Source organism: Corynebacterium sp. KPL4035, assembly GCF_037908325.1.
Lineage (GTDB): Bacteria > Actinomycetota > Actinomycetes > Mycobacteriales > Mycobacteriaceae > Corynebacterium > Corynebacterium kefirresidentii.
On record NZ_JBBMGF010000012.1, the window covers coordinates 1 to 57,671 of the forward strand.

A 57,671-nucleotide genomic window follows, 5' to 3' on the forward strand; every position below is an offset into this window, starting at 1 on the left:
GACCCGCGCACCGTCATGGACGCTGCTACTCGCGATATTGACAACGCCCATGATCCGGCACGGCTTATCCGCTACCGTCTAGACGAACAACTCCGCTTGCGCGATACCGGAAAGCGCAACCAACTGCCTCCTGTATCTGGTCAGACAGATATAGAACTCGATACGTGGCTGCGCACCCACAACCCTTACGACCATGCCGAGACCACCCGCCTTACAGGTCAAGAACACAACCTCAACCGGCTTAACCAGTCTGTGCTGGCAGAGCACGCACGCTTTGCTAATTCCAAGGTGGAATCGCTTACCTGGCAGGAAGCAAGTATCACCACCCGCCTACACGAAGACAAGAATGCCGCTGTCAATGAGGTACAGGCTGACTACCAGCAGTTATGCCTTGATGCTGGGCGCATTCGCGCCTATGAGCAGGCCATGGCAGACCACAGTGCAGCCCTTGGTGAAGAAGAAACGGCCCGCGCAGACATTGAGCACCAACGCCTACTGGCAGAGGACTACACCCGCCCGGTAGCCGAGCGGGCCTACGACCACGACGCCGACGGATACGGTACGTACCAACAGCGCATAGACCATGCGCACAAGCGTCTTGAACAGGCGCAACAGCGCCGCAGCTTAGCTCAGCAGGCCATTGAGGATACTGGTGCTAACTTGCCGGAGGCAGGTCTGTGGGACGAAATCTGCTACCGTGCCGACGACACCGAAGAATGGGACAAGCGCCTAAATGCTGCCGCACAACACGACAGCGAGCACGCCCACAAGCTTCAACAGCGCCTCGATACTATCCGCCGCGAGAAGATGGACTGGGCTGACCGCGCAGACATCGCCACGCGCTTGCGCGCAGAGGAAATCCCTAACGATGTTGCCGACCACGCAGGCTACATCGCCGATGAAGTAAACCTACTTGCCGCACAACGCACCTACGAACTACGCCGCCTCGGCATAGACGAACCTGCCCAAGAGACAATCCGCGACATGGTCGCAGAAACCATCGCTGCTGCCTACGAACCAGACAACACTGACTATGACGCGCCAGACACTTCCTACAACGAGGCGGAGGAAGAACCACCAACACCCGAGACCACAACAGAAGATGAAAGCACCGACAACACCCAAGGCGAAGACACCAGCGAACTGAACGAGGGTGCGCGAGCAAGCCTCGACTTCATCGCAAGCCTCGGACTCGGAGACGAAGTCCCCGAGAAGCCTCAAAGCCACGACGACAAAGACGAGAGCGATACTGCCCAACAATCAGACGAAGAAAACACCCCAGAACCGAAGCTCCACCCCGGCGCACAAGCAAGCATGGACTTTATCGCCAGCCTTGGCTTAGGCGACACGCCACAGAACGATAAGGAAGAGAAACCAGAAGATGAATCTGCGGAAAGTGAAGACGAGGACGTCGAGAAACTGAACGAGGGTGCGCGAGCAAGCCTCGACTTCCTTGCAAGTCTCGGCCTAGACGACGCACCACACATCACCACTACCCACAGCAACAACCACGACAACGAGGAACAAGCACCCGCTGACGATCTTGAAGACGAACAAGGCCCAGAGCTTTAGAAAACAGCGAGGTCAATGCGCTACCGCTCACATGTGTATATGCCTATATACGTACATGTGTATAGGCATATACACCAGGTAATCAGTTTCTTTCCTCGAGCCATCGTGTTGCCCACTCTTCAAAAAGTTGGGAGATGCTCTTCTCTTCTTCCACTGCAGCGAGTTTGAGCTCTTTAATCAATTGTCGATCACGGACGTACAACTGAAGGCGTGTCGCTTTATCATTAGCTTGAGCGAACATCTTTGTTGAAGGCGAGCCCTCCGACCTATTTCCAGACGACTCTTCCCGCGCCTTATTTTTAGCCTTTGGAATTGCCATTGCCTACCCCTTAATCCTCAAATGCTGCGACTACTTCTCGAGCCAAAGAATCCCAAACCTTCGTACTGCTGGGCTTTGTTCCGAAAGCGCGACGTGTAGCCGCCCTCGTTGGGATGACTGTTTCAGCAAGCGCTGCAGTCTCATCACCCTCCAGCTCGGCATGGACTTCATCTAGAAGTTTTTCCCTTCTGTCGACATTCGACAGAACAACTGCTGTTGGTATCCCCATTTCTATTAGCCAAGAAAGGGTTACCTGTGTTCTGTCAATATCCATCGGGGAAACACCGGTTGGAAGAAGGACTAAATCGGCAGCCTCGGCGCTTTCGGTTATGAAAGCTAAACCACCTGGAGGGGTGTCGACTATAAGAAAGTCCGGATTATTCCCTCTCCTGACTACTCCAGGGAAATCACTTGAACTGCGGACAGATTCGATGGGAAATGGAAAATCCTTTACTCTGCTCGCCCATCGGGTGGCAGATTGCTGGGGGTCGCCGTCTGCGACTGCAACCGTATAGCCCATCTTCCGAATTGCTTCTGCGAGCATTACCGAAAGTGTGGTCTTCCCTGTCCCGCCCTTCGACTGAATTACGGAAATTACTCGAGTCATAAAGCAAGAATAGATTTAGGGAGCATTTATCCAGGTAGCGACATGCGCATGTGTGTATATCATGCTATACGGAGGGAAACCATTAAGTAGAGAGCTGAACCAAAATCCCCTTATGCGCATGTACTGATATACATATATACATATATGCTCATCTCGAAATTTAAAGCTATCCACTTGCCGAGGGATATTCCGGTTGCGGGCGCGTGTGAAGGCGGTATGGTTATAGGTGTCCGCAGCGCACCTCCCCCCCGGCGCATAGTCGGACGGAAGGAAAATAAAAAAGCCACAATCCCCCGCAGGTGGCTTCTCCCCTCAGTGCTTCCAACGACGAGAAGCACTGAGGGGAGTTTCCTTTGTTGCGAGCCTTCCAACCGCTCTTTGAGACTGGTGGCCAAGCATGGAAGCTCACCTGGATTACCTATAAAAAGGGACTCACACTATAGCGGCAGGGGAGCCATATATTGTTTATGGCGTGACACATTTATTTTGTGGACTTATCTCACCCTCGAGGGTGGGACATACTTGTCATCTTCAATGCCCGATTAACCGTCCGTTTTGATGCATCGAACTCTTCCATACCATCAGGAATAGAGGAATACGTTCAGTTTGCCCAAAGCTGTCAGCAAAGAATGCAGCGATTTTAAAAGCGCTACCCTTCCCCAGCTCAGGAGTAAAAGAGGTGCTGTTGCAAAGTTGGGTGGAGAACCGCGAACACTCCTTTCTTCGTCGCCTGGCCAGCATTATGGCCCAGCCTGCTTAGATATTCTGGAAGACCCGGTTGACGATCACCGCGTCCGGGTTCGGTTGCCCGTAGGCAAACATCGTGCCTTGCCCTTTCCGCAATGAGTGCATCGCCTCCATCCCTTTCAACGTCCGATATGCAGATGTCCGGTTCTTAAACGCGCTTTTCGGCCCGAGGATCCGCTTCAGCCGACCATGGTCGCCTTCCAGGATGTTGTTGAGGTATTTCACCTGCCGGTGTTCCACTGTTGGCGGGCAGATTCCCTCTGACTTCAACTCGGCGATTGCCCTGGCTAGTGAGGGTGCTTTATCGGTGTTGATCACTCTGGGATACCCGGCTGACGCATTGGATCTGAGGGCCTTGGCCAGGAAACGCTTCGCTGCGGCCACGTTCCGCTTCGGAGAGAGGTAAAAGTCCAGGGTCTGACCACCGGCGGTGATCGCCCGATAGAGGTAGCACCACCTGCCGCCGACCTGGATATAGGTCTCATCCACCCGCCAGGAACTGGCCTGCCAGTCAGGTACCTGTCGGTACCACCGTGTTTGCTTGTCCAGCTCAGGGGCGTATTTCTGGACCCAGCGGTAGATCGTGGTGTGATCGACCGGCACGCCCCGCTGAAGTCATCATTTCCTCCAGAGCGCGGTAGCGCACCCCGTAGCGGCAGTACCACCGCACTGCTCACAGAATGATGTCACGGGGGAAATGACGACCGGAGAAGATACCCATGGCTGTGATTATTTCACGTCGCTCTTCCTACTGCCCCAACTTTGCAACAGCACCCAATGTGAACTAATTACTCTGCATAAGCCAGGCTTTTAGTTCCTCCTCTGCACGCTCACAACCACCTGGGTAGTTTTCGTTCAGCTCTTCAGTCACGGAGTCAAAGATTTTCTTAGCGATAGCCTCAGCATGGTCCGCCTACCTACCCGACTGGATCGACACCCTGCCAGGCGATCTCTCCCGAAAGATTGAAACCAGTGACGACGGTGTAGAACCTATCCGCCACGGCTGGGCGAAGCTTATTGACGCAGGCATTGACCCGCGCACCGTCATGGACGCTGCTACTCGCGATATTGACAACGCCCATGATCCGGCACGGCTTATCCGCTACCGCCTAGATGAACAGCTCCGCCAGCTTGATACGGGCAAACGCAACCAACTACCACCTGTATCCAGGCATGCGGACATGGAACTCGATAGGTGGCTTCGCACCCACAACCCTTACGACCGTGCGGAGACCACCCGACTTACCGGTCAAGAACATAACCTCAACCGGCTTAACCAGGAGGTGTTGGCAGAGCACGCACGCTTTGCTCGTTCCAAGGTGGAATCGCTGACCTGGCAGGAAGCAAGTATTTCCACTCGCCTACACGAGGACAAAAACGCTGCTGCCAATGAGGTAAAGGCTAACTTCCAGCAGGTGCGTCTTGATGCTGCGCGTATTCGCGCCTATGAGCAGGCTATGGCAGACCACAGTGCCGCCCTGCGGGAAGAAGAAACAGCCCGCGCAGACATTGAGCACCAACGCCTACTGTCCGATGACTACACCCGCCCGGTTGCAGACCAAGCCTACGACCACGACGCCGTGGGCTATGGCACCTACCAACAACGCATAGACCAGGCGCACACACGCCTTGAAAACGCCCAACAGCGCCGCAAGCTTGCCCAAAAGGCCATTGAAGATACCGGCGCTAACCTGCCGGAGGCAGGTCTGTGGGAGGAAATCTGCTACCGCGCCGACGACCAAGAAGAATGGGACAAGCGTCTACACGCAGCCGAACACCACGACAGCGAGCACACCTATAGGCTGCAACAGCGCCTCGATACTATCCGCCGCGAGAAAATGGACTTCGCCGACCGCGCAGACATCGCCACGCGCTTGCGCGCAGAAGAAGTCCCTCACGATGTTGCCGACCATGCAGGCTACATTGCCGATGAGGTCAACCTACTGGCTGCACAACGCACCTACGAACTACGCCGCCTTGGCATAGATGAACCTGCCCAAGAGGCAATCCGCGAGATTATGACAGATACCATCGCCGCTGCTTACGAACCAGGAAGCACTCGCTCTGACGAGGCGGAGGAAGAACCACCAACACCCGAGACCACCCAAGAAGTCGACAACACCGACAACTCCCAAGACGAAGACGCCGGCGAGCTACACGAGGGCGAGCAAGCAGGCCTCGACTTCCTCGCCAGCCTCGGCCTAGACGACATACCACACACCACGACTACCTACAGAAACAACTACGACAATGAGGAACAAATCTCCACCGACGACTTGGAAGACGAACAAGGGCCAGAGCTTTAGAGAGCGGTGTGGCCAAGGCTTAAAATTATAGGCATATGTGTGTATGGGCATGTGTGGATATACACATAGCAGCATGAAATGATGTCTGCATACAAGCATATATAACGAGTGTCTATTTTCTTTCTTCGAGCCACTGTGTGGCCCACTCTTCAAAAAGCTGAGAGATACTCTTTTCCTCTTCCACGGAAGCAAGTTTGAGCTCTTTAATCAGCTGCCGGTCTCGGACATACAACTGAAGGCGTGTTGCTTTATCATTGGCTTGAGCGAACATCTTTGTTGAAGGAGAGCTCTCTGATCTATTTTCAGGCGGTTCTTCCCGCGCCTTATTTTTAGCCTTTGGAATTGCCATTGCTTGCCCCTTAATCCTGAAATGCTGCGACTACTTCTCGTGCTAAAGAATCCCAAACCTTCGTACTGCTGGGCTTTGTCCCGAAAACGCGACGTGTAGCTGCCCTAGTTGGGATGACTGTTTCAGCAAGCGCAGCAGTTTCATCACCTTCCAGCTCAGCATGGACTTCGTTTAGAAGTTTTTCCCTCCTGTCGACATTCGACAGAACAACTGCTGTTGGTATCCCCATTTCTATTAGCCAAGAAAGTGTTACCTGCGTTCGGTCAATATCCATCGGGGAAACACCGGTTGGAAGAAGAACTAAATCGGCAGCCTCGGCACTTTCGGTAATGAAGGTTAAACCGCCAGGAGGGGTGTCGACTATAAGAAAGTCCGGATTATTGCCACGCCTGACCACTCCAGAGAAATCACTTGAACTGCGGACAGATTCGATGAGAAATGGAAAGTCTTTTACTTTGGTTGCCCATCGGGTGGCAGATTGTTGGGGATCGCCGTCTGCGACTGCAACCGTATACCCTATCTTTCGAATTGCCTCTGCGAGCATTACCGAAAGTGTGGTCTTTCCCGTCCCACCCTTCGACTGAATCACGGAAATTACTCGAGTCATAGAAAGAGAATAGATCTAGAGAGACTTTATCCAGGTAACGACATGCATATGTATGTATATCATGCTATGCGGATGATACTACGTTAGGTAGGGTCCAGCTAAAAGAAATCACTATATGTGTATATGTGGATATGCAGATAACGGTATATATGCATATATAAACAGAAGGTGACCATCTATCGAAAGGCATTCCGGTTACGGGTGCACTGTAAGGCGGTATGGTTATGGAGGCCGCAGCGCACTTCCCCAGCGCATATTCGGACGGAGGGAAAATAAAAAGTCACGATCTTCGCAGGTGGCTTCTCCCCTAGTGATTCTTGTCGTTGGAAGCACTAGGGGAACTTCCTTTTTCGCGTAGCCTCCAGCCGCTCTTTAAGGCTGGTAGCCAGCTTTAAAACTTTATCTAGACTATTCGTGGGCTGCTGCTGGGAAAGATTCCGTCGTACTGAGTACACAGGTCGGGTGAGCGTATCGGGAAGGGTCAGTCAATTTGGCCTGTATTATCTGCAAGTGTGTGGGCGCACTGTTGGACGTGTCTATGCATACTTGTCTCCGCCTTCCCCATGTGCTTCGATGGACAAGATGCGCAGGTGTGTGTCCTGAGCTTTATGAATCATGTCTGCCGTCACTTCATCCCCCGGTTCTGGGTCTGACCCTCGACGTGTCTACTCTCCGGAGGAGGACCTTAGTTGATATCCACACTTGTGTACTTTCCCCATCCAGATGTTTCTGCTTAGAGGAATATCTTCATCGAAACAGAGAAGTGAAGTGCCCTCAGGTATCTGTCCCAAGGCAAGGCGTCCGAGAGGATCCCAGCGCAACCCTGGGGTGTGTTTAACTTACTATCCTGGAAGTGAGTCTGACTTACCCATCCGTAAGAGTCTAGTTTCAAGCCTCTCCCGTATCCTACTCACCTTACCGTGGGGGGAAAGGACTACGCTTACTCCCTTATGTAATAGGTGGGATAACCATGACATCCCTGCTTCTATGGTGATTGGCACGATGCCTTCCTCGGCAACCTTCTGCTTTTGAGCGTCACTCAGCCTCATCCCATCCCCTGCCCACGCTGACCAAGCTACTGCCAAGCTGTGCCCTGTGCGCGAATGGGATCGCTGATCAATGAAAGACTCCATTGCTCGGTTTGCCATGCCATAGTCGGCGCAACCTATCATTCCTAAGTGTGCAATAAGGCTAGAAAAGGCGATGAAGACGCTAGGTGAATCGTTCTTTGTTGCTTGATCTAGGTTCCGAATCCCGGTGAGCTTAACATCCAGCTGTTCCTCAATGTCACGTTTCCTCCGGGTGCTGAACAATCCATTTGGACTGACTCCGGCGCAATGGAACACGGCTTTTACCGGTCCAAACTTCTCTCGACATTCACTGACTGCGGCGCTAAGTGAATCGAGGTCACGGATGTCGACTGGTTGGTAGTGAGCCTTGGGGGGAAATCCTAAAGAGGGAGCTGGCGAACGTCCAAAGGCCACAACTGATATACCATGATGGCAGAGCATGTCAGTAAGCATGGCACCTATTCCACCTGCCCCGCCGCTGATCAGTACGAATCCTGGCATTGCTTCGAGCTCTTTACATAGGTGATCCACTTGGTGGGCATGAGGAAGTGGTGAAACTGGGGTTAAGACAAGCGTTTCCAAGGCTCCTTGATATTCACGGTAGAGGCCTCGTGATCTAGACTGATGAAGAGCCATTACACTGTTCTGTCCTGTTGAGTCACCAATAAGGGCCGAAACGCTCAAAGATGGGCACTCGAACCTTAGCGACTCACTTAGTCCCGCGACTCCATGAGCAACCTGCACACCTTCATCGCTGTCAGCGTAGACTTTTACTACTAGAGTGATTGGCCTTATTGCTGAGGAGGCCTTACGGACTGCGTCCTGTGTTATGGCGGAAATGGCGGATAGAGCTTTTTCGGCCCTGATGCTGGAATTGAATGTCAAAGTAACATGGTCATGGTACTCGAACAGGGATTCGGTAGTCCCGCTTGAGACAATGGGTTCTAGGGATTCTTCCCGTATCTCTATGTTCACGGTGTTATCTAGCGCTAGGTTGCTCGGAGCCCATGAAGGGGAATAACCGACTGTTTCTGACTCGACACCTGTAGGGCTTGTGATGGCCATTGGTTCCTTGCCGAGTACGCCCACCATTTTTAAAATGGGGCTACCAGTTTCATCGTAGAGATATGCTTTGTGACGACCGTTTGACATGGGTACGACTCGTACATATCCCTCCTCCGAGGGGGTCCGTAATACGTCAAGAGAATCAATGTGGACTGGCACGCGAGATGTGTTAGAACCGGAAACCATCTCAAACAGTACGATGCCCTGGAACAAGGAATCAATCATTGGGATCGGAGCTCCTTGAGCTGAATAAGCTCCGTGTGGCAATCGAACGTGCAGCAGGAGCTCGTCATCTGAGTACCAACAGCCTGCAGCAATCTGGTACAGCGGCCCGTAATCTGCACCCCCTTTTTTAAGCGTGGCCAAACATTCGTGGGCGTCTATATAATGGTCGTATGTACGCGCGAAGTCCTGTAGGCGCTCTGGTTGCTGGGTCTCTGGGTTGTGCTCACTGATTTGAGCGGAACAGAGCTTCGATCTTTCCTTATCTGCAGCTGTCACTGAAACGCGACCGTTCTTCCGGCTAACCGTTACGTCAACACAAGGATGACCGTTGAGAGTGAAGGGACGCATGAAGACTAAATCGGAAAGATGGGCCGGTGTCCCGACCTCTCGAAGTATCGCCTCAATCCATGCCGCTCCAGGAATAGTCTCCTGCTCCATGACTCTGTGGTCTTTTAGGAACCCATCTAACGCGGTAACCCGGTAGTAGACTCCGTCAGCAGTGCGGGTGGGTGACCGCCAAGTTGCTCGCCGTGACGAACGGACATGGTTGAAGACATGATGCTGGCACAAAACTTCCGCTAAGGATGATACTGGAAGGCTGAGACGATTCGGATGCTGATCACCTCCTTGGGGTAACAGACTCCAGTTAGCATCACCGCCTGTGGGCCAAAGACTGGCAATGGAGTGAAGATTCCCAGAAATCAACATCTCCCTGAGCTGCTGAGGGGCTTGTCCTTGTTTGACCCGTTCTGGAGTTGCTTGCTGAAGGGCGGCGATTAACTCCTGGTGACTATCTGCGACAACTGCTATCCTCCATCGGTCTTGACTGCGCCCGTTGCGAAGAGTGAAGGCGATGTCTTGGAGGGATGCTTGCTGCCCCTCTTTCTGCAGCCACTGGACAAGGTTCTCCACATCCATCAATAGGCATTCTCTATTGTGTGAGCTGAGTACGAAGAGATCCTGTTTGGGCGGTGCAGAATTAACCTCTTGCCGAGGTGCCTCTTCAAGAACTGCAAAAGCGTTAACGCCTCCAAACCCGAAGGCGCTAACACTAGCGCGCCGTGGTTTTTCATCCACTGTCGATTCTATGGGATTAAAGGGCCTCGCAACTCTGTCAAACTGAATAAGTTCATTATCGCAGTGTATCTCTGGGTTAAGGCCTGTGAAATGAACCAGAGGGGGGATTACCCTTCTCTCTAACGAGAGTACTGCCTTAATGAATCCCGTTACTCCTGCTGCGGCTTCCGTGTGCCCAATAGATGATTTTACTGATCCCACAGACACAGGGTGTGGCAGTTTTGAGAGACCTTCTCGATGAGCCTGCAGCTTAATCGCTTTCTGGAAGGAAGCAATCTCAATTGGATCCCCTAATCGTGTTCCAGTTCCGTGCGCTTCATGCATGACATGGGTTTCAATCCCAGGCCCAGCTTCTTCCAATGCCCGATCGATGAGAGCTGTCTGCGCTTCCGAGTTGGGTGCGGTCAAGGAAGACGAACGGCCGCCATGGCTGATTTGGCAAGAGCGAACAACTGCTCGTATCTGGTCTCCCTCACGCAAAGCGTCTTCAAGAGGTTTGAGGAGGACAAGGCCTATCGCCTCGCTTCGAACATAACCATCCGCTCGCACATCGAAGGTCTTGCATCGTCCATCCTCCGCAAGAACGCCAGCCTTTGAAAGAGCGATATGGGGCTGCGGATCCATCAGCACTGAGATTCCCCCTGCCACCGCCATTTTACAGTCACCGTTCTTAAGCGCTGAAATTGCGTGGTGAATAGCAACCAACGAACTTGAGCAGGTGGTGTCGATAACCTCACTCGGGCCTGACCAATTCAACGCATAGCTCACGCGGTTTGAGATGAAAGAACGCCCAGTTCCTGTGAGCGTCAGTTGATCTTGGGTAGCTCCCGAGGCGTTTAGAAGGGAAGCAAATTCATCCCCAGTTGCTCCAAGAAAAAGACCTATATCAAGAGGTGACTTTGCTGTCGGAGCATAACCAGCTTTCTCTAGAAGACGCCATGCCCCCGTGAGGATCAGTCGCTGACGCGGGTCCATAGTGGCAGCTTCTCGTGGGGAGACACTAAACCGTTCATGATCAAACATGTTCATAGAAGGTAAGAAACCTCCCCATCGAGACGTGGTCTCATTTCGGTCGGGAGAATTTCCATAAATGAATCGCCAATCCCACCTGTCTTCCGGGATCTCTTCGATACAATCAATTCCGTCAACGACGTTTTTCCAGAACGCTTCGATGTCATGAGCCTTTGGCATAGACCCATGCATGCCAATAACGGCAATGAGCCCTGAATCAGCGTCTTCGGCCTTGTTCGCCGATTCATATTCTTTTTCCGAACCGGAGTTCACCTCAACCGGCACCACATGGTCGATTAATGACTCAAGAGATGGCAGAGAAAGCAGTTCGGGAACCCCTATATCTTTTCTCGCTAATTCGGTAAGCTGGGCCGCCAACAATGCGAAATGAAGTGAGTTGAAGCCTTGATGGGCTAAACCGAGGTCAAGATTAAGACTGTCGGGGGAACAGTCAAGAATCTCTGCAACTATCCCCAGAATCTTCTCTCTGTCCACCGTTGGGGATCCCACGGTCTCGCTATCTCCAGCAAGCGGGAGAGACGTATGCCTCTCCATGGTCTGACTTAAAGGCTCTACGTCAGAAAAACTCTTCCTAGTAGGAAGAACCTTCATATCATCAGACTCTGCCATTTGCTTCAACGCCTGTACATCAACCTTACCATTTACCGTCGTCGGGTAATGTTCAACCGCGAAAAATTGAGAAGGTTGCATGTGGGGAGGCAACAACGAATTAAGGTGTGTTCTAGCTTTCTCTGGAGCTTCTCCGATGAAGAAGCAACTCAGGATGTCAGTTCCGGCCCCCGTCGGTCCCAACGTTGTGGATAGAACGATTGGACTATGGTAGCCAGCCTTTTCTAGGGCCTGTTCAACCTCAGTCAACTCGATTCGGTTTCCGTTAATCTTAACCTGTCGATCTGAACGGCCAAGGAACTCAATCTCCCCATTGGGTAGGAACTGCGCTAAGTCGCCGGTTCGATACATCAGACTAGGGGGGTCGAAAGGGTTTGGAACAAAGGAATCGTTCGTGAGCTCCGGATCGTTGATATATCCGTCAGCTAGACAAGCACCACTGATGTAGAGCTCACCAGGTTTCCCAATAGGAACCGAATTCCCATCCTCTCCAAGTATGTAATAGCGAGCGTTCTGAATCGGACGACCGTATGGGATGGAGTGCCAACTGTCTGGAACGGACGTAACCTCATGGAGGTTTGACCAGATCACTGCTTCCGTGGCTCCACCAAGAGCGACGAGAGTCATTCTTGGTAGCTTGTTGAGACACTGCCGCGCCAGGCTCAAAGGGATCCAATCTCCGCTCAGAAAAGCCAAGCGTAGAGAACACTGAATCCTCATTCTGTCCGACATGAGGCTCTTTGCGACAGGATGAAAGTATGCAGGAGCAGAATTCCAGAAGGTAACCTTCTCGTCGCAGATTATCTGCGAGATTCGAATAGGATCAAGGCGATCAGTCTCATTAACCATGCGAACACAAGCGCCTTGAGCCAGTAGCCCGAATAGGTCGAAGATAGTGAGATCAAAGCTGACTGAGTTGACCCATATGCCTTTGTCGTTCGAATCGAAGTGATATCGTTTTTGGAGGTCTTCAAAAAGGTTGATTACCGGGCTATGGCGAACCATAACCCCTTTCGGGGTTCCTGTGCTTCCAGATGTGAAGATGACGTAGGCAAGACCGTTGGGTACCGAAAGATCCTCACTGGGAGCTACTTCCAGTTTCTTCTCTAATTGAGAAACCGAGAGTGTTGGAATGTCTTCGAACGCATCGAAGTCGGCTTCGTCGGTTATCAACAAACAAGCACCGGACTGCTTGAGCATGTATCGCTGACGCTCAACTGCCTCAGAGTCATTGATGGGAACAAAAGCTGCACCGACTCTCATTACGGCAAGTAACATCGCAGGTAGATTTGGACCACGGTGCATTTGGACACCAACAACGTCTCCTGCACCTATACTCGAGTGATGTTTTAAAGAGGTTGCAAACCGTTCAACAGTCTCACTGAGCTGCTTATAGGTCCATGTAAACCCATCGCCGGTAAGTGCTGTTTTCTCCGAGTGCTCTTCGACCGCTCGGTCGAAGAGACCAACGATTGTTGTATCCGTGTTGAAGGGAACATCTGTGTTGATAGCTTGCGCTTGAGGTTCCTCAACCGGCCTAAGACTTGGTTCTTCAGGTATGGTCTGTTTTTGAAGGATCATTTCTTCCTTGAAAATCTTGAAAGCTTCTTTGATCAGTTTGATGTTTCCCAGCTCTGGATCAACAGACCATTCCACGTTCAGTCCATTCTCCGTTTTGTAAGCAAGACAATCGATTGATACTCCAGCTGTCGATGAAGAGGTCCGGATAGCTGAGCTTGAAGACTCAAACAACCCCGAACCTGTTGCATCAGTAAAAACTGACGGGAACAGTGTGGAGCCTGGTTCTACGATCTCTGCAAGTAAAGGAAACCAGTCTATACGTCTATGAGAACGGTTAGCACATAGGATTTCTTGAACCGTTTTGAGGCTATTGCTCTGCGTGCGTGGTGGAACGAACCCGAATGTACTGAAATCGCCGATCCCTTTTTGCCAAGAATCCTTCTCCGCACGATCAGGAAAATCCACAACCATGGTTGGCAAGGATGCCAGTCTTGGAAACATCCCAAGACTGGTTTGAAAAGCACTGACTAGGCGAGCAGACAAAAACTCTTCTGGTACCTTCTCAAAGGTCTTTTGAAGGATGATTCGCTCTCCGTGTAAGACGCGCGGCGCAGGAGTAAGTCCTTTGTCTTGGAGCGCTTTGATCCGTCTGCTCCAGTACTGTGCAGAGTCTGGCTCTTTTTTGCTGAGCTGCCAACTGGGATAATCAAAACAGTCATCCCCCGCGAAGTTTGAATGCGTATCAGCGAGCAATACCTGAGGGATCAAAAGGGTTGACACAGCATCAATTACATGGCAGTTGAACGTAAAAAAGGCGAACCTTTGATCTCCATGTTGACCAATTGCAAGCCGAACACTAGGCCATTGATAGGCTCCCAGTTTTTCAGACTCTTCTTTCTGAACCCTTTCAATCCATAGGTTTCGATCTTGGTCATCTATGTCCTGGTAGAATGGAACATTGGCAGAAACGAAGTTTTCCTCTGAGAGAAATTGGCCTTGGGTGGTAATAAGGCTGCGGAGAGCCGGTTGACTGTTGATAAATCGCGACCACTTTTGACTCAGACCTTCAGTTTCCTGCGCATCGGTTAATGGATAAACACGGCTTACATAAGATGGAATATCCTTCTGGGGAGAAGACAATTGAGTAGCTTTGTAGCTACGCATTGCAATCGTAAGAGGTGCCTTAACCATTCCAGCGGATCTATGTAGTGCTGTGTCTTTCATGACTTTGCTACTTGAACTTAGAACTCTTCGGGTCATCTTTCTACAGAAGTCATTGAAAAGCTCCTGCGCTTGATCACGCGAGAGGCATGCGGTGTCAAAATCCCAGGCAAGAACAATCCCATCGTTTTCTACTCTAGTCGCATGTACGTGCAGCTGAACGCCGGATGTAATACTCAAGGCACGTGTTACATGAAAAGGGGTAGACGAGCGAGGCAAATCAACAGCAGAAAGAACAATGCGTGGCGGTTCAATTCCGAGGTCACGTAGAACCGCATTCCCAGAAACTCTCCTGTGTGAGAGATCCTTGTTAAGGTAAGTCTGCAAATCCGACGGATCACCATTGTTGGCGCTTACAGGATGAAGCATCATCTCAGTGAATGGTCCTACCACTTCCTGATAAGATGCTAAATCCATTGGGCGATTAGCTACCGTAAGTGCTATTAGAAGTGGTTCCTGAGACCTCTGAACGAGCCAATCCCGGAACCGAGACATCAGACTGATCGGGACAGTAGTTCCTGACAACCTCGCCTGCTCAAATATGCTCGCATTCTCCGCCTCATCAAGATGGTAGGAAAGCCTAGCCCATCCTGATGATTCGCTCACAGAACGATTTGGAGAAGGTCGAAGCAAGTCAACGTTCGCTGGGGTATAACCATTAACGCGCTGCTTCCAGTACTCCAAGTCTTCTTGAGCCTCGTTTGACGATTTATCTGTTACTTGTCGATCTGCGACAGACAAAAAGGCATTTGGGTGTGAACGTCTCTGCAGCGGTTGACCTCGATAAGATAACCACAAATCATCCAGGAGAATCCAGGTGCTTCTCAGGTCGATTGCAATGGATTCAGTGGTGACCAAAAGTTGATCTCTTTCAGGGGAGCGCACTAAGTGTAATCGTACAGGCAGCACTCTGGTAGAAACAGAGGCCTGAACCATCATCTGATTCAAGACACGGTTTACTTCGGTTGAGTCTCCATTTGTAATGGGAATGGTTGTTGATTTCTGCTGCTTGATAAACTGTCGACCATTTCGGTCAAATGAGACTCTGAGCATCCCATGGAGGTCTTGAACCCGCCCCCAGGCTTCCTCCAGACGCATTCGGTCGATTCTTTCCTCGGTGCTCAACACCAGCAAGTTCCAGGCTCCGAGCTTGTCCTCCATCGTTCGCCCGGTGAGTTTCGCCGTCATGTAAACAGCCTGGAGGTCTGTGAGTACTGCTGACTCAGGAGGCTCAGGCGCAGTAGCCCATACATTGGGGAATGATTCGGTGGGGGGTTCTTTCCTTGAGTTAGATTCGGGAGTCGTTAATGAATTATCAACCATCTTCTCCAGGTGAAGCAGATTTGCTCCCTCCAGAAGGTCGAATACCTTAACCTTCAGTTGAAGTTCATGCTCTAGAGCGGCACTGAGGCTTAGAGCCTTAATTGAATCAAGACCCAGATCACGAAGGGAGATCGTCTCCCGGCCATCCCAATCTGAGATGCCAAGATGAGTGGAACAGACGTCTCTCAACAGCTGTGAATGCACACGGGGAGAAGTCTGCACACAGTGGTTTGGCTCCAGATTATTCGATGGGCTCTCATGGAACATGACCTGTTCAACAGCTGTTTCAGTAGACCGGACCTCGTTAGAGACTGGTAGATGAAGACTCGTCACTAACGGTGGCACAAATGCGTGTGTCGGTTGGTCTTGTGCTCCGACTGGCAACCCCTTAGCGAGGTCTGTCAGCTGCTCCACCAGTTGAACCAATGATTCAGCTTCAAACCAGACTGAAACTTGGTCCACGCTTCGTTTATTTAACGTTGATGCAACTGCATTTAGTGTGAATGAGTGGTTTGAACGATTGCTTAAGACGCTGGCCAACGATGCAGCGTGATCACGCAGCAAAGCGGGCGTAGGTGCACTGATCCGTACTGCTACAGCCCTTTCTTTCTCTGTTTGATTGGGCGCAGAAAACGGGGCCCGCTGAAGAACCACATGGGAGTTAGTCCCGCTCATACCAAAGGCACTGACAGCAGCATAGTCTCGCTTCGCCGGCCAAGACTTAGGGCGAGTCGGAAAGTCAAACAGCCTCTGGGTATTACCGTCTAAGTGTGAGTTAGCCCTTTCAAAGCCTGCAAGAGGCGGAATCACTCCGTGTGCCATGCATAGGACGGTCTTAATCAGACCTAGCAGACTTGCAGCCGCGTTTGCGTGGCCGATGTTCCCCTTCAACGATCCAACAGAGACTCGATGCTCGACATCGCTAAGCGCAGACGCCAGGGAGTTACCTTCGACGGGGTCTCCGAGTGCGGTGCCGGTACCGTGTGTTTCTACATATGCGAGCCGACTGGGGAAATCCGGTAGCTGGGAGTGGACCCTTTTGAGAAGTTCGGTTTGCGCCATACCATTTGGTGCAGTTAAAGATGATGATAAACCATCGTGACCAATTCCACTCTCCAGAAGAAAGGCCCAAGATGTACGACCTTCACGTTCCGCTTGATCGGTAGCCTCTAAGACCAAGCAACCCGCCCCCTCTGATGGGACAAAACCGTCGGCATCAGCGTCAAATGGTCTACAAACCCCAGTCGGCGATGTAACTCCAAGCTTTGCAGTTTTTCTCAGGAAGTCTGGATCACATATGACGCTTGTTGCGGCCACGATGGCTATGTCGCACTCGCCATTCCCTAAAGATTGACGTGCTATGTGTAGAGCTACAAGTCCTGATGAACAGGTCGTGTTGACCGTCAACGTCGGCCCTCGAAGATCAAGGCGGTGAGCTACCTGGGAAGCAAACATAGCCTCATCGGTGCCCAAAAAGAACTCCGGTTTCTTCGCTGCACTCGGCTCAAGCAACGAGCTGAAGCCCGATGGCCTGCACCCCACGAATAATCCAACCCGCTTGCCGGAGAGATCCGCGCTTGATAAGCCCGCCTCTAGGAGGCACTGCCTTACAACGCGCAGAAAGACCCGAAGTTGAGGATCCATCGCTTCCACCTCGTGCTGCGTTAACTCATGCAGATCTGGATCAAGCGACATGACGTCTGACATTACGGTAGCCCGTAGATCAGGATCATCTGTCCTCTCGCCAGGCCACCGTTCAAGTGGCACATGCGGAGCGATTACCTTGCCATGTCTGATAATCTCCCAGAACGCCTCAAGGTCAATCCCCCCAGGGACAGTTGCGGCCATGCCAGTGATTGCTAGCTGAGGTTGTTCAGAAACTGTCCGCGACCGAGACTCAGGATCCTTTACTTCTTCATCAGAACAAGCGATTTGCTCAGGGAGGCTCTTCAACAAACGAGCCGGCGTTGGGAAAGAGAAGAGATCAGTCGCGTTTAACTCGAACCCCAAGCGCTCGGTCAAGGTCTGTGCCAAAGCAACCATACTCAAAGAGTCTAGGCCCAGGTTGGACCACGTGAGAGTTAGGTCATCAGGTTGCAACCGGTCACCTAGCACCTCCTCTAGACACTCCAGAACGGTGCTGTATTTAACACAGTCGTTACGCTCATCTAGCTGGATGTCTGGCGATGGGGTCATGGAGGCAGCGAGAGCTTCTTTATCAATCTTTCCGCTCGGTAGCTTGGGGAGTTCCTCAACAGAAAAGATCTGTCCCGGAATCATATGAGGCGGCAGTGATGAACGAACTCGTTCTCTCAACTCATCAGATGATGCTGCGGAGTCTCCTGTTATTACTGCGTACAGTTGTTTCCAATTACTTTGAGGACGTGAGATCACGAACGCCGCCGCGCCAGTAACGTTTTCTTCGGCACGGAGCACATTCTCAATCGCTGTCAGATCAACCGTCTGACCATTAATCTTTATCTGTTCACGGATCCGCCCCAGCAGAATGAAACTACCATCAGGCAGGAGTTTGGCGCGATCGCCAGTTAGGTACTCCTTGTTGATCGAATCTCGAGAAACAAATCGCTTAGAAGTCTGTTCGGGGTCCTTCCAATAACCAAGTGCCAACCCCTCGCCCGCGACGCACAGCTCCCCAACCTCCCTCTCCCCGGGAGAATCCCCTTCAGATAATGGGGCCAACCTGACACTAACACCGTCGATTGGGAAAAATACCGGATTTCCATCATCCTCTCGCACTCCGGCACCGATGGTGTTGACCTCTGTTGCACCATAGTCTTCTAATAAATGACAAGACGGCAGCAGTGCCCGATGCTTCTCAACTAGTTTATCGGGAATCCTCTCACCCCCGATTGTCAGAACCCTAAGTGACGCTACAGTAGACTTGCTAAGGTTCTGCAAGGACGTCAACATCACGTGGTGTAGGGCGGGCGTAGTGGTCATCCTAGTTACTTTATGATCAACCAGGGATCTTACGAGTGCGTCTGGCCTGCTGATCAAATCCGAACTCAAGAGTAGTGTCGGCCTACCTACAACCAGACCACCAAAAAGTTCCCACATTGCCGGCATGATTGAAACTGTTGGTCGCGCACAGCATACGTCGTCTTCGCACATAGGGTAGGTTCTGTGCATCCAACGAAACCGATTGATCGGTTGCCGATGACTATGTAAAACTCCTTTTGGGGTTCCTGTTGACCCAGAAGTGAACATGAGCAGAAAAGGAGTATCCTTCTGGGGACGGAACGATTCTTTGAACCTGGTAACGGCGATATCCTTTGGCAACCAGTCAATCGCACCAGGCATATCAGGAGCATCACTGAAGATGAGAACTGCACCACACCTTTGAACAATATGAGCCCGATACTCTCGCGGAAGAGTGTTACCTAAAGGTACTGCGACAGCCCCGAGATGCATCGTAGCCAACATTCCCGCTACAAGATCTGGTGAACTTGCGCCATGGAATGCAACAGTGTCTCCTACTCCAACTCCATTTCCTTGTAGAAAGGAGATGTATTGGTCACGCCTTTCTGACAGTTGAGCAAACGTAAGGTAGGAGTCATCCGTCACAAGAGCGGTTGACTCAGGAAGAGCACGCGCAGTTTGGTCAAACCATTCATGGATGGTTCCGATTTCTGTTATGTCATTCATCGTGGTGCTCATCAGCATCGTCCTTGTAGTCTCGATTGAACAAACAGAGATTGTTTTCTGTCTTCTAAGCTGCTAGCCAGACTCTCATAGAGGACCTGTACGTCTATTGACTCACCTCTCGGACAACAGGCGGGAACAATTGTTCCAGTCAGATGAAACGGTTGATCGATACTTAATGCGCCTGACATCGATACTCCCGTCAAACTCGCCTCACGTTTGCAGGTTTCCACGTGCTCTCTTTCGCGAAGGATGCAATCCTCTAATAAGTGGCATCAGTCCTAGTCTTCGATGTCTAAAGTGGCATAGTCAAGCACCCAGGGTGCCTTGTTCGGATCATCAGCAATTCGATCAAGCTTTGACTGCAGCTCTCGCCTAAGCACCTTGCCAGTGATTCCCAATGGAACTTCATTCGGCCGCACAACAAAAACCGCCGAAAGACGGGGCTGCCCTCTCAAATCAAGAGCCTCGTTGAAACCGTTCAGTAGAGACCTCGCTTCTAGTCGAACCGGACTGTCCGACCAGACAAGGGCTACAGGAAACCGTTCTCCATGCGGTCCCGTCAGAGAACTGACGGTACAATCATCAATCGCGTCCGTCCTTGCAATAAGAATCTCCTCGGTCAGGAGGCTGAAAGTCCTCCCATTAACACCATCAATTACATCGGTCACACGGTCCACGTGGAAGTATCGACCCTGCTGATCTCTATAGACTAAATCTCCCGTCAGAAAGAAACCGTTTCTCCGAGACCGAGCAGTCAGTTCACTGTCGTTCCAGTAGCCTGGGGTAACAGAAGGGGACTTGACCCCGAGTCGCCCCACCGTATCAACACCATCAATGCTGTTACCTTCTTCGTCGAAAATCTTTACCTGCACCCAAGAATGAGGACGGCCGATACATCGGTTATAGTGATCACTTTCAAGGGTGTGCTGGATCGGGAAGCTGATGTGCCCCATCTCCGACGAACCCAAACCGTCAACAAAAATCGACCCCTGTCGGCGCGCTCCATTCCGAACTGAATGTCCCACCGCTACAAGCTTCCTAATATGCTTCTCATGCGCGGCATCTCCACTATTCACCCAGTATCTCACACTGGATAGGTCTTCGAATTTGTCAAGCTGCAACGCAAGGCGAGTGTGGGTAAAAGAAAAAGCAGCCACAATCTGAGGCCGAAACTGCTCAATTGCCTTGCCAACAGTCACAGCATCTTGGGTGCATATCACCAAAGTCTCGCCCCCTTCTAAAACCGCATGGATAAGAAAAGCAATAGCTGAATTATGTGAGGTAGGCAAAGCTATCAGGCGCCGATCGCCAGTCCTGCCATCTTGACGTGCCAAGTTATCTCGGATTCCATGAAACCATTGCCCATGTGCAAGCGTGACAGGTTTCGGTGCTCCCGTAGTCCCCGAACTATGTGTAATCATCACAGGATCATGCCATCCATGGACAAACCTAGGAAAAGATTCACCCTTTTGAGGCAGAGACGTCCTCCCAACCTCAGCAAGAAAAGAAAGCGACTCTTTCAGCTCCACACTCAAAGAGTTAGTCTGTTTGGGTGAGCAGACAATTCCTTTGGCCCTAATTTTTCGAAAATACTCCGAAGCAGTATCCCCCGGCATCTCAGGGTTTGTTATCGCAGCCACTGCACCGATCAAAGAGAGAGCACATAAATGAACTATCTGATGCGGCCCATCCTGCGTGTACACACCAACGACATCATAGGCTCGAACGCCCTTAGACCAATACCAGTAACTCCATTTCTCTGCAGCCTGAGTGAGAGTCTCTAGGGAAAGATGGTCAACCTTCATTCCTTTTGCAAGGGAATGTTTTTCCTGAAAATGGATAATCGGCATCTCTGGATGTTGAGAAACCTTAAGAGCCTGAAAAGCGAAATTTCCGACCCCAGTCAGCGGATCCAAGTGAAGAAGACTCATCCCGTCTGCAGACATAGGCGAAACAAACCCAGTTTGTGACGTTGCAGTTGCCATTCCATAACCTCTTAGAACAATCGATAGGAAAACAGAGACTGGACGCTATACTTATACAAACGAGCTGGAGAGTGACTCATCTAGTCATCTCCCCCAAAAAATCAGTACCATGGATATCCCTAGCTAATCCTGAGAGAAAACTGCGCGGGGAACTGTTTTGAAAAACGTTCCTGCCAATGCAGACACCATCAACTCCAGCATCGATGCCCACACGAATGCGTTTACGTATCTCATTGTCGTTTTGTGCCGCTCCCCCCGCCATAACGAACAAAGAATCGGCCCCCACCTCTTCCATCAAGCTGTACCAGTCCTCCTTGGCTGGCGGTTGCCGCAGTTTAATGATTGAAGCTCCCAGATCGATCAAAGTTCGGCAGATGTCTCGATGTGTTTTTACCCAGACTCGACTCTCCATAGGACAATCATCTATGGCAAGCATGACCATCACCGGTAGCCCAAAATAATTTGCAGCACAGATCTGCTTTGAAAGAGAACTGAGGTTATCCGCAAATACGCCCGCTCCAGCATTGAATTCGAAACTTAAAGCATCAGCACCAAGCCGTGTTGCTTCTTCCGCCTCCACTAACACAGGTTTGACCGAGGGATTTGCTGCATGACGAGATGACCCATTGGACTGAATGATTACCGGAGTGTCCAACACAAGGCCACGCCTCGTCAGAAGAGCAAGCGCGCCCCTATGTAGGACTAGTGCATTGATGGATGGATGATCTATCCACCCTGAAGTTTTCGCGTACGATTCAAACCCCGGCAATGGCCCCCCAGTGAACCCGTGATCGAGGGCAATCATCACTGTTTTTCCACTGCTCCGATCCAGCAACCGATTCAAACGACGTTTAGAACCTGTTTCCACTGCATTCCCTTTCCCGATTTGATCCGTTAGTCCTGCTGTCTTTTTCTTCGCTTGTATTCCGCGTACGTCTTGGGACCAGGTTGTTTCTTTAGCCACCGCCACTCTTGCTGAACCTCATCTCGTGTCATTTCGCTGTTCACCGGGTCAGCTCTCAGATCCGTAATGAAGTTATTCATCCGTGCAGAAGGAACCTGCGGGAGCCTTCCTTCCTGATGCATAAGTTTGCTCAAGTGATCAACCACGTCTTGGTACGTAAAGACCGCTTGGCGTTCCTGCTGTTTTCTCCTCCAGTCGTTGAGCCAGTACCACTGACCAGACTTCTTTTTGATGCCAGGTGAGGAACTGCGCACCGCATCGAGAAGAAACTCCTTGGTTTCCTTGTCGTCCACATAGTTTCGGACCTGTTCATCTAGAGCTAATCTGTCTCTTTCTTCTCCTTTGTTTCTTGGCAAGGTCGGTTGACTAGTTGGAACAACACCTGTCTCAAGGAATGATCTGATCAGATCTTCAACCTCGAACTTCCTACGGTTTCCTACAGAAATGCCGATCTCTCGAGCAAACCGCTTCAACTCTGCAGCATAAAAGTATCCATCATCGAATTCCTTTACGCTCATGTCCCGTCGCAGCGCAGCGGTACCACGCTTCTTTGTTCGTTGCACACTCAAAGGTCCGCCCCTTTCTTTTTCATAAAGAACATTAGGAACAAGTCTCCTTGATCAAAGGGGTAAGAATCGGTCGTGGGCCAAGTTCCTGGAACATAACCGTCTCACCCCTTCGAATGTTTTGCACTGTATTCATCCACAAGACGGGTTTGGTGAGTTGCTCTACCATTAGGTCTTTTATCCCCGAGGGATCCTCCGGAAAGGGTTCTGCTGTAGCGTTTGAAAAGACGGGGCATCGCGGCCTATGGAACTCGATGTTTGCGTCCTCCAATCGACTACGGAAACGTTCTGCCGCCTCGAGCATGTACCTGCTATGAAAAGCAGCTCCGACCCTCAGTACAATGGCGCGCCCAATCCCTAAAGCGTTGATTCTTGACTCAAGTTCGTTGGTTCGGCCAGAAGGGCCTGCAAAAACAAGCTGAGTAGGCGAGTTGATTGAAGCAGTATCAAAGTCGGAAAATTCTTCAGCGACCAAATCCAAGACAACTTCCGTATCCGAGATATTCGACACCGCGACCATTCCGCCCAAAGAGGGCTGACCATCAGGGGTCTGAGACATACAGCGTCCCCTCTCCCAGGCGATCCAGAGACCTGTGGCAAAATCAATGACTCCCGCAGCAACCAAGGCGTTCAGCTCGCCGAGTGAATGACCTGCGGCAGCATCAGGCTGGATCCCCATCCGTTCGAAAGAGAGGTAATTAAGAGCGTTTACAAAAAACAGGGCCGGTTGAGTATTGTGTGTCTCCCGAAGTTGAGACTCGTTAAGTTCACATAGATCACGGATGTCTAGCCCCAAGACTGACTTAGCCGTTTCAATCTGTCGGGAAAACCGTTCAAAGAGATTGGTACCCATTCCTGAATATTGTGCACCCTGCCCCGGGAAGACAAAGGTAATCATTATCTAGACCTTTCAATCTGGTTATCAACCGCCTGCCGGATGATACGACCAAGATCAGGGCACGCAGTTTGAAGGAAGAAATGCCCGCCCTGGACAAAGGTGGCATTGAAATGCCCCTTGGTGAGATGCTCCCATTCCAAGACCCTAGTCGGAGGGGTCTCTGGATCATCCAGACCAGCAACGGCTGTTATGTCTACGTTCAATGGAGCGATTCTCGTGGTAGACCAATTATCAATCAAATAGAACTCGGTCGCGATGCTATCAAGGACAGGCTCCATAATGTCAGGATTTTGGAGAACAGCCTCAGGAGTGCCCTGAAGTTTTCTTAGCCGGTCAATAACAGAAGCATGCGACATCAAAGCTCTTCCCCCAGATAAAGGATCCGAAGCAGTAGGGGCTGTTCTAGCTGCAACGATTACCTCGACCAAAGGTAGCTCTTCGTAATGGTCTCTGGCAGTCAGATAGGCGACTACCCCTCCCATTGAGTAACCCAAAATAATCAGGGGCACACTACCCCCCACCTCTGCTGCATGACCCGCAACCGCTGCGACCACAGACGCGTAGCTCTCGAGACTCTCCAGCGGAGGTTCATGATGCCGAGTCCCACGCCCCGGCGGTTGTAATACGATGACATCAAGATGGCTCTCATAGCCAATCTCAGTCAAGAGCGGGAAAAATGCACTCGCATTTCCTCCAGCGAACGGGATGATTAATAGGCGTGCTAGAGGTTGGTTTTTTGCCCTTCTATGCAAACCAATCCAAGACAGACCACCACTCCATTCAGGGCGACCTGGAGGAACAACCTCAACTTGGGAATGCATATCCGAGATAGCAGCGAAACCAACGTCAGGTTTTGAACTGTTCACCATCGAAACCCCTTCAATATAGAACCTTCCAGATCCTCCATCCCTTGCAGAGAGTCGACCAGGCTCATTCGGTTCCGAACAGGATCACCTCGGTTCCACAATTCGTATACGTGGAGCCTACTACCAAACTCTGCAGTGGTTAGGTTTCGAACTGCCTGGAAAACAACTGCCTTCTCCTCTGCGTCGATGCCTGCACCACCCATATACCTATTGATGAGTGCAGCCAGCTCAGGCTGATCAAAATCAACCTTTCCGGGGACCATGATCGCACCCGAGCCGCTAATCTTCGTGAGAATCTCTGTGATCCGACCACTAATCTGAGCGGCGAACGTGTCGAGAGCAAGCGTGGAACCTGGAGCCCAGAGACCTCCATTCGTTCGAGAAGCCTCGTCAAGCAAACCCCTGAGGGAAAGCCGTACTAGTTCGACATACTGCGCTATCTCTCCGATACCGCTCTTGATTTCGCGAAACGACTCCACCCCAATTGCTCGAGCAGCTAGCCTTGCTACGCCAAGGGTAAAACGTAGTCTGTGATAGAACCTGATCTGGCCAGCATAAAGAGACCACTTATTTAGGTTCCAAAAACCCTCCACCGCTGTTTCGGCATCATCAAGAAGAAATACTCGCTCAAAGGGAATGAAAACATCATCGAAAAACATCATGGCATCCTGCTCATCAAAGCGATCCGCCAGCTCAGAACTGCCTGCCTTTCTCCCAGCCATGGATGGGCGAGTATAAACGCTCAGCCCAGGGGCATTCATAGGTACAGAGAACCAGCAAACATGCTCAGCAAGTTCTCGTCGGGCATACGTGGGAGACATGTAGATCAAAGCATCATGCGCGTAAGGGGCCATGGTAGCGAGTTGTTTTGCGCCCCTTACTACGATGCCATCCGAATCCCTCTGAACAACCCGTAGCGCCATGTCCGGATTTTCCTTGACACTAACCGAGCGATCCATCTGTGGGTCACCGATCGCATGGGTCAGTATCAAGTCGTTGTCCTTGCAATACTGAAAGTATCCTTCAACGTTTTCGGCGAACCTAACGTCCACGTCGGCCAACCGTGATCGATAATCCCACAGACCAACCATCACATTTGCCATGAAGTCTGGATGCCTTGGCATTAAACCGTTAGTAGCTGCCATCCACCTGTGTGTAGCTGTAAACTTCTCCTCGAGAATTTCCTTTGTGTACGGGAGTGAATACGACTTACTCGTCCTTGGTCCGTTACTAGACTGCTCCGTTACGGCAGTTGCCATAGGCTCGTCATGCTGTAAATCCTGCAGCTCAGCAAGAAAACGAAGGGGAGGCAACATGTTTGGATGCTCAGTAACGTCAACCAACTCCCCTTCATGCCAGACCCTGCGCCCATCACGAAGGCTATTCAGCAAACGGTCACTCGTCCAGATGCCCTGAGCCTGTTGCGACGAAGCCTCCCCGGGTGGCCATTTGGGGATATCCATTTGGGCTGAAAATTTAGACACTCTTGGTTTCCTCCTCATTAGTGACAGGCCCCGAAGAACCCAGTCTTTCTATGAACGCCTCATACTCGGCAATGAATATCTCCGGATGTGTAAGATACGGAAAATGTCCTGCTCCCTTTACACAGACCCTGCGCGTACCCTGGAGGGCTTCAGAAATCTCGATGGAATGCCTGGGATCGATGATTTGGTCGGCATCTCCATAGAGACACAAGGTTGGGGCTGTAATTCGATTCAAGACAGGCATCATGCTAATTCCCATCATCTCATTGAGATAGCGAAGCGCCACGAGGAAGTTAGCCTTTTGAGAGTCGAGAAGCAGCTGACGGCAGTCATTCACAAATGAGCCCGCTCCATTCTTTCTTCCGCCTGATGTTGCATCTAAGACTGCATCGAAGTCACGATGAAGAGTGGCGATGGAAGATTCAGCAAGATCCTGAAAATCCTTTGAACTCATAGTCGAAGGGTCTCCAGCATCGAGATCCGAAGCATCATGGAAAGCGCCAATCAGCGTTAAGGAAGCGGTCTCCGCAGGGTAATCAGCAGCGAAATGCATAGCGGGTACGGAACCTAAACATGATGCTGCTAAGTGAACCGCCCCTGTGATACCCATGGCCTTCAGTGCCGCTCTTGTGGCACGCGCCACCCCCCGATTATCGCAACCAGTTATTGGAGTACTTAACCCATAGCCCGGTTGATGAACCACAATAAGCTCATGTTCATCCGTCAAACTAGAGTTCATCACATGGAGCCAAACAGGGGCAGTCAAGGCAACAGCGCACAGCAAGACAACAGGATCTCCCTCTCCAACCCTGAAAACTTCAACTTCCGCACCGCCTTCGAGCTCGACAAGGCCGTGAACAAGATCCCCCTTTGAGAATGCACCACTGCCAAGATTCAGCCCCGCAGCGGAACGTAAACGATCCTCGTCAAACAACCGAGGGTAGCTGCGGAAAAAATCCTCCATCTGATGCTGCGGAACCCTACGTAGTATCGAAAAACTAGCATTGTTTCCTTGAGAAGGAACTGAAGTTTCTGCGTTTAATGGGGGGATGACTCCAATAAAGAGTCCTCCTGTTCATGAGAAATACTGCCTTCAACAGAAGACAACGGAGGCTCCACGGAATGACTTAACGTATTATCTCCCCCGCCCTGCAAAAGGAGTGAGATCTCTGGGTGGTCTCGCTCAATAGCTTCGGCAATGTGCCTTAGATTGCTATTGTCCAACAACAAGGCAGTGGGCACCGGGCCAAGCTGCTCCTCTATAGTAGCCTGGATGTTTACGATAAGGAGAGAATCCACGCCATAGTTCAGGAGATCAGTATCGGGATCCAAAGATTCGGGTTCTGTCCGGAGAACCTCAGCAAAAAGATTTCTTAGATTCTCTAACACTTTCTCTCTAGAACCCATACCCTCTTCACTCACGACGAGGGAGGTTGCCCCCACTTCAATAGCATTCCCACCCTCAACCTCTTCAGCCGAAAAACGCAATCCCTCGGATGTTTTAGGATCAGCAACACTCAATGCGCGTGGATCCTCACCGCTGGGTTCAAGAATGTCGAAGCCCATTCGCGCTAAGGCATGATCTTCTGCAATCGCGAAAACCGCATTGGCTTCTTTTCCGTTCAACACTGAGTTAAGGGCGGAGACTCCCTTGCTTGAATTAATTAAGCCAATTCCTTTAACACTGAGTCCCTCAGCAACCTCAGTACCAATTCCTTCCCAGAATCCCCAGGCAACAGCATAGATTGGCAGATCTCTCGCCACAGCCTGTCCAGCAACTCCAAGTTGATAAGAACACCCAGCAGTATAGGAAGACCATCCCACACTGCCTACATACGCATCAAAGGAAGAGAAGAGGAGAACGAAGTCAAGGTCTCTCGTTTTTGCAAGTTCGACAACAGAGTCAGTCCCCCCAACTTTTCCACTAATCCCCTCTCTAAAATCCTCCTCCGTCACATCTGGTATCCGACGGATGTCCCTGTTCATCGTCAAATGAAGAATCCCATCTAATGGGCCAAACTGTTCCTCACCGTAACCAACCACTTCTTGTAGCGCCCGGAAATCGCAGACATCGGCACAACCATGCCAGACATCCCCTCCCAGAGAGCGCACCTGATCGATTACCTGTTGAGCTCCAGAGGAAACTTCGCTCCTAGATACCCAGGTGATTCTTGCCTGATGAGTCTTAGCTAGCTGCAGACTTAGCTGTCGGCCGATCGTTCCGGGGCCACCGATCATGAGATAATGACCCCCTCGTCGGAACCTAGAGGATGTTTTATTTATGAAGACTGTCTCTTGCAGAGTCTCACGGAAAATCTCCTTGTTCCTTAAAGCTAGTGGCCTGTCCAATCGGCCCCAGGTCAACACCCTGGAAATAGCGTCGGCCTCTTCACCCGAGATCCCACTCTCCGACTCAATATCTAGGTGAGCTACAGACCCCCTCAACTCCCGTGACATAGTATGAACGTAACCAGGCAGTCCAGACGGTGTGGTCACAGTTTCTAAGGGCCCCACCGCGCCCCGAGTCACAACCGTTACGTCAGTGTTTCCTTGGCCACCTTCCGCCCGACTTGCCATTTCCTTCGCAACTGCGTGTAGTGCAACTACTTCTTCCGCTGCGCGGCCTTCACGGCCGCCAGCAACGAACACAATCACATCTGGTTTATCTACCAAGCGAAGACAGCTTCGAAGCCCAGAATAGTCGCCAAGCCGGATCGACCATCCGCCGTCTTTAAATAGATGGCTGTTGCCGGTAGATGTCAGTATCACCGTCTGACAGTCGGCTTTTCGGAAACGAGGGGTCTGCTGAAGAATAGAAGCTTCTTGCTGGCTAGAAGCAAAGAATAATACACGCCGGGGGGTTGGATTAGGTTCCTCCGACGGCTTAAAATGGCACCATTGACTCTCGAAACGGCGAAGCTCGCCTGGCGCAGTGGGAACAAGGCTTGAGACGATCAAAGCGTTGCACGTCAGAATGGGATCATTTCTCTTATCGACGACCATCAAGCACAGATAGTCACCGAATCTCTGCAGGATGAATGACCCCTCTTGTGGAAGTACACGATGCCCGACCACTTCACCAGTGAGAATCGGTTCATACCGAAGGTTAAAAGCATCCACCGCAGAATCTAGCATCTCCTGCAAGAGTGTCGACGGGGTTGGGTTTGACCCTAGACTGAACTCGACCAGCGCTTCCTCCTCAGCCGCGCCTAACTTCGCCTCATGGCAATCGGCAGAATCCTCCGCCTCAGGAACACTCTCTTGGGCCGCCCCCATCGAGATGGTTGCGAATCCTGCAGATGGCACATTGGAGACTTTCGCTTCAGCAACCAAACCATCGCCTACAAAACAATCAAGGTAAAGCGCTGCCTGTAGTTCCTGGCATTCAACCCTGATACTTCGGACTTCATCTTCTTTCAGAAATCTACAATCCTCTTTCTGTTCGATTCTGGCGACGAACGTCTCAGCACGCTTTCCAGCATTTTCGACTAACGCGCCGACTACCCTTGCCTGTTTGCCCACAGGGGTTTGCACAAAGCGCTCGGCGCTTCCTCCAGTCCCCCCTACATCCACAGACAAACTCTTCGCCCGAGAATCGCCAGGCCTCTCCTGTGGTGCCCAGCAAACCTTATGATCAAACGGATACAGCGGAGGATTGGCCTCCACCGAGGGTCGAACCGGGGGATCACTCCATTCCACATCAACCCCTTGCACCCATAATGACCCAAGCTTCCCAAGGTTCCTCTGAGCTATCAAACGACCGATGTACTCTTGATTGACTTCCTTCGAAGCTAAGGAAGAGTCAGATTTTGCCACCCTCCCCTGAAGAACTCCGTCGCGTCCTGTAATAACTGACTCGTAATCCAACGAGACTGATCTCAGATGCGAGAGAAAAGCCTTCGGACTCTCCGCGAGAATGGCCAGCCGGTACTCCATCGAGTCCCGCCCAGTACGAGTCGCATACGATAGAGAGCTGAACCACTCCCGTTCCGCTTGCTCTGTACGCGGTAAGCACCCTGGGATAGCACAGCGTTGAACCGACTGAACCAAATCATCCACTGTCCGACAACCAAGGACTACTTCTGTACTCAAAACCACCCCCGTAAAGCGACAGATCGCTGATACCAGCCTCTCCACTTCATCATCCTCAGGAAGTAAGGTACCGAGACTATCCTCTGGTTCTACAAACCGAACTGCAATCCCTGCAGTATCTGCTACAACCCCAGTTACTACCCTCTCAAGCTCCTTAGCACGATCAGTGTTGCCGCGGTTTAGGAAAGACTCGACCAGTTCGATGTATTGCCCGACGAGCAAACGGAGGGACTCGACGGAAGCCGCCGATAAAAGGAAAATCTCTTCTCTATCTTGAGCCCGCTTTTCTGCACCGTCCGAGGAAATCCCCTCCTCCTCAGGAACAGACTCGAGCAGCACCGTAGCATTCGTGCCTCCTGCACCAAAGCAGTTAATCAACGCTCGGTATGGTTCACCACGACCCTCAGCGTTCCTTTGCGGCACCCACGGTGAAACCGAATCTTGCAACCTAAATGGACTGTTCCCAAAATCGATGTTTTCATTCACATCAGATGAATGTATAGACGGCACAAGAGTCTTGTTCCGCATCTGTTCAATGACCTTGACGACTCCAGCAATACCAGCTGCAGACTCGAGATGGCCCACGTTCGACTTCACGGAACCGATCGGAATATCTGCGCTGCTTACCCCTTGCCGTTCAAAAACCCTTGTGAGAGAACGAACCTCTATAGGATCCCCAAGAACAGTTCCTGGAGCATGAGCTTCCACGTAATCAATCTTCTCCGCTGGCGTCCCTGAGGATGCAAGAACGTTATCCATGAGAGAAACCTGAGCCTCAACATTCGGCATCGTAAAGTTTGACACCCTTCCCCCATGGTTAACCGCCGTCCCTTTTACGATCGCAAGGATCCTGTCACCGTCTCGCTCAGCTGCACTTCTTTTCTTAATCACAAGTGCCCCTGACCCTTCTGAAGGAACGTAGCCATCGGCATTAGCGGAGAAGGGCTTACACCGACCATCACGCGCTGCGAATCCTGTACGACACAACACAAAGTACTTATTTGGATGGGTAGTGAGGTTTACCCCTCCGACTACAGCCATGTCACACTCATCAGCACGGAGGCTCTGAATGCCAAGATGAAGCGTAACTAGAGAGCCCGAACACATCGTGTCAACAGGAATTGAAGGTCCCGTCAGGCCGAGGGCGAAGGATGCCCTGTTCGCAATCGTTGCATATGACGCTCCCGCATCAGCCGTCATAGACCCGTAATGCTGGTAAGACCCCCACATGGCTGCGACGTATAAACCAATACGCTTCCCCTCACGCTTTTTTCGAGGATATTGCGCATCCTCAAGCGCATGGTAAACAGTCTCTAAGAAAACCCTTTCCTGGGGATCTATCGAATTCGCCTCAAGCCTAGACATATTGAAAAAAGCTGGGTCAAATAGACGGTGATCAGGAATAAACCCTCCCCATCTACTGTAAGAACGTCCAGGGATCCCAGCACGCTCATCCCAGAAATTCCTCCAATCCCACAGCCGGGAAGGAATCTCTTCAATACAATCTTTCCCCTCATTGAGGTTAGACCAATATTCTGCAATATCATCAGCCATCGGAAATTGGCCAGCCATTCCAATGACCGCGATATCATCGTCATCGGCACGCCCTTCATTCACTGTAGGACACTCCATTCCCTCTGAACTGTCACTTGCCGTTGGCTCCAAGCTCAAGGAATTGTCCTGTTTTGTAAAGATCGCCGGAGCTACCCCCACAGCGCCACTTTCAGGTTCACTACCGACTGAAACAACGGACGGCTCGGACCGTAAATCCCCTTCCAATCCGTCATCAATGTTCACGCCAATCTCAAACGACGGAGCAGACGACGAGGGCGACGTTTCACTGAAAAGACCCTTCTTTACCCCCTCTTTCTCGTCGTACACCATCTCCAGATATTCAACCAGTTCAAACACTGTCGACATCTCAAACAGCAATGACTTGCTCAGAGGACCATAAATCCTCTCAAGCCTCTCAATAATCGCCACACGAAGAACCGATTCAACGCCCATATCATGAAAACTAGAGTCAGGAAAAATTGAATCTGAGGTAACTCCTGTCTCCGCAGAAACAGCGTCGATGACAGCGGCCAGATGCTTGCTTGACATAGATGTTGACAAGGGACCCCCAACTATGCGGTTTCAGCCTCCTGGCACGCACGTCTGGAAAGTTTCAAGGAGGCTAGTTACGAGAATAAGTTGACTCGGCTGGACAGTTCATCCGTTGACGTTATGGGTTCAATTTAGCACAGGTTGAGACGATCCCCGCAGAGTAAATAGATTGTTAACATCATGTTCAAACGCTATTCACCATCCAAGATGGAGTACTGGATACCAGCAGCAGTCGTCCACGACATATAACATCACAAGGACGAATAACGCTCCTCAAGAAGGCGGGATGATCCACACATCCAGATAAAGTCCCAGCCAACCTCGCCCGATAAAGAGCTTAAGTTGTTAAAATGCATGCGATAACGTCCCCTGTTGGCTTTCCAGCCTTTAAGCGACGTTTTCCACCCCAACATGATTGGGTCTTCACCCAAATTCTGGCAAAACTTACCCAAAGGCCCCTATCGATGAAAATCAACTCCATCCTCGTGGCTAACCGTGGGGAAATTGCTGCCCGTGTCATCAGAACGATTCGCGACCTCGGACTGAGATCCGTAGCCGTTTACTCACCTTCTGATGCTCAAACGCCAGCCGTGGAGCTTGCCGATGATGCTTACGTGCTGGAGGGAAGCACCCCTCAAGAAACCTATCTCAACACTGACAAGATCATCGACATTGCCAAGCGATCCGGCGCAGAAGCAGTCCACCCTGGTTATGGTTTTCTTTCAGAAAGCCCCAGTGCTGCGCGGTCCATCACAGAGGCTAATCTGGTTTGGCTAGGCCCCTCAGCCGAGACCATCGAGCGTTTAGGAAACAAGCTAAACGCTCGTCGGTTAGCTCAAAGAGCAGAGGTCCGCACCATCCCCGGATCCATGCAACCAATTTGTGACATGAATGAGGTAGATGGGTTTGTAGACACACATGGCTTTCCGGTGATTCTCAAGCGTTTCGATGGTGGCGGCGGACGTAGTATAGAAACCCTACACAGTAAAGAAGATATAGAAGACTTTGGTAAGCGCCACGCAGTGACTGGAGGCGACATTGATCGGTTCTTCATTGAAAAACTAATAAATTCTGGAAGGCATGTTGAGACTCAATGCATGCGTGACACTAGAGGGAACTTCAGCCTTGTCACTACGCGTGATTGCTCCGTCCAGCGACGACACCAGAAGATCATCGAGGAGGCCCCAGCCCCTTTTATCACAGAGCCAACCCTTGCAACCCTAAGAAATTGGTCACGGAAGCTATTTGAGCATTCCAACTACGTTGGAATCGGAACCTGCGAGTTTCTGCTAACCAAAGGCGGAGAAGTTTTCTTTCTAGAAGTCAACCCTCGTATCCAAGTGGAGCATACCGTTTCTGAGGAAATCACAGGAATCGATCTAGTGGAGGCTCAGATCATCCTTGCAACCGGTGGCACACTTCCAGATGTGCCAGAGCCGCGGGGTCATTCGATCGAGCTACGGATCACTTCTGAGGATCCATCCAACAACCTAACTCCCGCCTCAGGAAGTATTCATGAACTCGCCTGGCCTATCGGCCACGGGGTGCGCATAGAGTCGGGGATTAGCCTTGGCGGCGAAGTAAACCCAGAGTTCGATTCGACGGTCGCCAAGCTAGTTGTAACCGGACCAAACCGTGCCCGTTCGATTGCTCGGGCCCATCGGGCTCTCGCGGAGCTAAAGATTAAAGGAGTAACGACCTGTGCCCCACTGTTGCATGTTGTTTTAGAGCACCCAGATTTCAACGCTAGTAACCGGTCTGGGATGAAGATACATACCCGTTGGCTGGAAGAGGAGTTGTTGGAGTCTCTTACCGAAAAGGAACTAGAGAGTCTCGGCAGGGTTACTCCGGAGGGAGACCAAAACATGATGCTCAGTGACTGGACAGCGCACAGTATCGTTGACCCGACCCAAACCTTTCGCGCACAGATCGATGATCGGTTGCACAGAGTTTCGTTCCCAGACGGGATTCCCATCCCCAAAACCACCACCTCCTCATTGAATCCTGCCAACCTTTCCTGTATTGACTGTTCCACCGCTACCGGCGAGAAAAAGCGTCAGCGCGTGCAACCGCTGCGTAACTCAGGCCAAGTAAGGAGGAGACAAGCCTCTCTCTCCGAAGTAGGACAGAATGAACTCACAAACAAGGGCGAGGTTTTTGCTCCTAAACAAGGCATCGTTGTTCGTGTATGTGTTGAGCATGGGCAGCAGATCAGGAAAGGTGACATTGCTATTGTCTTGGAAGCAATGAAGATGGAAACCTACGTTCACGCCCCAGTCTCTGGAACTCTAACCAGCATCGACGTTCAGATTGGTCAAAAAGTATCCGCAGGAACTCCCTTGATGTGCATTAAGACAAGCGAATAAATCATCCCCGCAAGAAATAGGTCTAGGAATGACAGACTTAACACAACCTTTTCATGTAGGCAGTCTAATCGATTACTCCACACTATCGTCTTATGCCGATTCAAAAGCAGAATCAGTACAACATCCCAAAGGAAAACTGACAGCTCGAGAGCGAATAGCCCTACTCTGCGATGAGGGATCCTTCATCGAGCATGGTCGTTTCTTCGGCGGTGACCCAGCTCAAGGTTTTCTAGGTTCCGCCGCCGTGACTGGATTTGGATCAGTCGCGGGGCGTCCTGTCGCCGTATACGCACAAGATTTCTCCGTAAAGGGGGGAACCCTCGGAAGGGTAGAAGGCGAGAAAATCACCAGCCTAATAAACAGTGCTATCGAGCAAGGAGTGCCATGCTTCTCATTGTTAGATTCCGGCGGAGCACGCATCCAGGAGGGCGTTGGGGGCTTAGCAATGTACGGTCGAATCTTTCGCGCCTCCTGTCGAGCTTCTGGATATATCCCTCAAATCTCTCTCATACTTGGACCATGCGCGGGTGGTGCCGTTTATTCGCCAGCTCTTACCGATTTCGTCATTATGACCGAGAGAAACTCTCATATGTTTATCACTGGCCCTGACGTCGTACGCGCCGTCACCGGTGAGGAAGTCAGCCTTGACGATCTAGGCGGAGCGAAAATGCACGGTGCTGTTTCTGGCGTAGCACACTATCTCGCCCAAGACGAAAGGGATGCTCTCGACTATGCTCGATCCTTGCTAAGTTACCTTCCCCAGAACTGCAACAGTAAGCAAGATCCATACACATACATCCCCCCTTACCAAGACGAAGAGTCTGCGCGCAACGTCGGTGAATTTGTACCCCAAGACTCTCGCATACCTTATGACGTTACTGAAGTGATTAAAGCACTCGTCGACCATGGTGAGTTCGTCGAGACTCACGAACACTGGGCAAAATCAGCTGTTACAGGGTTTTCTTGCATCGATGGACGGCCCATCGGAATTGTTGCCAACCAGCCACTGCATAATGCAGGCACCCTTGACGTCGAGTCTTCCGAGAAGATCGCCCGTTTCGTGCGCTGTTGTGACGCTTTTGGCCTACCTGTGGTCACCCTCGTCGATGTACCTGGCTACCTTCCTGGCGTCGAACAGGAACGCGCTGGAATCATCCGTCGTGGCGCTAAAGTCATCCACGCGTATGGAAACTCAACCGTCCCACTGATCACAATAATCACACGAAAAGCTTACGGTGGAGCATACATAGTGATGGGCTCTAAAGGTATTGGCGCAGACCGCACCTATGCTTGGCCCAAAGCAGAGATAGCAGTGATGGGGGCCGAAGGGGCTGTCCAGATACTGAAAAAGCGAGATCTAGAATCCGCTCCGAAAGAGCATAGAGCAGCCATTGCCCAAAAGCTGTCCAAAGAGTACGCTGCTCAACACATAAATCCCAACCTTTCCGTTCAAATGGGAGAGCTAGATGGGGTCATTAGCCCTTCAGAAACTCGTAGCGCCATTACCACTGCACTCTCCCAGTTAACAACCAAGAACCGCAAGGACGGCCGCCTTAAGTACCATTCCAACAGCCCCTTGTAGAAAAGACCCTTCACCCCTTGGCTAATGTCAAATGGGAGACCTTCAAGGTCTACAAACACCCCTTCCTTGCCCCGTCCCTCTCTAACAAACGCGATACCATTACAGACGCATCAAACATGACGCCGCCATGATCGGCAGAGCGCGCCACACAACTGCTAGACCAAAGTTAATTTTACGGTTACTAAAGGTAAACCACTAGTGTATGCAGGTTGAATTAAAAAATCACAGGTGTACACGCAACAAGGGGTCAGGTAGCGTGAAACATGCAAAGTTAGCACCCCGGTCGCTGTTCAGTCGAGCAACCTATACCAGCACGAAGACTGTAGAAGGAGAACAATGAGGCTAACCGTTTTATTCCTTGGAATGTTTGCGGTGGGAGTTGATGGTTTCGTAATTGCCGGAATCCTCACTCCAATTTCAGAGGATCTTGGAGTAAGCGTTTCCACAGCGGGTCTATTAGAAACATCTTTCGCGTTAGCTGTCGCTTTGCTTGCACCGTTTGTGCTAACCTTCATGGGTTCGGTCAAGCCCCGAAAAGCCCTGGTTGCCAGTCTCATTCTTTTCACGGTCTTCAATCTCGTCTCTGCATTTGCACCATGGTTTTGGCTTGTACTGGTTGCTCGAGTACTGGCCGCGATCAGCGTAGGAGTGTTCACAGCCACCGCCCCCGTCGCAGCTTCGATGTCTGTACAGCAAGAAAAGCAAGGCCGCGCTTTAGCCATTGTAACTTCGGGGATGACAGCAGGAATCGTACTTGGTGTCCCGATCGGCATTATCCTCACAAACGAGCTAAGTTGGCGTTGGAGCTTTACACTCGTGGCAATGCTGGGGCTAATCGCAGCGATCGGATGTAGCACTCAATTTGCAGGTCTCCCCGCCCCTCCCCCAGCAACCATGAAAGAAAGGGGTCGAGTAGTGACTCGCCCCGCGATTCTTTTAATGTTGATCACCTTGTTGATCTGGATGGTAGGCGGATACGTGCTTTACATTTACATGGGGCCAATGCTGGAGTCTGTGGCCGAGCTCTCCTCAGAGTCCCTGCCCTACATTTTCTTTGGCTTTGGAGTCATGTCCATCATTGGCAACCTATTGGGGGGCGTGGCAACGGATCGGTTGGGAGTGACGCCCACATTACTAATCGGCCTTCTAGGTGGAGGATCCGGGTTGGCCCTTTCATCTCTGTTCGGCCACAACCAGGTAGGAGTCGTCGTTGCCGTTCTCATATGGTCATTGGCAGGCTGGATGCTCACCCCTCCACAACAGTTCCGTTTGCTCGCCCAAGCCCCCTCACAAGCGCCCGTTCTAATGTCACTGAACGCTTCCGCCCTATATCTAGGAATGGGTCTTGGTGGTTTAATCGGAGGACTGGTTGTACGACATGGTTCGCTGAGGGACCTCGGTTGGGTCGGTTCCATTTTCGAAGCAATCGCTATAATGCTAGTCCTTCTGCAAACCAGAATTGGTTCCCAGGAAAACAAAACCGCAGGATCTAACTCCAAACAGAAAGAAGACTCTGTTGCCTAACTTAGAAGCTCCATCATCCCTCATCCACGCCTGGTTTGAGATGAATGACAAGCTGGAATCATCCCTCTTTGAGCGTCTATCAAGGTCAGCATACACGGGAGTGGTGCTTTCCCTGAGTCAATTCCAAGAGACAAACCAATTCATGCCCGCCACCCTCAAAAGAGTGGTTCGGATCAGTTCAAACGAGTTAGCCTCGACTGAGGAATTCATAGACATCATCCAATCTACTAACGACAACGTGTGCGTAGTGATCGCCAGTTCGGATATGGATGTGCTTGAGACAGCGCGTTGTCATAGCCTTGAAACCTGTTTGGAATCCAGGATCACAAACGCCGAGACTCTCGAACAAGCCATTTCAGATGGGCGCCGGCACAATTTCCTCCTTCTACACTTTGCCGATCCAACCAACATTCCTATGGAACTGGTTTTAGCAGAGCTTCAGGATTCTGAGACAGTCGTCCTCAAGTCCATTGAGGAGAACGATGTCGAAGGTGCCATGGTTTCCTTAGGGGTAATGGAGAGTGGTTCTGACGGAGTCCTTTTCACCCCGAGCAGGCAGGACATCGCCGATCAATTCTTGCAAGGACTCTCTGAAGCAAAAATGCAAGCCTTGGATATCCAACCAGCACGTATTATCCGAACTTCGTCCGTTCAGATGGGCCATCGAAGCTGCATTGACGCAGTCACACTTTTCACCGAGCAGGAGGGTATTGTCGTAGGTTCTACGTCTCAGGGAGGATTCCTTTGTTGCTCCGAGGTCTTCGACCTCCCCTATATGGATAAACGACCCTTCAGAGTCAATGCTGGAGGCGTTCACAGCTACGTATACCTTTCTAATGGTCGCACTCGCTATATGTCAGAGCTAAGGGCCGGGGATGAGGTTTCCATCGTTAGCACTGACGGGACCGCCCGTAACGCAACCGTCGGACGCGTGAAGACCGAGGTGCGCCCTCTCCGTCTTTTGGAAGCAGAATTTGATACCGGCGAAAGAATCAACGTCGTCTTACAAGACGATTGGCATGTTCGAGTTTTTGGAACAGATGGAACACCAATCAACATCACTGAACTGCGCACAGGAGATGAAGTCCTTGCACACTTGACAACACCTGGGCGACACGTGGGAATACCAATCAGAGAAACAATCAAGGAAAACTGAACCACTGTTGCTCTCTTAAGAGAGCAACAGCTTACTAATGTCTGGGTGACGCTCACCACTGTCATCATTATTACCTTCCCGAGCCAACCTCCATTCGTTTACACAGGTAGAACACTAGTATTATAACAAGGGAACAACGGGCAAATTGGGTTCTTCGTCAGCTAGGTCTGTACACTGTCAATCAGTATTCGCTGAGATCAGAAACATTCAGCCCCATGGAAGATACCATGTCATCGATTTGTTTTGTCCTGAAATCTCAGCACTAGCCATTCCTGGCCAGTTTATAGGCGTTCAACTCAAGGAACCAGCCGTCACTCGACGATGGTTAAGCATCAAGGGGTGCGATAGGAGGAGAGGGCTTGTCTCAGTTTGTGTAGCAGAAACGGGAGGAGCGATAGACTCGTTTTTCCACACCACAGTGGGGGAAAACGTGAGCCTTTTAGGACCTTTGGGGAACGGCTTCCCCACTGACGACTACTCCCGGATATTACTCGTGGCTGGTGGCCATGGTTCTGCCCCGCTCTCTTTCGTAGCCACAGATGGAATCAGCAAGAACAAGAGAATGCGACTCCTCATCGGGGCAAGAAGCGCTATGGACCTCTTTCTGCCGCCCTCTTTCTTAAAATGTTGCGAACAAGTTGAAGTATTCACTGATGACGGTTCGGTAGGGAAACGTGGCTGGGTTACTGATGAAATAGAGGAACATCTTGATTGGTGCGATACCGTTTTTTCCTGTGGCCCGAATGGTCTTCTGCGAAACCTAAGTAGCTTTACCTCACCGCTTCATATTCCCGCGTTTGGAGCCGTTGAGAAGCAAATGGGGTGCGGTTGGGGAGCTTGTTTCTCCTGCGCTGTCCCCTTATTTACAGGTAGCAATCAAGGCACCGAGCTAAAACCCTTGTGTACTACAGGACCTATCTTGGATCTTTCCTCGGTTGACTGGAGCTGTCTCGACTGATGAATTCATTCTCTTTAAGTGAACTAGCTTCCCCTAGCCCGCTGGTTGCCGCATCCGGATGCTGTTCCTTCGGTGAACATCTGAGGAGAATCGGCCAAGAATCCGAGTTTGCCGTCATAACGACCGATTCCATCGCTGAACGACCCCAGGGGCAGTCAGTTTCAAGTTTCATGGAGTATTCAACTGGCTTAATCAGTGCCGTAAGCATTGGACGGACCAATGTGAGGGAATTCCTAGAAACGAAGCTTCCAGCACTTGAGAATTGCGCCACCCCTTACTCTGTATCAATATCGGGAAGCTCCATAAGTGAATATACGCGGATAGCAAAAGCACTGCACGGGAACTGTAACCCTACTTACCTAGAGGTGAACCTATCTTGGAACAACTCTATAAACGAGGACAATTCACCTTATGCCGATCCCGCAAGCGCTGGGACGGTGGTGGCCGAAATAGGCCTATCGATGAACTACAGCATTCCAATCATCACAAAACTCCCATGGCTTGCCAATGGTCTGACAACGGTGGTTCAGGAATGTGTGAATAACGGCACTTCCGCAGTATCCCTAACTGGATCAACTGTGGGAGTGGGGCTAAACCTTAAAACTCTAAAACCTGCCTTACCTGATTCGCTTGGCATCATTTCTGGACCGGCTACAAGACCTCTCGCATTGAAAGCAATCCTTGAAACCCGCAAAGCTTTTCCTGATTTGCCCCTTATCGGAGGCGGCGGCGTTGACTCTGGCCAGGCAGCCGCTCAAATGATTGCCGCTGGCGCAGATCTGGTAAGCATTGGAACCGCTCTTCTCCAAGACCCGTTCGCCGGTTCGAGAATCAATGCAGAGTTTGCTAAATTATTGACCGATCTACATACCACGTATGCTGAGCTAAAGAATTCCGCCCATTTCTAGTAGAATACTCCCCTCTCATTCCTTAGACCAATAGTCATAAAACACAGACACTGATCGCAGTATTCAACAGGACTTTTACGCTCCGGCAGGATAACGCAAGCCTACCGATCAAGGATCGACTAGCCCCAGCCTTCATCCTCCCGCAACCTAGTCTACTGCCTCAAATCATGGTTTTGCAGAAGCCATAGGCGTCTGTTTTGCACCATCCCCCTGAAATGGACTCAAGGAAAACTGGCCTACACCCTATTGTTACGCCGGTGTGTGGCAGAATGTTTCCTGTAAAATAGGGCCGTTCATAGTATTGTTTTACACGTGTCCAGTGGGGTCTAGGCCTTATGTTTACAGAAAGTGGTGAGTGTGGTGTTGTCGTCTGATGGTTTCCATATTGAAAGTCATATTGACTCTGTGCCCGCGTTGGCGCGGGTGAAAGATCTGCATGATGGGTTGTCGTCGGGGCAGCAGGCGTTGGGCAGGATTGTACAATCCTTGCTTGCTGACGCTGATGGTCTCGACGGAGCACAGTTGGCTGACTTAGCGCGGGCGGTCGAGTCGTATCGTGATGCGGTCATTGCCCAGGAGAATGCTGCCTTTAACCCTTCGCGGGGCGAAGACTAATGGGCAATGACTCTGGTTCGCATGGTCAGCGGGTGGGCTATATCCGTGTCTCGACGGTGGAGCAGAATAATCAGCGTCAAAAAGAACCGCTCAATGCTTCCGGCAGGATTGACCGGTTCTTTGAGGATAAGATTTCCGGCCGCACTAAAACAGAGCGTCCTGGGCTTGTCGAGTGTATGGCGTATGTGCGCGACGGTGACGAACTCGTCGTCTCGTCGATTGACCGTCTCGCCCGATCGCTGACGGATCTGCGCGGTATTGTTGATGAACTTACCGACAAGGGTGTGACTGTTACTTTCCTGCATGAGAATCTCGCGTTTGCGAAAGACACTACAGATCCACGCGCGGATTTAATGCTGGGTATTTTGGGTTCGTTTGCGGAGTTTGAGCGGGCCATTATCCGCGAGCGCCAGGCGGAAGGGATTGCGTTGGCGAAAAAGGCTGGCAAGTACAAAGGCCGCAAACCAGCCCTAAACCCGCAGCAGGTAGCAGAGATTAAGCAGCGCACGCTGGCGGGGGAGTCAAAGGCAGCCTTGGCGCGAGAGTTTGGGGTCACTCGCCCTACGGTGTATCGGGCGTTGAAAAACGCCTAAAGCAGCGCAGCTGTGAGGGTAAATCAGCGTGCCCGTCAGTCCTGTCATATGTCTTGCCATATGGCGGGACATATGTTTAGGCATATGTTATAGCGTATGTTCTTGTTTATGTGGGTTTAGCTGCTGGTTTTCCCTAGAGGAGCTGAAAGCAAGAGGCAAAGTAAGCCAGTATGGGGCACTCCAACTAAAATGGAGTGCCCCATACTGGCTTTAGAGAGGGGATTTACTCCTCATCAACCGGATACTTCTTTCTCATAGTCCAATCTACCCAGAACCAAATGCAGGACACGACGAGAGCCATAATCACTCTAGGACCGGTGCCTAAATCTAGGACTAAACCGAAAAATAGGCCCAAAAGTATCGTTAATACAAGAAATATGATCAAGACAAGTCTTGGATGATATTTCTTAGGTTTTAATTTCTGCATTCATGTGCTCCAACTGGATGCGGACGATCTCCCATGTTAGGTGCAACCCTAATCTGATAGCAGGTGTTGTGCTCGTATTCAGGGACGGACTTTACTGCATTAACAAGATCAAGTGCGTTTCCGAGCGTAATGAAAATTGCTTTATTTTGAATGATGCGGTGTAGTCCCCTCCCAACACTGCAAAGATAAAGCGTACGATGAGCCCAGAATAGTAATACAAGGCCTCACTGACTAGGAAAGACTATGATCGGAGCGAACACGCCCGGCGGAAAGGAGGAAGATTGCACATCAGCGCGCTCCGCATATCGAACTTCCGGAACTTCCAAAGCCTCGTGGTCGATCCGTTTCCGCGAAACGCAGTTGTCGTCGGTGAGAATGGCGTCGGCAAGAGCAACCTGCTCACCGCGCTCCAGCTAGTTCTGGATCCAACTCTCCCACGAAGTGCCCGTCGGCTGAAAGAGACGGATGTCTGCGCGGCGACCCTCGCGTCAACACCACTCGCCGACGTCGAGGTTCGTGTCGAGGTAGAGCTTCAGGGTTTTGAGGACTTGACGGGAGCGTTGAGTCAGTTCGACGGTTGGATCATCTCCAAGAGCCCGTTGACCGCCCGTGTCACGTATGTCTGGCGTATGGAACATGCGCCTGACGAGGCCGAGACCGACGCAAGTGATGTGGCTGCGCACAACTTCGTCTGGCGAATCTTCGGTGGGTCGGACGAGTCGCGGGATGCAAACCGGATTGTTGACGAGCTGCCCCTGACTGTCGTTCCAGCGCTCCGAGACGCTGCTCGAGATCTCGCAAACTGGCGCACGAGCCCTCTCGCCGCCATCGTTGAAATGCGTCCACCGTCTCGGACGGTTATCGACACAGCGCTTGCCGCCATCGCTAGTGCGACAGACAAGATCGCAGCCGACACGGCGCTATTGGCCACGGGTAACAGACTCAGAGCTCGCCTCGACAATATGAGTGGCCAGCACCTCAGTGTCGAACCCACCATGGGCGTTGCAGCGAGCCGCGGAGAGCAACTAGTCCGAAGTCTCCGACTCTTCATTGATAGCTCGCGGAGCAGAGATGTTAGCGACACCAGTACTGGTGGCGCCAATGTCGTTTACTTAGCACTTCTACTAGAACGGCTGGCCCTCCGGACGGAAGATGATACACAACTCGACTTCGTCCTTGGGGTCGAAGAGCCAGAGGCACATCTCCATCCCACCCTTCAACGGAAACTCTTCGGTTTCCTGCTCCAGGCCTACACGAAACTGGTGCTCACTACGCACAGCCCGAACATCGCCGCAGTTGCGGACCTGGCGTCAATCATCCTGCTTCGATCGGACCAGTCCACGGGGGTCACAACTGCGCGAACTGTCCCGACCGCAGACCTCACTCCAGTGGAACTCGCGGATCTAGATCGGTATCTCGACACCAGCCGAGCTGAGCTCTTGTTCGCGAAAGCAGTCGTGTTGGTTGAGGGAATCGCCGACGTGTACGTGATGCGCAGCTTGGCAGAACGGCTCGGGTTCGATCTCGATGCTTGGGGTGTTGTCGTCGCCAGCGTTCAGGGAACCGACTTTGGTCCGTATCGAAAACTCTTGGGGCCGGAGGGCTTCGACATCCCACACCTAGTGGTAACAGACGGTGATCAGGACGTGAATAATGTGACGCTGAGCGGACTTGTGCGCGCTGCCCGACTGATCGGAGGTGCCGAAGGTGAGGAATTCGAGACGAAGATTGTCGCTTTTCGAGAGGACGACTCCACGATTGATCCCGAAGCTCTGTATGCGCAAGCGGCGGCTGCGGGGATCTACGTGGGCCAGCACACCCTAGAGGTAGATCTGTGTCCGCTCTTGGGCACAGAACTCGCTCGTGCCGTCTCCGACCTCCTTAGTCCAGATGCCAGGACGGATCCGGCTCAGCGAGTCGACGACCTTCTGAACAACAACACGCCCGATACTCGCCATTCGTTACTCTTGGCCGTCGATAACGTGAGCAAGGGACGTCTCGGGCAACGGGTCGCCAACGAGATCCTCGCCCTGCCAGAGGAACACCCACTCGTGCGGTTGTCTGACGAGGAGCTCGCTGGCAATCCGTTGCGCTACATGATTGATGCGATTAACGCGGCTGCGGTAATGGTCGGAGCGCCGGTGGTCGTCAGAACGAAGGCCGGCTGATGGCTCGTTCGCCTGAGTCGGTGCGTCTGACAGAGGCTTTGGCTGCCCTGAACGACAAGCAACGAGAAGCGGCAATCCACGACGGCAACGTGGTAGTTTTCGCAGGTCCCGGTAGCGGAAAGACTCGCGTGCTTACTGTCCGTGCCGCGCATTTGCTGGCTACATCGGTACCCCGCCGGTCGGCGCTTGCGACGATCACCTTTACTAACGCCGCAGCCGACGAGATGCGAGCACGCCTCGGACGCCTAGGGCTACCGCAATCACGGCGTGTCACAATCGGCACAGCCCATGCGTTTTGTCTCAATGAGATTCTCCTTGCCCACCGAGAGCTTCTGCCACGAGAGATTCCCGGCACTGTCAAGATCCTGTCCGAGGAAACGGCAAGGAGAGTGGCGTCGGAAATCCTAAGCGAGCATGGAATCGAGAACAATTTTGATGCGAGGGCCGCACTGACCCGGGCACGCCGTTCAATCGCAGTTGATGGCACCGATTTAGTCGGCGAACCCTTTCGAACGGTTGCGGAAGCATATTCGCAGACTCTCCTCGATCGTGGGGTGCTTGATTTTGAGGAAGTCGTCATTCGAGCCTTGGAAGCTCTTAGGGATCCGACCATCCTCAGTCTGGTAACGAATCGGTTCACCCACCTCCTCGTTGACGAGTACCAGGACATGGGAGTCGTACTGCACTCGATCGTCACCATGCTAAATGATGCCGGGACGGAGGTTTCGGCTGTGGGTGACCCGAACCAAAGTGTCTTGGGCTTCACCGGTGCTAGCCCTGCCTTTCTGCTTGAACTTAGTGAACGCCCAGGCTTTGAAACTATCAAGCTGGATTTGAACTACCGCTCGGCGGCATCGCTGGTTGCGGCGGCCGCAGGGTTTGTGGCGTCGACAACGCCAGTTCAGCGAAACGTTCGAGAAGCTGAGGGCGTCATTCGTCACGTCTCAGTTGAGGGAGATCAATCGGCGCACGCTTCGCGAGCTGTTGCCCTCGTGCAGGATCAAGTGTTGGCGGGTGTACCCCCTGGGGAGATCGCGTTGCTCTACCCGAGAAAGGGGCCATTCCTGACAGCTCTCCTCGTAGAGCTTAAACGTCAAGACGTCGAGTACTTCCACGACCGCGCCGACGTGATCCCGAAAGGTCCGCTTGCGCGATGGATCTCACGTTGTGCGTTGCGAAGCACGAAGTCAGATACGCCAGGCGCGCATCTTCCGATTGATATTACGATCCCCGCGCTGGCGCGCGATCTCGGGAGGCTCTCACAGAACACGACTCGGGAGTTCAGGCGCAGCCGTGGTCGCCAGCTCGCCGAGTTCTTTTCGTTGCACTGCGCGCCCGAACTGACCGCAAGCGATTTTACTGACGCGCTCGCCAATGCTCTCGATATCCGAGGATTGATTGACGCCTTACAGGACGAGACGGACCAGGAGGACTTTCAGAAGCTCCTCAATCTGACGGATGTGCCGGTCTATGGCTTAGCGTCCAGCATTAGCCCGACGGCGGTCACCGTGACGACGTATCAGTCGGCGAAAGGGCGGGAGTTTGATGTGGTTATCATGCCGGGTTTGGTTGAAGGTAGCGTCCCGCGGTGGGCGCCCACCGGTCCTCCCACTTGGAAACACGAGCCGCCCAATCAGAAGTCTGTTGCCGAGGAGAGGCGGGGGTTCTATGTGGCAATCACACGTGCGCGCAACGAGTTGTACCTGATCACTGGTAGTGGCTGGACGAACAAGGGCGGCTTCTGGCAACTTCAGCATGAAGGGCCAAGCAGGTACGTCCTGGAGCTCTTGGGGGACACGTCGAATAGACCACCATCCAAGTTCTGATGCCGGCGAGCGCGACCGCACGCAAGGTCCCTGAGGCCGTTCGTCTTACAGAGCCGAGCCCCAGTCTACCGAGGTAGATGTCATCATTCGTAGACCAGAGGCAGAACGAGTGCACGGACGCCCGGCCGGATCAGCAAGTACCAGGAGAGGCTCCTCGCGGTTCTGCGACCGATCCCTCAGCAGGCGCGCGCCGAGCTCTTCTACTTGGCGGCGGTGCCGGTTCAGCGCCTAGACGGTCGATACAACGAAGTCGAGATGCATCGGCACGTCCTCTGACGGCCATGTCGGTTGCCGAGTATCCGTCTTTTTCTGGAAAGCGAGGACACGACGTCCGCTGTCGTCGACCAGCACCAGCCAGTCGGCGTCGTCCTCTCCGCTCTTCGCTGGCGGCGCATCGCCTGGGCGGTATCGCAGACCGAGAAGGATCCGGTAGAACTCAGCCAGTGCCCGACAGTTGGGAGCGTCGACTGCCGTGTGGAGTAAGCGTGGCAAGTCCGTCATTGGTGATGCCGTGGATGTGGGAGTTTTTAATCTGCTTGCCGTCAAGATTAATCAACGTGTGCCATTGGTCGACAAGCCGGAAAGATTCATCAAAGCGGGCGACGGCGAGTTCAATGATGCGATCGTAGCGCTTGTTAAACCCCGTGGTCTCTGTGTCAATGATGGCAAAGACTGGCCTGCCCGCCTGCGGGTGGGCAGCGTTGTCTAGGTGGGTGAGAGTCTCGCGAAGCCTGGGTTTACCAAGGGGTAAAACAACGACCCCAAGCGCAAGGCTTGGGGTCGTGGGGTATGGTGCGCCAATCTACATCGACGCTCACGGTTCTAAGTATATCATTAACCTCATGAAGACCAAAAGTGAACTGGACACAATGCTTGGAGCTGCTCGTTTCGAAACGTACTACATGGCCGCAGGAAAAGATATAGAAAAGGCCGTAGCACTGTACCGCTGGAATACTCGACTGGCGGGGGCTTTACACTCTCAGCTGTCTTACTTTGAGGTTCTAACACGCAACGCTATGAACAACGCACTTCAAGACTGGAACGATAAGGAAAAAGGCTCCAGAGACTGGTCCCTTGAACACCAATCAGCACAGCTTTTATACGACATGTTCAAAGGGCCAATGGGACAGGCTAGAAAATGGGCTCGGAAAGAATCTCAGCGTCGCCGCAATGGACACGCGCGCAAGAACGCTCCGCTCAGCCATGATGATGTAATAGCCCAACTCACATTAGGTAATTGGTCGAATCTTCTCGGAGAAGCGTTGCCAGACCATCGTCCAAACGCAAAAATACTGTGGAAAGAGTGCTTACACCACGCCTTTCCCCGCGTTGACCTTAAGGACCAATCGAGGGAAAACATTGGGAAGAAAATCGAAAGACTGACACGTCTACGCAACCGAGTATCACACCAAGAAAACCTCTTGGAAACCAACATCCGAGGACGACTCAACGACCTTCTGACAGTACTTAAAGCCATCGACGCTAGCTACCCTGCCTGGGCTATGACAGATTCTCAAGTGCGACGGGTAGCGCAAGAAGATCCTCGCAAAAGTTGGAGGTAAGGCGTCCCTGGATCCCCACAAGGTCTATCCTTGCAGTTGGGCAAAGATTCTTTCGTTAAAGTCATAGACGTATGGTCCCCACTTTTGTATTGCATTTAGCAATGCTTGGTCATCAAGTCCGACGGACGTATCGACCACGGCCCGCGTATAAAGCTCGACATGTTCTCCGGAGTCGAGGACAAATGCCGTGGGCGCTGGTTCAAAAACATGGAGCTGATTAACAGCCTGAGTCAGTGCCGTACTCAAAGCCGGATGCTGGTTATTGAGCGATGAACCAATGGTAAAGCGCAGTTCGTTTTCTGCCACTTCAATATCCAAGAATTGCCCGCCAATACTTGTTTCTACCACTTGAAAGTTGCCTGCCATACGAGTCTCCGGCATTACTCCGGTAAGACGTGCCATACACATTGCAACTCTCTCAGCAGTAACGCTTTCACACTTTTGTGCATCGGGGGACGCAACATCGGTAAAGATATCCAACACCTCGCCTTGTGGTTGAAGGTGTGCGGGTACAGAAGTTGTATTGCTGGAAGAGATAATTGAATAGGCGAGCGCTTGCGCATACCACTGCTCCACCTCGTCAAGGCTTCGACGCCACCATGCCTGCAGCCGCGCAGCTGTCAGGAATTCTCCAACTAGTAGAGATGCCTTTGCCTGTATGTGCCCCTCGCTGACAACGAAGCGGCATAGACCTGTCGAAGATTGTTGCAAGGCACTGATCAGTGCCAACGCGGTCATTTCATCTGAAACAAGACCAGGAATGAAAAAAGTTGCCTCTGCCGATTCATACTCATGGTTAGCTCTGATAAAAGCCTGCAGTCCATCGATGGGGAGGTTTCTCGTGATCTGACCGGTCTCAGTACCGAGATACACGTGGTGGCCAAGATCTGCGAGGGCAACTGCGTATGCATTGATTGTTGTAGGAATGTTCATCTCTAACTCATCCTTGCTCTGAGACAGGGATCGATGACCAAGCTCGGATAGGGCCGTCATGAAGTCCCTGGAAGAACTGATACTTCTCTAGAGGGATACGCGCCGGCGGATCGTAGTCTTTCGCTTCTACCAATTGATCCTCATAAGAATCTGCAACCTGCGCCGGAGTTAAGCGCACTAGATAGCCTTCTGCCCCATAAAAGGCATCGTCATACGGGGACACACCCAGCGGCGCGAGGATGTCTTCGACCTGCTTTTCTCCAAACTGGGACCACATAATCCGCGCGTGCTCATCGGTAAAAGAATCTTCCGGAAACTCAGTGACCTTTGGCAAGGAATCAAAATCAAAACCGTAGTCTTTAAACGGTTCGGTTTGATCAGAAAGAAACCTCATATATCGATACCACCGGCCATTGGAATTTTTAGCAGTTTCATTTGTCAGACAGCGGTATACATAGCAATCGAGGTAAGTTTCATAAGGTTTCGAAGGAATCGCACGCATCGAAAAACGAAGCATTCCATAGCCTGCTCGGCGGGAAAAAGTTTCATCAGTGTTGTCTACCCATGGTTCATGCTCTATAGAAATGTAGTACGGGATCTGCGGCGTAATTTCTTGCTGGAGTGCAAGGTCGTAAGAAAACTCGGCAATTCCTGGGAGCTTAGTTGATTGTGGGAATGAGCATGGCCCGAATACAGCCGTCCACTCCGAGTTAGTAGGAACAAAAACAAACTGAAGAATATGATTCTGTGGCTTGATTAGTCCTGCTAGTTGGTTTCTGCCAGCCGCTACTTTTTTGACATGAACGTTGCACTCGACCTTGTGATTTTCCCTGTAAAGATAGGGTTTTGCATAAGGGCTATCGAAACCTGACGCCCACTTCTCAAACTCCTTGACGACAGTTTCAATTGGAAATCGAAGGAGTTTTACTTCGTACGATATAGGTGCGATGGACTCGGTGAAAAACTTCTTCATTAACCTTCACTCCTTTCATGTTCTCGATCCCACGTGTGCTCTGGATAATCAAAAATTGCTGAAGATCCATAGGCTTGCGCAAGAGGGTAGCCTGCATTAATTAGCGTGGCACGTCCGGTGAGGAAATCTCTATTGAAAGGATCTAGCCCAAAAAGATGCGCGCAGTCAGCCAGATCCTGGGTAGTAAACCGTTTCCGTAAAGGTCCTTTCTTAGCTTTTAGTCTTTCCAACCCAGGGAAGTGAAATTCTTCCGCCTCTGGCCATTGTGTAAATGCTTGAAACCTTGACTCGCCTTCACCGATGCCTACGTCGAAGAATTGCTCGCCTCGATTTTCGGGTACTGATTCTGAAAGTCCAATAGCGGCATGGATGTCATAGGAGTGGACCGTGAGGTTCTTAGTGCCAGTGCGTGAGCCGAGTGCGTCCTCTAGCTCTCGCTCGTCAGGATGGTCCTGGATAAGCACCTGGGTCATTCCCGGGACGAAAGGAATCGATCCAACAAGTCCAATGAAACTCAGAAACTGTTCGTATTCCATAGGCCTATCGCACAGGAACCATACCCATTCAGGATTCTTGGTTTCCAGGACTGCTGCCCAACGGCGAGGAATATTCGGATCCCGTACCCCAAGGCGCAGTGCATTGGGAAGGTCATCGACCGTCGTGTCAATCTCTACATATTGCTGTGACCAGTAACTGTTGGCAGCACCTTCAGGCGTGATGAAAATTCGCGAGCGTGAAGCCGCCTCTACGGCATAGTCGTAGGGAAGTTTTAGGAACAATTGGTCATAGGAATATGGCGCAAACAGATAATCAATATCTCGTCGAAGGTAAAGGTTCATTCTCATACCATTCCAAGTTAGGGGTTGTAGCTATCTACTGCTTTTCGATTGGCCGTGATGACTTTCATGAGGTCGTCGGATTCGTCGATGTCGTCGAGTGTAAGAAGCCAGACGTCTGCATTCGGATTGGCATCCAATAGTTGGCGTGCATGGTGAAACGCACGTGGTGCAGGAGGTCGATCAAACTCCGTCTTTATTGACCGGCCAGAGCTATCGACAATATTAACGTCAGGGCGTCCGCGACTAAGAGTCTTTAGAACCTTTTTGTCAAGTTTTTCATCGTAGACAAAATCAACATCACGCTGATTTAATCGTGCAGCCGATGCGCCTCGCTTCTGTGCGAATAATACTTGCATCTGGGCAAACTGGTTTTGCGCGGAGGTTTTCCCAACTGTTCGCTTATGCAGATCCAATGGTTTAGGAGCATTCCGCAAACCAATTTTATTTAGGATATGCGGCTGAGTTACTGGGACTTGAATTACTGAATTTGCAACCTTATCTTGGAGGCTCGAAATTGCCGCAATGACTTGCGTCTCCTTTGTCTTGTACCCAAAGGCCATGATTTCAGAAGCTTTAATATCGCTTAGCGGTGTTGTCCTGTCCCATTTCATGAACACGTTAAGTTCATCTGGGTTATCTGCCTCAGCAATGCTCTGCAGATAACCCAGATGAACTTCTAGGCTTAGCCACCAGCCTCAAAGAGCGGCGGGAAGGCGTTCAATAAAGGAAAATCCCCAGTACTTCAACATTTCCTGTAACGATACGGGCTACCGGAGATCCCCTGCTGGTGTCAAAGCTCGGTAATTAAGGAAAGGTTTCCTTCACGTGAGGTTCTATCTAACTGTCTGGCGGCAGGGAAACCGTATATTGCTTATGGCGTGACCCCTACTCCGGAATCGCCCCTTCAGATCGGAGCGCTCTCAGATGTCGTTTCACGGTCACCTCTGACAATCCTGTGAAGTGCCCCAGGTTTTCCCATCTACTCAAACGGAAAAACCTGGGGCACTTCATGATTCTTTTTGCTTTTGGGGGTGGTGTCGGTGAGGATTTTGTGTGTGCTGGTTGGCGTGAGGTGTTTCGGGGCAACCAAATCTATTGATTTGGGCGGCAGCCCAACGAGCCGTAAGGCGAGGCGGGAGCATAAACCGTAACCCGTAGTGAACGGTTTTGTTGGTTGATCAGCTGGGGATATAGATCTACAGGGATATAGTTATAAGCGACCTGGGAAAATAGGTAAACCCGCAGGTAAACCCCTGTGAATAACCTTGGGTTGTGTGGTAAATCAGCGCAGAGTGTGTGGTAAATCAGCGCAGAGTGTGTGGTAAATCAGCGCAGAGTGTGTGGTAAATCAGCGCACGGGAAATGGGGTTGTGTGGTAAATCAGCGCAGCTTTACCAGGGGAAATGGGGTTGTGTGGTAAATCAGCGCAGAGTGTGTGGTAAATCAGCGCAAGCTGCTCGGGGAGGGTTTGTATCGGTAAATATGCGCAGTTTGCTTTTGGGTAAAAAGAAAGCGCCCCGTAGGGCGCGAGTCTTCCGTGTTCTGCTTAGTTGAGTTCGGGGCGTGGTGGTTTCTGCTGAACTGATGGGGCGGTTCTGGTGACGGTTACTCCGTCCGTGTCGGCTTCGATGCCGGCGTTAGGCCACGCTGTCTTTAGCTCCTGGACAGCCTTTTTAATTTCTTTGCGGAAGTTCTGTCGCGCGTCGTTGGAGTCTAAAGCTTTGGTGGCGAAGTTTGCGGCGATCATGTCCCAGGTGAATGTGTAGGAGTCGCGGTTGTTTTTGGCCAGCCAGTATTGCTTTACGGTAAGCCAGATGTAGAGGTCCATGGCTCGTGGTTTGTTGAGCTCGCGTAGGACGTTGAGGTCGATGGGGATGGGGGATTCTGCAATGTGCTTGAAGAACTGGGGAGTGAGTTTGAGGTAAGACTCAATGAAGCTGCCCTGGTTGGGGTCGCGTGAATCGAACCAAAGATCCCATTCCTCCATGATCTGGGTGTTACGTCCGCGTGCGTGAACGCCGTCGTCGCTTTTAACGGTAATCATTGAACCAGCAAGGCGTAGAAGTTGTTCACGTAGAATGGTGAGATTTCCTCGTCTTCCACCGTTTGCTCTGGTGGGAACTCCGATTGCTTGGAGAAAGTGGTTCATCGAGTGGCCTAGTGGAATGCGGCAGGCTTCGTCGATGGTTAGGGCGCCGTCTTTGACTTTTCCTGCGTTGGCTACGGCTCGGGTAATGACGTAGGCCATGATGAGGCGCGGGTACTTGCCGTAGGGGAGTCCTTCGTCTGAGTAGACGACGATTTTTCCAGAGGGGGTTTCGATAACTCGCTTGTCGTCGTCGGTTTTGCGGTAGGGGAAGAGTGCTTGAACGAAGAGTTTAGAGGTGTAGCCGACGTCTTGGGCTTGCAGGAGTTCTTGTGCGGCGTCGTGTTCTTGCCTGCGGGCTAGTTCCTTGACTGCTTCGAGCTTTGCGCGGCGCTCGTCTGGGGTGTGTGGGGGCTGCATGGTGCCGTAGTCTCCTTTCGGATTATCGACACCGCCCATGTTGTGCTTTGCTCACTGTCCGTATGGAAGTGGTAAAGTCTTAACCGACACGGTCGGTGTCTTTTTCGTTTTGGACCCCCGCTAGAGTTGCAGCTCGATGATGCGGGGGTTTCCTCATGTTTTGAGGAATGTGCGCGCCCTGGACTTGAACCGAGGGTGTGTGCCGCTCGCGCTGCGCGCCCCACGAGTGTGAGGCGCGGCTTTTTATTTTCTCCGCCTATTAAATCACATCAGTGTGACTTACTGAGGATTTAGTAATGGTGGCGGCTTTTGCCAAGAAGCCTTATCGGCTGTTTGCTTTGATGAAGCTTGCTCGGAACCTAAGGCATTAGTGGAGTCACTCTTGTTCTTCGGGCTCGTCTTTTAGCCCGTTGAGCATTATTTGGTTAAACAAGTTGTTGATTGTCTTCTCTTCGAAGTCTGCAGCCACTTGATTCCAATGGAATTCTTCTAGTTTGGGAAGCATGGCTGTAATAGCCATTTTTAAGTAGAAACCTCGACTACGTCCTGTCCTATCGCAGAGAGCGTCGAGTCGTTCAATGATTTCATCTGGCATCCGTACAGACACCACACGTCCGGAAGGGTGGGGTGCTTGTTTCATATGCAGTATCCTCTCCTTGGCAGCAAGGGTAAACATTGTTTACCCTTGCTGCCACTCTTGGTTCTGTCGATAGAATTGTTTGATCGACACTGTGTAAACAATGTTTACCATACGTAAGACTGGAGGAGTCTTCTCAAACTCTTTAACAGCATCATGAGCGGCGCGCGCCACAGAGAGGGAGGACGCCTCCGTGGGCGCACTGCCATTTATCAATTCCATCAACGACTTTTCCGACTGGTGGCAGTTAGCACCCTTCGCCTTGCCAGTCTGGATGCTCATTGCCCAGATACGACGCGCAGGACTGGTGGCAGGAATCATCAGAGCGTTAGGCGGAGTAATCGCCTGGGTAATCATCTGGTTCTTCCTCACCTTCCTCGGCGTGATGGTTTGCTCCATGGCTGACCACTACGAGCGCGCTACGGACGAGACTAACGACTCGCCCTACTCCAACACGTACGAAGACGCGCCCGCCAACCCTGGCGAGTATTACGACCCGAACGAGCAACAGTAGCTGCAGCCGCTAACGTCGAAGACTGACTTTCTCTCTACTGACTACTGGTCACTATTCTCATCGGCATCATCGCCGCCAGCGCCACTAAGGGCGCTGGCGGCTTCGTCGTTGTCCCGGCCCTCATCATTGCCAGCGTGCGACTCATCGTCTCCAGAGGAGTCCTCCGCACTAGGGGAGGACTCCTTAGCAGTCTTGAGCATGGCGTTGAAATCGCGCTGGCTTACACCGACGAGCTCGCGCACGAGTTCTTTAGATTCGCCTAGGTCGATAACTGCTTGCGAGGCGTGACCAATCTTCTCGTTGAGATTCTCACGCTGGTCGATAAGCGACGACAGGGAGTTGAGCTTCTTCTTGCGGTCGCGCAGCTTGCGCTGTTCCTCTTCGAGATGCTGCCGCAGTTTCTGACGCTTCTTCAAACTTCTACTTGCGGTAACCATAACCCCACAATGCCATCCCACACACCGTCCCGAACCTGACACAAACACCACGCGGGAAGCTCGGCGCAATCAGAAGAAATCAGTGGACTATTCCCGCAGGTTTTAAAGCCGCTGCAGGTCTGCAGCGGCGGGCGCGAGCGCCCTTTTCACAACACACTATTGGCACTCTTAGTGTTAATCGGGTTTTGGCTGCTAGACTAGGGCGCATGATGACCCTGCGCGTAGTCAACAGCGGAACAGGTTATGAGTACCTGTTGCGCTCTGTGGCTACCAATGATGGGCCGACAGACGCGCCAAGTTTGTCGAAGTATTACGACGCGAAAGGTACCCCTCCAGGCCGTTGGTTAGGCTCTGGCTTGGCCGGTTTGAACACCGAAACGGCCACCCAAGGTGGGGAAGTTACCGAGTCGCAAATGGCCGCGTTATACGGCGAGGGCCTGCACCCGGACGCGGATATGAAGATGTCCGAAGGGCAGAAAATCAAGGACGTACAACTGGGTCGACCGTTCGCTAACTTCACTAACGATGTACCGGTCTTGGTGGCACTTCGTGACGCGGAGCGCCGCCACCGGCAGACAACAGGCACGCTGATGAGCAAGCAAGAGCGAGCCGAATTAGTGCAGAATATTGGCCGAGAATTCTTCATTGAAGAACACGGAGTCGAGCCGCAATCAGGCCGGGAAATTGTCAACTGGGTCAACGGTCTTAAAGACAACGTGCGCCAATCTGTGTCGGGTTTTGATATGACTTTTTCGCCTGCGAAGTCGGTGTCTGTGGTGTGGGCGTTGTCTGATGAAGAGACAGCGCGGCGCATTGAAACGCTTCATCACCAGGCCGTCAAAGAGGCTATGGCATGGGCAGAAGACAACGTGTTTTTCACTCGTTCCGGCAAGCAAGGGCGCGAACAAGTCAAGACGAAAGGCGTTATCGCCTCTGAGTTTAAGCACTACGATACGCGCGCAGGAGACCCGGATCTGCACTCGCACGTACTGGTATCTAACAAGGTTCAGGCCGAAGACGGACGCTGGCTATCGCTTGATTCCAAAGCACTACACAAGCAGGCTCAAGCTATTTCGCACCGCTATGACTCCATCTTGAACACCCTGCTTTCTAACGAGATGGGCTACACTTTCACCGCCTGCGACCATGGGGTAAACAAGGAACCCACGTGGGAGATCGACGGTATTTCCGCCTCGTTGATGGAGTCTTTTTCTAAGCGTCGACGCGGCGCACAGCCGGTCTACAAGCGACTGGTGGAAGAGTTTGTTGCCGCGCGTGGAGCTACGCCGAACTCGGTTCAAGTGGGTCGTTTGTGGCAGCAAGCTATCCTGGAAACCCGTGACGCGAAGCGTGAACCAGAAAGCCTCACAGAGCTTCGTGCAGGCTGGAAAAACGAAGTATCCGCTCGCGAAAACGGCGCAGAAGAACTAGCTGCAATCAACCAACTTGCCGCAGATTCTGGCCGTGATGAGCGGCCACTGTTTGACGCCGAGGCCCACCTTTCGGGTCTTATCGACGAGGTTTTAGACACCGTTGTCAGGCGTCGTTCCTACTTTCGCACCTCCCATGTAGCTACTGCTACGGGTGGAAAACTCCAAGGCTATCGCTTTGACTCTCTTTCCGAGCGCGACCTTATCCATGCCACTGTGGTGGAGGCTATTGTGCGCGATAAGGCCATTTCCTTGAATGATTTTGACCTCCTGGAACTTCCCGAAGCTCTGAAAAATACGGCAGGTAAAGCCCGCGATACCCGCGCTGATAGTGAGCTTTATACCACCCAGGACATCCTCGATACCGAAGACAAAGCACTGGCCGCACTCAACGAACCGGTGGCTGCATTCGCACCATTTGCAGCGATTGATAAAGCACTGGATGAACACGAAGCAGAGGCTGGGTTCCGCCTTAATACAGGGCAGGAATCCATGGCCCGTTACCTACTTACCTGCGGCACACTGGCCGCTACCGGCGTTGGCCCTGCAGGTACCGGCAAGACCGCGTCTATGCGCCTTGTCGCCAACGTCTGGGCCAACCAGGGCCGCAATGTGATTGGCCTAGCCCCGTCTGCGCAGGCGGCAGATGTGTTGTCTCAAGACTTAGGCTTTGACGCTTTTACCATCGACAAACTCACCTACACCTGGCGTGGAAACCACCCCACAAAGCCCGGCCATAGCCTCAAAGACCTTCCAGTAGCCATTAACGCAGGCGACATGATCATCGTCGACGAGGCCGGCATGGCCTCGACCCCTAACATCGGCTCACTGCTAGAAATCGCCGAAGAAGCAGGCGCAGTCGTGCGCTTTATTGGTGACCATAAACAGCTCGGCGCGGTCGAAAACGGCGGACTTTTCGGAGCAATGGTCAACGCTTCTGGCCGCACTGATAATCAACTCTCCGAAGTCGTGCGCTTTGGCGGAGATAGTGAGCAATCTGCTACCAGCTTGCGCTTGCGCGAGGGCGATTCTTCTACTTTCGACTTCTACGCTAAGCGTGGTTGGGTCAATGGTGGCGCACGCAGCGACATGCTGGATAAGGCCGCAGCAGACTACTTGGCGGATATTTCCAGCGGTAAAACCAGCCTTCTTATTGCTGCCACCAACCGCGATGTGGCAGAACTCAACGAGACAATCCGCGCCCACTACATCACCGTGGGCGATGTAGACACCACCATGGAAGCCCAGCTTTCTAAAGGGGAAAAAGCAGGTCTAGGCGATACGATCCTGGCGCGCAAAAACCAGACTTTCTACGACGACGACACCGCAACGAGCACCCGTATTAACAACGGAACGCTGCTAACCGTCACCGGAATTGCCGAGAACGGCAGTATCACCGCCCGCAACACGGCAACCGGCGAGGAGCTGTGCCTTCCGGCA

At 51.9% G+C, this 57,671-nt stretch carries 36 protein-coding genes and 2 pseudogenes (1 of these 38 running past the window's edge); 15 read left to right on the forward strand and 23 right to left on the reverse strand.

Annotation, left to right across the window (positions count from 1 at the left end):
* Window positions 1-1,572, forward strand: a pseudogene (locus WMP96_RS10050) (hypothetical protein); the annotation flags it as partial.
* 82 nt (window positions 1,573-1,654) lie between these two features.
* On the opposite strand, the gene WMP96_RS10055 reads toward WMP96_RS10050, so the two are convergent.
* The 3 genes and pseudogenes from WMP96_RS10055 to WMP96_RS10065 all read right to left on the reverse strand — a co-directional run bounded on the left by WMP96_RS10055 (window position 1,655) and on the right by WMP96_RS10065 (window position 3,915).
* Entirely contained in the window at window positions 1,655-1,891 is a 237-nt protein-coding gene (locus WMP96_RS10055; protein ID WP_340433239.1) for a peptide transporter, read from the reverse strand.
* Window positions 1,892-1,901: 10 nt separating this feature from the next.
* Window positions 1,902-2,498 (reverse strand): ParA family protein, encoded by a 597-nt coding sequence (locus WMP96_RS10060; RefSeq protein WP_083306137.1) that lies wholly within the window; start codon window positions 2,496-2,498, stop codon window positions 1,902-1,904.
* A 756-nt stretch (window positions 2,499-3,254) separates the two neighbouring features.
* Window positions 3,255-3,915, reverse strand: a pseudogene (locus WMP96_RS10065) (IS6 family transposase).
* A gap of 376 nt (window positions 3,916-4,291) precedes the next feature.
* Between WMP96_RS10065 and WMP96_RS10070 the strand changes: the two are divergent.
* The gene (locus WMP96_RS10070; RefSeq protein ID WP_340433246.1) at window positions 4,292-5,551 is read left to right on the forward strand and encodes a hypothetical protein; all 1,260 of its coding nucleotides are present in this window, start codon (window positions 4,292-4,294) and stop codon (window positions 5,549-5,551) included.
* A 112-nt stretch (window positions 5,552-5,663) separates the two neighbouring features.
* Here WMP96_RS10070 and WMP96_RS10075 read toward each other — a convergent pair whose 3' ends face one another.
* From WMP96_RS10075 to WMP96_RS10125, 11 genes are all read right to left on the reverse strand, one after another.
* A complete protein-coding gene (locus WMP96_RS10075) occupies window positions 5,664-5,900 on the reverse strand; it encodes a peptide transporter (protein WP_301716594.1) in 237 nt (78 codons plus the stop codon).
* A gap of 10 nt (window positions 5,901-5,910) precedes the next feature.
* Complete coding sequence (locus tag WMP96_RS10080; protein ID WP_301716595.1) at window positions 5,911-6,507, reverse strand: ParA family protein; 597 nt, start codon at window positions 6,505-6,507, stop codon at window positions 5,911-5,913.
* Window positions 6,508-7,349: 842 nt separating this feature from the next.
* The gene (locus WMP96_RS10085) at window positions 7,350-19,334 is read right to left on the reverse strand and encodes an amino acid adenylation domain-containing protein (RefSeq protein WP_340433249.1); all 11,985 of its coding nucleotides are present in this window, start codon (window positions 19,332-19,334) and stop codon (window positions 7,350-7,352) included.
* A gap of 260 nt (window positions 19,335-19,594) precedes the next feature.
* Window positions 19,595-21,301, reverse strand: a complete 1,707-nt coding sequence (locus tag WMP96_RS10090) for a class I adenylate-forming enzyme family protein (protein WP_301716596.1) — start codon at window positions 21,299-21,301, stop codon at window positions 19,595-19,597.
* A 76-nt stretch (window positions 21,302-21,377) separates the two neighbouring features.
* The gene (locus WMP96_RS10095) at window positions 21,378-22,106 is read right to left on the reverse strand and encodes a class I fructose-bisphosphate aldolase (protein WP_340433315.1); all 729 of its coding nucleotides are present in this window, start codon (window positions 22,104-22,106) and stop codon (window positions 21,378-21,380) included.
* 89 nt (window positions 22,107-22,195) lie between these two features.
* Window positions 22,196-22,828, reverse strand: coding sequence for a hypothetical protein (locus tag WMP96_RS10100; RefSeq protein WP_340433251.1), 633 nt, complete (start codon window positions 22,826-22,828; stop codon window positions 22,196-22,198).
* Between the two features lie 37 nt (window positions 22,829-22,865).
* The gene (locus WMP96_RS10105; protein WP_301716598.1) at window positions 22,866-23,729 is read right to left on the reverse strand and encodes an ACP S-malonyltransferase; all 864 of its coding nucleotides are present in this window, start codon (window positions 23,727-23,729) and stop codon (window positions 22,866-22,868) included.
* Window positions 23,729-24,598: a thioesterase II family protein gene (locus WMP96_RS10110; protein WP_301716599.1), complete on the reverse strand. Its 870-nt coding sequence runs from the start codon at window positions 24,596-24,598 to the stop codon at window positions 23,729-23,731. Before WMP96_RS10110 ends, WMP96_RS10105 begins: the two co-directional genes overlap by 1 nt.
* On the reverse strand, window positions 24,592-26,097 hold the full coding sequence (locus WMP96_RS10115; RefSeq protein WP_340433255.1) for a 4-hydroxyphenylacetate 3-hydroxylase N-terminal domain-containing protein: 1,506 nt from the start codon (window positions 26,095-26,097) through the stop codon (window positions 24,592-24,594). The genes WMP96_RS10110 and WMP96_RS10115 overlap by 7 nt, the downstream gene beginning before the upstream one ends.
* Complete coding sequence (locus WMP96_RS10120; RefSeq protein WP_340433257.1) at window positions 26,072-27,043, reverse strand: alpha/beta fold hydrolase; 972 nt, start codon at window positions 27,041-27,043, stop codon at window positions 26,072-26,074. Before WMP96_RS10120 ends, WMP96_RS10115 begins: the two co-directional genes overlap by 26 nt.
* 74 nt (window positions 27,044-27,117) lie before the next feature.
* The gene (locus WMP96_RS10125) at window positions 27,118-32,274 is read right to left on the reverse strand and encodes a beta-ketoacyl synthase N-terminal-like domain-containing protein (protein WP_340433260.1); all 5,157 of its coding nucleotides are present in this window, start codon (window positions 32,272-32,274) and stop codon (window positions 27,118-27,120) included.
* Window positions 32,275-32,741: 467 nt separating this feature from the next.
* On the opposite strand from WMP96_RS10125, the gene WMP96_RS10130 reads away from it, so the two are divergent.
* The 10 genes from WMP96_RS10130 (at window position 32,742) to WMP96_RS10170 (ending at window position 46,400) form a co-directional block, all read left to right on the forward strand.
* On the forward strand, window positions 32,742-34,643 hold the full coding sequence (locus tag WMP96_RS10130) for an acetyl/propionyl/methylcrotonyl-CoA carboxylase subunit alpha (protein ID WP_340433263.1): 1,902 nt from the start codon (window positions 32,742-32,744) through the stop codon (window positions 34,641-34,643).
* A 28-nt stretch (window positions 34,644-34,671) separates the two neighbouring features.
* Entirely contained in the window at window positions 34,672-36,225 is a 1,554-nt protein-coding gene (locus WMP96_RS10135; protein WP_340433266.1) for an acyl-CoA carboxylase subunit beta, read from the forward strand.
* 336 nt (window positions 36,226-36,561) lie between these two features.
* Window positions 36,562-37,749 carry an MFS transporter gene (locus WMP96_RS10140; protein ID WP_301716604.1) on the forward strand — a complete coding sequence of 396 codons (1,188 nt, stop codon included), beginning with the start codon at window positions 36,562-36,564 and terminating at the stop codon, window positions 37,747-37,749.
* A gap of 40 nt (window positions 37,750-37,789) precedes the next feature.
* A complete protein-coding gene (locus WMP96_RS10145) occupies window positions 37,790-38,905 on the forward strand; it encodes a 3-dehydroquinate synthase II (RefSeq protein WP_340433269.1) in 1,116 nt (371 codons plus the stop codon).
* An 817-nt stretch (window positions 38,906-39,722) separates the two neighbouring features.
* Window positions 39,723-39,863: an iron-sulfur cluster-binding protein gene (locus WMP96_RS11775; RefSeq protein ID WP_366918726.1), complete on the forward strand. Its 141-nt coding sequence runs from the start codon at window positions 39,723-39,725 to the stop codon at window positions 39,861-39,863.
* Window positions 39,863-40,771 (forward strand): hypothetical protein, encoded by a 909-nt coding sequence (locus tag WMP96_RS10150; RefSeq protein WP_340433272.1) that lies wholly within the window; start codon window positions 39,863-39,865, stop codon window positions 40,769-40,771. The genes WMP96_RS11775 and WMP96_RS10150 overlap by 1 nt, the downstream gene beginning before the upstream one ends.
* Before the next feature lie 486 nt (window positions 40,772-41,257).
* Complete coding sequence (locus tag WMP96_RS10155; protein ID WP_340433275.1) at window positions 41,258-41,386, forward strand: hypothetical protein; 129 nt, start codon at window positions 41,258-41,260, stop codon at window positions 41,384-41,386.
* Complete coding sequence (locus WMP96_RS10160) at window positions 41,386-41,979, forward strand: recombinase family protein (protein ID WP_340433278.1); 594 nt, start codon at window positions 41,386-41,388, stop codon at window positions 41,977-41,979. Before WMP96_RS10155 ends, WMP96_RS10160 begins: the two co-directional genes overlap by 1 nt.
* A 708-nt stretch (window positions 41,980-42,687) precedes the next feature.
* Entirely contained in the window at window positions 42,688-44,574 is a 1,887-nt protein-coding gene (locus WMP96_RS10165; RefSeq protein WP_340433281.1) for an ATP-dependent nuclease, read from the forward strand.
* Window positions 44,574-46,400 carry an ATP-dependent helicase gene (locus WMP96_RS10170; protein WP_200445587.1) on the forward strand — a complete coding sequence of 609 codons (1,827 nt, stop codon included), beginning with the start codon at window positions 44,574-44,576 and terminating at the stop codon, window positions 46,398-46,400. The genes WMP96_RS10165 and WMP96_RS10170 overlap by 1 nt, the downstream gene beginning before the upstream one ends.
* 228 nt (window positions 46,401-46,628) lie before the next feature.
* Here WMP96_RS10170 and WMP96_RS11780 read toward each other — a convergent pair whose 3' ends face one another.
* Together WMP96_RS11780 and WMP96_RS10175 are read right to left on the reverse strand one after the other, a co-directional pair.
* Entirely contained in the window at window positions 46,629-46,901 is a 273-nt protein-coding gene (locus tag WMP96_RS11780; protein WP_411776489.1) for a VOC family protein, read from the reverse strand.
* A complete protein-coding gene (locus WMP96_RS10175; protein ID WP_325168057.1) occupies window positions 46,837-47,202 on the reverse strand; it encodes a 3'-5' exonuclease in 366 nt (121 codons plus the stop codon). Before WMP96_RS10175 ends, WMP96_RS11780 begins: the two co-directional genes overlap by 65 nt.
* Before the next feature lie 40 nt (window positions 47,203-47,242).
* Between WMP96_RS10175 and WMP96_RS10180 the strand changes: the two genes are divergently transcribed.
* A complete protein-coding gene (locus tag WMP96_RS10180; protein ID WP_200445585.1) occupies window positions 47,243-47,962 on the forward strand; it encodes an Abi family protein in 720 nt (239 codons plus the stop codon).
* 24 nt (window positions 47,963-47,986) lie between these two features.
* Here WMP96_RS10180 and WMP96_RS10185 read toward each other — a convergent pair whose 3' ends face one another.
* The 6 genes from WMP96_RS10185 to WMP96_RS10210 all read right to left on the reverse strand — a co-directional run bounded on the left by WMP96_RS10185 (window position 47,987) and on the right by WMP96_RS10210 (window position 53,889).
* The gene (locus tag WMP96_RS10185; protein ID WP_340433292.1) at window positions 47,987-48,895 is read right to left on the reverse strand and encodes a hypothetical protein; all 909 of its coding nucleotides are present in this window, start codon (window positions 48,893-48,895) and stop codon (window positions 47,987-47,989) included.
* A gap of 7 nt (window positions 48,896-48,902) precedes the next feature.
* Window positions 48,903-49,868, reverse strand: coding sequence for a hypothetical protein (locus WMP96_RS10190; RefSeq protein WP_340433294.1), 966 nt, complete (start codon window positions 49,866-49,868; stop codon window positions 48,903-48,905).
* The gene (locus WMP96_RS10195) at window positions 49,868-50,707 is read right to left on the reverse strand and encodes a hypothetical protein (protein ID WP_340433297.1); all 840 of its coding nucleotides are present in this window, start codon (window positions 50,705-50,707) and stop codon (window positions 49,868-49,870) included. Before WMP96_RS10195 ends, WMP96_RS10190 begins: the two co-directional genes overlap by 1 nt.
* 17 nt (window positions 50,708-50,724) lie before the next feature.
* Window positions 50,725-51,324: a hypothetical protein gene (locus tag WMP96_RS10200; protein ID WP_340433300.1), complete on the reverse strand. Its 600-nt coding sequence runs from the start codon at window positions 51,322-51,324 to the stop codon at window positions 50,725-50,727.
* Between the two features lie 929 nt (window positions 51,325-52,253).
* Window positions 52,254-53,213 (reverse strand): replication protein RepA, encoded by a 960-nt coding sequence (locus tag WMP96_RS10205; RefSeq protein ID WP_340433303.1) that lies wholly within the window; start codon window positions 53,211-53,213, stop codon window positions 52,254-52,256.
* Window positions 53,214-53,589: 376 nt separating this feature from the next.
* Window positions 53,590-53,889 (reverse strand): ribbon-helix-helix domain-containing protein, encoded by a 300-nt coding sequence (locus WMP96_RS10210; RefSeq protein WP_340433305.1) that lies wholly within the window; start codon window positions 53,887-53,889, stop codon window positions 53,590-53,592.
* Between the two features lie 154 nt (window positions 53,890-54,043).
* Here WMP96_RS10210 and WMP96_RS10215 point away from each other — a divergent pair, with 154 nt between their 5' ends.
* Window positions 54,044-54,364: a hypothetical protein gene (locus WMP96_RS10215; protein ID WP_340433307.1), complete on the forward strand. Its 321-nt coding sequence runs from the start codon at window positions 54,044-54,046 to the stop codon at window positions 54,362-54,364.
* 41 nt (window positions 54,365-54,405) lie between these two features.
* Here the strand turns inward: WMP96_RS10215 and WMP96_RS10220 are convergent, their stop codons facing one another.
* Window positions 54,406-54,780, reverse strand: a complete 375-nt coding sequence (locus tag WMP96_RS10220) for a 3-deoxy-D-manno-octulosonate 8-phosphate phosphatase (protein WP_340433310.1) — start codon at window positions 54,778-54,780, stop codon at window positions 54,406-54,408.
* Window positions 54,781-55,007: 227 nt separating this feature from the next.
* Between WMP96_RS10220 and mobF the strand changes: the two genes are divergently transcribed.
* Window positions 55,008-57,671: part of a MobF family relaxase coding region (gene mobF / locus WMP96_RS10225; protein WP_340433313.1), annotated on the forward strand (this coding region is incomplete at its 3' end). The annotated region continues 590 nt past the right edge of the window; the window shows 2,664 of its 3,254 annotated nt.

Coding starts and splice junctions, on each gene's coding strand:
- WMP96_RS10205 (WP_340433303.1), bottom strand. CDS start 53,213: ATGCAGCCCCCACACACCCCAGACGAGCGCCGCGCAAAGCTCGAAGCA.
- WMP96_RS10150 (WP_340433272.1), top strand. CDS start 39,863: ATGAATTCATTCTCTTTAAGTGAACTAGCTTCCCCTAGCCCGCTGGTT.
- WMP96_RS10070 (WP_340433246.1), top strand. CDS start 4,292: ATGGACGCTGCTACTCGCGATATTGACAACGCCCATGATCCGGCACGG.
- WMP96_RS10170 (WP_200445587.1), top strand. CDS start 44,574: ATGGCTCGTTCGCCTGAGTCGGTGCGTCTGACAGAGGCTTTGGCTGCC.
- WMP96_RS10135 (WP_340433266.1), top strand. CDS start 34,672: ATGACAGACTTAACACAACCTTTTCATGTAGGCAGTCTAATCGATTAC.
- WMP96_RS10115 (WP_340433255.1), bottom strand. CDS start 26,097: ATGAGGAGGAAACCAAGAGTGTCTAAATTTTCAGCCCAAATGGATATC.
- WMP96_RS10080 (WP_301716595.1), bottom strand. CDS start 6,507: ATGACTCGAGTAATTTCCGTGATTCAGTCGAAGGGTGGGACGGGAAAG.
- WMP96_RS10110 (WP_301716599.1), bottom strand. CDS start 24,598: ATGGTGAACAGTTCAAAACCTGACGTTGGTTTCGCTGCTATCTCGGAT.
- WMP96_RS10195 (WP_340433297.1), bottom strand. CDS start 50,707: ATGAACCTTTACCTTCGACGAGATATTGATTATCTGTTTGCGCCATAT.
- WMP96_RS10140 (WP_301716604.1), top strand. CDS start 36,562: ATGAGGCTAACCGTTTTATTCCTTGGAATGTTTGCGGTGGGAGTTGAT.
- WMP96_RS10120 (WP_340433257.1), bottom strand. CDS start 27,043: ATGGAGGATTTTTTCCGCAGCTACCCTCGGTTGTTTGACGAGGATCGT.
- WMP96_RS10160 (WP_340433278.1), top strand. CDS start 41,386: ATGGGCAATGACTCTGGTTCGCATGGTCAGCGGGTGGGCTATATCCGT.
- WMP96_RS10085 (WP_340433249.1), bottom strand. CDS start 19,334: ATGCTGATGAGCACCACGATGAATGACATAACAGAAATCGGAACCATC.
- WMP96_RS10180 (WP_200445585.1), top strand. CDS start 47,243: ATGAAGACCAAAAGTGAACTGGACACAATGCTTGGAGCTGCTCGTTTC.
- WMP96_RS10090 (WP_301716596.1), bottom strand. CDS start 21,301: ATGGCAACTGCAACGTCACAAACTGGGTTTGTTTCGCCTATGTCTGCA.
- WMP96_RS10145 (WP_340433269.1), top strand. CDS start 37,790: ATGAATGACAAGCTGGAATCATCCCTCTTTGAGCGTCTATCAAGGTCA.
- WMP96_RS10130 (WP_340433263.1), top strand. CDS start 32,742: ATGAAAATCAACTCCATCCTCGTGGCTAACCGTGGGGAAATTGCTGCC.
- WMP96_RS10125 (WP_340433260.1), bottom strand. CDS start 32,274: ATGTCAAGCAAGCATCTGGCCGCTGTCATCGACGCTGTTTCTGCGGAG.
- WMP96_RS10060 (WP_083306137.1), bottom strand. CDS start 2,498: ATGACTCGAGTAATTTCCGTAATTCAGTCGAAGGGCGGGACAGGGAAG.
- WMP96_RS10210 (WP_340433305.1), bottom strand. CDS start 53,889: ATGTTTACCCTTGCTGCCAAGGAGAGGATACTGCATATGAAACAAGCA.
- WMP96_RS10095 (WP_340433315.1), bottom strand. CDS start 22,106: ATGATTGCCCTCGATCACGGGTTCACTGGGGGGCCATTGCCGGGGTTT.
- WMP96_RS10190 (WP_340433294.1), bottom strand. CDS start 49,868: ATGAAGAAGTTTTTCACCGAGTCCATCGCACCTATATCGTACGAAGTA.
- WMP96_RS11775 (WP_366918726.1), top strand. CDS start 39,723: ATGGGGTGCGGTTGGGGAGCTTGTTTCTCCTGCGCTGTCCCCTTATTT.
- WMP96_RS11780 (WP_411776489.1), bottom strand. CDS start 46,901: ATGACGGACTTGCCACGCTTACTCCACACGGCAGTCGACGCTCCCAAC.
- WMP96_RS10055 (WP_340433239.1), bottom strand. CDS start 1,891: ATGGCAATTCCAAAGGCTAAAAATAAGGCGCGGGAAGAGTCGTCTGGA.
- WMP96_RS10075 (WP_301716594.1), bottom strand. CDS start 5,900: ATGGCAATTCCAAAGGCTAAAAATAAGGCGCGGGAAGAACCGCCTGAA.
- WMP96_RS10185 (WP_340433292.1), bottom strand. CDS start 48,895: ATGAACATTCCTACAACAATCAATGCATACGCAGTTGCCCTCGCAGAT.
- WMP96_RS10105 (WP_301716598.1), bottom strand. CDS start 23,729: ATGATTACCTTTGTCTTCCCGGGGCAGGGTGCACAATATTCAGGAATG.